The sequence below is a fragment of the Streptosporangium sp. NPDC049248 genome (assembly GCF_040678965.1).
Lineage (GTDB): Bacteria > Actinomycetota > Actinomycetes > Streptosporangiales > Streptosporangiaceae > Streptosporangium > Streptosporangium fukuiense.
Genome location: NZ_JBFAQY010000013.1, coordinates 114095 through 171170 on the forward strand (window position 1 = coordinate 114095; position 57076 = coordinate 171170).

The 57076-nt window shown below is 71.1% G+C and carries 51 protein-coding genes and 1 riboswitch (2 of these 52 cut by a window edge); of the genes, 25 read left to right on the top strand and 26 right to left on the bottom strand.

Annotated elements, in window-relative coordinates:
* Nucleotides 1-375, top strand: partial view of a hypothetical protein gene (locus AB0K21_RS23875; RefSeq protein WP_364153248.1) — the 3' portion only. 435 nt of this gene lie to the left of the window's left edge; only the last 375 of its 810 coding nucleotides appear in the window; its start codon lies beyond the left edge, outside the window; it ends in the stop codon at nt 373-375.
* 10 nt (nt 376-385) lie between these two features.
* Here the strand turns inward: AB0K21_RS23875 and AB0K21_RS23880 are convergent, their stop codons facing one another.
* From AB0K21_RS23880 to AB0K21_RS23905, 6 genes are all read right to left on the bottom strand, one after another.
* Nucleotides 386-1147, bottom strand: a complete 762-nt coding sequence (locus tag AB0K21_RS23880) for a sirohydrochlorin chelatase (protein ID WP_343967470.1) — start codon at nt 1145-1147, stop codon at nt 386-388.
* Nucleotides 1144-1872 (bottom strand): phosphoadenylyl-sulfate reductase, encoded by a 729-nt coding sequence (locus AB0K21_RS23885; RefSeq protein WP_343967467.1) that lies wholly within the window; start codon nt 1870-1872, stop codon nt 1144-1146. Before AB0K21_RS23885 ends, AB0K21_RS23880 begins: the two co-directional genes overlap by 4 nt.
* A gap of 154 nt (nt 1873-2026) precedes the next feature.
* A complete protein-coding gene (locus AB0K21_RS23890; RefSeq protein ID WP_012893136.1) occupies nt 2027-2170 on the bottom strand; it encodes a hypothetical protein in 144 nt (47 codons plus the stop codon).
* The gene (locus AB0K21_RS23895) at nt 2167-3849 is read right to left on the bottom strand and encodes a nitrite/sulfite reductase (RefSeq protein ID WP_343967464.1); all 1683 of its coding nucleotides are present in this window, start codon (nt 3847-3849) and stop codon (nt 2167-2169) included. The genes AB0K21_RS23890 and AB0K21_RS23895 overlap by 4 nt, the downstream gene beginning before the upstream one ends.
* A 148-nt stretch (nt 3850-3997) precedes the next feature.
* A complete protein-coding gene (locus AB0K21_RS23900; protein WP_350917820.1) occupies nt 3998-4081 on the bottom strand; it encodes a putative leader peptide in 84 nt (27 codons plus the stop codon).
* Between the two features lie 81 nt (nt 4082-4162).
* On the bottom strand, nt 4163-4288 hold the full coding sequence (locus AB0K21_RS23905; RefSeq protein ID WP_343967462.1) for a hypothetical protein: 126 nt from the start codon (nt 4286-4288) through the stop codon (nt 4163-4165).
* Nucleotides 4289-4360: 72 nt separating this feature from the next.
* On the opposite strand from AB0K21_RS23905, the gene AB0K21_RS23910 reads away from it, so the two are divergent.
* The 5 genes from AB0K21_RS23910 (at nt 4361) to rsgA (ending at nt 9702) form a co-directional block, all read left to right on the top strand.
* Complete coding sequence (locus AB0K21_RS23910) at nt 4361-5197, top strand: TIGR03084 family metal-binding protein (RefSeq protein ID WP_343967460.1); 837 nt, start codon at nt 4361-4363, stop codon at nt 5195-5197.
* A 180-nt stretch (nt 5198-5377) separates the two neighbouring features.
* The gene (locus AB0K21_RS23915; RefSeq protein WP_343967458.1) at nt 5378-5776 is read left to right on the top strand and encodes a YccF domain-containing protein; all 399 of its coding nucleotides are present in this window, start codon (nt 5378-5380) and stop codon (nt 5774-5776) included.
* Between the two features lie 77 nt (nt 5777-5853).
* Complete coding sequence (locus AB0K21_RS23920) at nt 5854-6867, top strand: YihY/virulence factor BrkB family protein (RefSeq protein ID WP_343967456.1); 1014 nt, start codon at nt 5854-5856, stop codon at nt 6865-6867.
* 8 nt (nt 6868-6875) lie between these two features.
* Nucleotides 6876-6959: riboswitch (ZMP/ZTP riboswitch) on the top strand.
* A 32-nt stretch (nt 6960-6991) separates the two neighbouring features.
* Nucleotides 6992-8248 carry a serine hydroxymethyltransferase gene (glyA, locus tag AB0K21_RS23925; RefSeq protein ID WP_343967454.1) on the top strand — a complete coding sequence of 419 codons (1257 nt, stop codon included), beginning with the start codon at nt 6992-6994 and terminating at the stop codon, nt 8246-8248.
* A 335-nt stretch (nt 8249-8583) separates the two neighbouring features.
* Nucleotides 8584-9702, top strand: coding sequence for a ribosome small subunit-dependent GTPase A (rsgA, locus tag AB0K21_RS23930; protein ID WP_364153256.1), 1119 nt, complete (start codon nt 8584-8586; stop codon nt 9700-9702).
* A gap of 127 nt (nt 9703-9829) precedes the next feature.
* Here rsgA and AB0K21_RS23935 read toward each other — a convergent pair whose 3' ends face one another.
* From AB0K21_RS23935 to AB0K21_RS23950, 4 genes are all read right to left on the bottom strand, one after another.
* Nucleotides 9830-10144 carry a WhiB family transcriptional regulator gene (locus AB0K21_RS23935; RefSeq protein ID WP_012893126.1) on the bottom strand — a complete coding sequence of 105 codons (315 nt, stop codon included), beginning with the start codon at nt 10142-10144 and terminating at the stop codon, nt 9830-9832.
* A 106-nt stretch (nt 10145-10250) separates the two neighbouring features.
* Nucleotides 10251-11198 carry a sucrase ferredoxin gene (locus AB0K21_RS23940; protein ID WP_364153259.1) on the bottom strand — a complete coding sequence of 316 codons (948 nt, stop codon included), beginning with the start codon at nt 11196-11198 and terminating at the stop codon, nt 10251-10253.
* Nucleotides 11199-11317: 119 nt separating this feature from the next.
* Nucleotides 11318-12820 (bottom strand): glycerol-3-phosphate dehydrogenase/oxidase, encoded by a 1503-nt coding sequence (locus AB0K21_RS23945; RefSeq protein WP_343967433.1) that lies wholly within the window; start codon nt 12818-12820, stop codon nt 11318-11320.
* Nucleotides 12817-13383 (bottom strand): helix-turn-helix domain-containing protein, encoded by a 567-nt coding sequence (locus tag AB0K21_RS23950; RefSeq protein WP_343967431.1) that lies wholly within the window; start codon nt 13381-13383, stop codon nt 12817-12819. Before AB0K21_RS23950 ends, AB0K21_RS23945 begins: the two co-directional genes overlap by 4 nt.
* A gap of 46 nt (nt 13384-13429) precedes the next feature.
* Here AB0K21_RS23950 and AB0K21_RS23955 point away from each other — a divergent pair, with 46 nt between their 5' ends.
* The gene (locus tag AB0K21_RS23955) at nt 13430-15013 is read left to right on the top strand and encodes an FAD-binding oxidoreductase (protein WP_364153371.1); all 1584 of its coding nucleotides are present in this window, start codon (nt 13430-13432) and stop codon (nt 15011-15013) included.
* An 86-nt stretch (nt 15014-15099) separates the two neighbouring features.
* Here the strand turns inward: AB0K21_RS23955 and AB0K21_RS23960 are convergent, their stop codons facing one another.
* A complete protein-coding gene (locus AB0K21_RS23960; protein WP_364153263.1) occupies nt 15100-15510 on the bottom strand; it encodes a thioesterase family protein in 411 nt (136 codons plus the stop codon).
* Nucleotides 15511-15709: 199 nt separating this feature from the next.
* On the opposite strand from AB0K21_RS23960, the gene AB0K21_RS23965 reads away from it, so the two are divergent.
* Nucleotides 15710-17218 carry a metallophosphoesterase gene (locus tag AB0K21_RS23965; protein ID WP_364153266.1) on the top strand — a complete coding sequence of 503 codons (1509 nt, stop codon included), beginning with the start codon at nt 15710-15712 and terminating at the stop codon, nt 17216-17218.
* 39 nt (nt 17219-17257) lie between these two features.
* Nucleotides 17258-18853: a bifunctional 3'-5' exonuclease/DNA polymerase gene (locus AB0K21_RS23970; protein WP_343967425.1), complete on the top strand. Its 1596-nt coding sequence runs from the start codon at nt 17258-17260 to the stop codon at nt 18851-18853.
* A 48-nt stretch (nt 18854-18901) separates the two neighbouring features.
* Here the strand turns inward: AB0K21_RS23970 and AB0K21_RS23975 are convergent, their stop codons facing one another.
* The 5 genes from AB0K21_RS23975 to AB0K21_RS23995 form a co-directional block, all read right to left on the bottom strand.
* Nucleotides 18902-20263, bottom strand: a complete 1362-nt coding sequence (locus AB0K21_RS23975) for an MFS transporter (protein ID WP_343967423.1) — start codon at nt 20261-20263, stop codon at nt 18902-18904.
* Between the two features lie 55 nt (nt 20264-20318).
* On the bottom strand, nt 20319-22397 hold the full coding sequence (locus tag AB0K21_RS23980) for a protein kinase (RefSeq protein WP_364153270.1): 2079 nt from the start codon (nt 22395-22397) through the stop codon (nt 20319-20321).
* 224 nt (nt 22398-22621) lie between these two features.
* Complete coding sequence (locus AB0K21_RS23985; RefSeq protein ID WP_364153273.1) at nt 22622-24028, bottom strand: DUF1116 domain-containing protein; 1407 nt, start codon at nt 24026-24028, stop codon at nt 22622-22624.
* A 70-nt stretch (nt 24029-24098) separates the two neighbouring features.
* Nucleotides 24099-25487 carry an FdrA family protein gene (locus AB0K21_RS23990; protein ID WP_364153276.1) on the bottom strand — a complete coding sequence of 463 codons (1389 nt, stop codon included), beginning with the start codon at nt 25485-25487 and terminating at the stop codon, nt 24099-24101.
* The gene (locus AB0K21_RS23995) at nt 25484-26368 is read right to left on the bottom strand and encodes a DUF2877 domain-containing protein (RefSeq protein WP_364153279.1); all 885 of its coding nucleotides are present in this window, start codon (nt 26366-26368) and stop codon (nt 25484-25486) included. The genes AB0K21_RS23990 and AB0K21_RS23995 overlap by 4 nt, the downstream gene beginning before the upstream one ends.
* A gap of 191 nt (nt 26369-26559) precedes the next feature.
* On the opposite strand from AB0K21_RS23995, the gene AB0K21_RS24000 reads away from it, so the two are divergent.
* The 6 genes from AB0K21_RS24000 (at nt 26560) to cutA (ending at nt 33914) form a co-directional block, all read left to right on the top strand.
* A complete protein-coding gene (locus AB0K21_RS24000) occupies nt 26560-28122 on the top strand; it encodes a PucR family transcriptional regulator ligand-binding domain-containing protein (protein WP_364153282.1) in 1563 nt (520 codons plus the stop codon).
* Nucleotides 28123-28170: 48 nt separating this feature from the next.
* Nucleotides 28171-28392 (top strand): RNA-binding S4 domain-containing protein, encoded by a 222-nt coding sequence (locus AB0K21_RS24005; protein WP_343967406.1) that lies wholly within the window; start codon nt 28171-28173, stop codon nt 28390-28392.
* Between the two features lie 316 nt (nt 28393-28708).
* Nucleotides 28709-30091 carry a solute carrier family 23 protein gene (locus tag AB0K21_RS24010; RefSeq protein WP_343967404.1) on the top strand — a complete coding sequence of 461 codons (1383 nt, stop codon included), beginning with the start codon at nt 28709-28711 and terminating at the stop codon, nt 30089-30091.
* Nucleotides 30088-30957: a xanthine dehydrogenase family protein subunit M gene (locus AB0K21_RS24015; protein WP_343967402.1), complete on the top strand. Its 870-nt coding sequence runs from the start codon at nt 30088-30090 to the stop codon at nt 30955-30957. The genes AB0K21_RS24010 and AB0K21_RS24015 overlap by 4 nt, the downstream gene beginning before the upstream one ends.
* Complete coding sequence (locus AB0K21_RS24020; protein ID WP_343967400.1) at nt 30950-31426, top strand: (2Fe-2S)-binding protein; 477 nt, start codon at nt 30950-30952, stop codon at nt 31424-31426. The genes AB0K21_RS24015 and AB0K21_RS24020 overlap by 8 nt, the downstream gene beginning before the upstream one ends.
* Before the next feature lie 79 nt (nt 31427-31505).
* Nucleotides 31506-33914 (top strand): aerobic carbon-monoxide dehydrogenase large subunit, encoded by a 2409-nt coding sequence (gene cutA / locus AB0K21_RS24025; RefSeq protein ID WP_343967398.1) that lies wholly within the window; start codon nt 31506-31508, stop codon nt 33912-33914.
* A 157-nt stretch (nt 33915-34071) separates the two neighbouring features.
* Here the strand turns inward: cutA and AB0K21_RS24030 are convergent, their stop codons facing one another.
* The 5 genes from AB0K21_RS24030 to AB0K21_RS24050 form a co-directional block, all read right to left on the bottom strand.
* Entirely contained in the window at nt 34072-34494 is a 423-nt protein-coding gene (locus tag AB0K21_RS24030; protein ID WP_343967396.1) for a hypothetical protein, read from the bottom strand.
* A gap of 169 nt (nt 34495-34663) precedes the next feature.
* Nucleotides 34664-35740 (bottom strand): sigma-70 family RNA polymerase sigma factor, encoded by a 1077-nt coding sequence (locus tag AB0K21_RS24035; protein ID WP_343967393.1) that lies wholly within the window; start codon nt 35738-35740, stop codon nt 34664-34666.
* Nucleotides 35741-35936: 196 nt separating this feature from the next.
* The gene (locus AB0K21_RS24040) at nt 35937-38069 is read right to left on the bottom strand and encodes a protein kinase (RefSeq protein WP_364153290.1); all 2133 of its coding nucleotides are present in this window, start codon (nt 38067-38069) and stop codon (nt 35937-35939) included.
* A 245-nt stretch (nt 38070-38314) separates the two neighbouring features.
* On the bottom strand, nt 38315-39328 hold the full coding sequence (locus AB0K21_RS24045; RefSeq protein WP_343967389.1) for a BtrH N-terminal domain-containing protein: 1014 nt from the start codon (nt 39326-39328) through the stop codon (nt 38315-38317).
* 242 nt (nt 39329-39570) lie between these two features.
* A complete protein-coding gene (locus AB0K21_RS24050) occupies nt 39571-40116 on the bottom strand; it encodes a MarR family winged helix-turn-helix transcriptional regulator (protein WP_343967387.1) in 546 nt (181 codons plus the stop codon).
* Nucleotides 40117-40236: 120 nt separating this feature from the next.
* On the opposite strand from AB0K21_RS24050, the gene AB0K21_RS24055 reads away from it, so the two are divergent.
* The gene (locus AB0K21_RS24055; protein WP_364153295.1) at nt 40237-41799 is read left to right on the top strand and encodes an LLM class flavin-dependent oxidoreductase; all 1563 of its coding nucleotides are present in this window, start codon (nt 40237-40239) and stop codon (nt 41797-41799) included.
* A gap of 84 nt (nt 41800-41883) precedes the next feature.
* On the opposite strand, the gene cydB is transcribed toward AB0K21_RS24055, so the two are convergent.
* The 3 genes from cydB to AB0K21_RS24070 all read right to left on the bottom strand — a co-directional run bounded on the left by cydB (nt 41884) and on the right by AB0K21_RS24070 (nt 45638).
* Nucleotides 41884-42825, bottom strand: coding sequence for a cytochrome d ubiquinol oxidase subunit II (cydB, locus tag AB0K21_RS24060; RefSeq protein WP_364153298.1), 942 nt, complete (start codon nt 42823-42825; stop codon nt 41884-41886).
* 11 nt (nt 42826-42836) lie between these two features.
* A complete protein-coding gene (locus AB0K21_RS24065; RefSeq protein WP_343967381.1) occupies nt 42837-44261 on the bottom strand; it encodes a cytochrome ubiquinol oxidase subunit I in 1425 nt (474 codons plus the stop codon).
* 474 nt (nt 44262-44735) lie between these two features.
* Nucleotides 44736-45638: a polysaccharide deacetylase family protein gene (locus AB0K21_RS24070; RefSeq protein ID WP_343967378.1), complete on the bottom strand. Its 903-nt coding sequence runs from the start codon at nt 45636-45638 to the stop codon at nt 44736-44738.
* Nucleotides 45639-46011: 373 nt separating this feature from the next.
* Between AB0K21_RS24070 and AB0K21_RS24075 the strand changes: the two genes are divergently transcribed.
* The 9 genes from AB0K21_RS24075 (at nt 46012) to AB0K21_RS24115 (ending at nt 55249) form a co-directional block, all read left to right on the top strand.
* Nucleotides 46012-46968: an acyl-CoA desaturase gene (locus AB0K21_RS24075; protein WP_364153374.1), complete on the top strand. Its 957-nt coding sequence runs from the start codon at nt 46012-46014 to the stop codon at nt 46966-46968.
* Between the two features lie 107 nt (nt 46969-47075).
* Nucleotides 47076-47753 (top strand): carbon monoxide dehydrogenase subunit G, encoded by a 678-nt coding sequence (locus tag AB0K21_RS24080; protein ID WP_343967376.1) that lies wholly within the window; start codon nt 47076-47078, stop codon nt 47751-47753.
* 210 nt (nt 47754-47963) lie between these two features.
* Nucleotides 47964-50753: a Na+/H+ antiporter subunit A gene (locus tag AB0K21_RS24085; RefSeq protein ID WP_343967374.1), complete on the top strand. Its 2790-nt coding sequence runs from the start codon at nt 47964-47966 to the stop codon at nt 50751-50753.
* Complete coding sequence (locus AB0K21_RS24090; RefSeq protein ID WP_343967372.1) at nt 50750-51568, top strand: Na(+)/H(+) antiporter subunit C; 819 nt, start codon at nt 50750-50752, stop codon at nt 51566-51568. Before AB0K21_RS24085 ends, AB0K21_RS24090 begins: the two co-directional genes overlap by 4 nt.
* Nucleotides 51568-53166 carry a Na+/H+ antiporter subunit D gene (locus AB0K21_RS24095; protein WP_343967370.1) on the top strand — a complete coding sequence of 533 codons (1599 nt, stop codon included), beginning with the start codon at nt 51568-51570 and terminating at the stop codon, nt 53164-53166. Before AB0K21_RS24090 ends, AB0K21_RS24095 begins: the two co-directional genes overlap by 1 nt.
* The gene (locus AB0K21_RS24100; RefSeq protein WP_343967368.1) at nt 53163-53723 is read left to right on the top strand and encodes a Na+/H+ antiporter subunit E; all 561 of its coding nucleotides are present in this window, start codon (nt 53163-53165) and stop codon (nt 53721-53723) included. The genes AB0K21_RS24095 and AB0K21_RS24100 overlap by 4 nt, the downstream gene beginning before the upstream one ends.
* A complete protein-coding gene (locus AB0K21_RS24105) occupies nt 53720-53980 on the top strand; it encodes a monovalent cation/H+ antiporter complex subunit F (RefSeq protein ID WP_343967367.1) in 261 nt (86 codons plus the stop codon). The genes AB0K21_RS24100 and AB0K21_RS24105 overlap by 4 nt, the downstream gene beginning before the upstream one ends.
* Complete coding sequence (gene mnhG / locus AB0K21_RS24110; RefSeq protein WP_343967366.1) at nt 53977-54324, top strand: monovalent cation/H(+) antiporter subunit G; 348 nt, start codon at nt 53977-53979, stop codon at nt 54322-54324. Before AB0K21_RS24105 ends, mnhG begins: the two co-directional genes overlap by 4 nt.
* Nucleotides 54325-54349: 25 nt before the next feature.
* Complete coding sequence (locus AB0K21_RS24115) at nt 54350-55249, top strand: hypothetical protein (RefSeq protein ID WP_364153307.1); 900 nt, start codon at nt 54350-54352, stop codon at nt 55247-55249.
* 92 nt (nt 55250-55341) lie between these two features.
* Here AB0K21_RS24115 and AB0K21_RS24120 read toward each other — a convergent pair whose 3' ends face one another.
* Together AB0K21_RS24120 and AB0K21_RS24125 are read right to left on the bottom strand one after the other, a co-directional pair.
* A complete protein-coding gene (locus tag AB0K21_RS24120) occupies nt 55342-56436 on the bottom strand; it encodes a M20 family metallopeptidase (protein ID WP_343967362.1) in 1095 nt (364 codons plus the stop codon).
* Nucleotides 56433-57076, bottom strand: the 3' portion of a protein-coding gene (locus tag AB0K21_RS24125) for a LacI family DNA-binding transcriptional regulator (protein WP_343967360.1). It continues 403 nt past the right edge of the window; only the last 644 of its 1047 coding nucleotides appear in the window; its start codon lies beyond the right edge, outside the window; its stop codon occupies nt 56433-56435. Before AB0K21_RS24125 ends, AB0K21_RS24120 begins: the two co-directional genes overlap by 4 nt.

The following is a 57076-nucleotide window of genomic DNA, read 5'->3' on the forward strand; positions in this document are numbered from 1 at the left end:
AGGCAGCTCTGCGGAACCGGTCCCGACGGATTCACCATGGAGGTCCTGTGGGAGAGCTGGAACGACGAGCCTGCCAGGGGCGCGGAGAGCCCGGCGGCCGGTGAGCGGGTCGTGTCCGCGGTCGTGCTGCCCGGCGAGGTCGACAGGGCGGGCAGGACGGTCAACGAACTGATCGAGGGGATGGACGGCTACTTCGAGGGCTGGGAGGAGGAGCTCGCCGGAGCCGAGCCCTTCCCGCTCAGCTGGTCGCTCAGCGTGAGGGGGATAGCCTTCCCGGCCTGCCGGGACAATGTGCGCCAGGTTGACCCGAGAACCGGGAAGGTGGTCCTGCTGCGCTGTGAGGGCGAGGCCACCGTGCCCCCGAACCCCTCCTGACCCGGCGGGATCAGGCGGTGGCGAGCGCCCTTCGCCGGTGTGCGGCCCGGTCGTAGCGCTCCAGCAGTACCGTCGCGAGCTCCGGGGCGGCGCCCAGCACGTCGGCGACGACGTCGGCGCCCGCGGCCAGGGTCTCACGGCGGATCTTGTCGGCGAAGTGGCCGGGGGCCAGCAGGTAGGGGGCGACGACGATCCTGGCGGCCCCGGAGCGCCGCAGGCGCAGCACCGCCTCCTTCGGAGTGGGACCCGCGGCCGAGGCGTAGGCGGCGCTCACCGACCGCCAGCCGCGCCGCGTCGCCCAGTCTCCGGCGATCCGGGCGATCGTCGCGTTGGCCCGCGGGTCGCTGGAGCCGGCCGAGACCAGCACCACGGCGGTGCCCGTCTCGCCGGGCTCCACCCCCGCCTCGGCCAGGCGCCGCTCCAGCGCGGTGACCAGCAGCGGGTGCGGGCCCAAGGTGGCGCCCGCGTGCACGCGCAGCAGGGGCCGGCGGGCCGTCGCCTCGGCCAGCGCGCCGGGGATGTCGACCCGGCTGTGGTAGGCCTCGGTGAGCAGCAGCGGCAGCACCACCGCCTCGGTCAGACCCGACAGCGCCGCGGGGAGCGTCGGGGCGGCGTGGTCGAGGTAGGCGGTGCGCACCGGGAGTTCCGGGCGCGCGTCCCGTACCAGGTCGAGCAGGTCCTCCACGGTCGCGGCGGCGCGCGGGTCACGGGACCCGTGCGCCACCGCGATCAGCGGTGTCACGGAAGCGGCGCCGGGGGAGCGCCACGTCATACGTGCAGCCCGCACTCGGTCTTGCCCATGCCGGCCCAGCGACCGCTGCGCGGGTCCTCCCCGGGAGCGACCTGGCGGGTGCAGGGGGCGCAGCCGATCGAGGGGTAGTTGTCATAGTGCAGCGGGTTGATCAGCACTCCGTTGTCGGCCATGTAGTTGTCGACGTCGTCCTGTGACCAGCCGGCGATCGGGTTGATCTTGACCATCTGGCGCTTGGCGTCCCACTCCACGACCTTGACACCGGAGCGGGTGGCCGCCTCGTCGCGACGGATACCGGAGACCCAGGCCAGGTAGGGCTCCAGCGCGCGATTGAGCGGCTCGACCTTGCGCAGGTAGCAGCAGAGGTCGGGGTTGCGTCCGAACAGGCGCGGCCCCAGGTCGCGCTCCTGCTCCGCGACGGTCCGGGACGGCTGCACGTTGATCACGTTCACGTCATAGACCTGCTGGACCGCGTCACGGGTGCCGATCGTCTCGGCGAAGTGGTAACCGGTGTCGATGAACAGCACGTCCACGCCGGGCTTGACCCGGCTGACCAGGTCGATCAGCAGGGCGTCGGCCATGGAGGCGGTCAGGCAGAGCCGGTCGCCGAAGGTCGCCGCCGCCCAGCGGATGATCTCCAGGGCCGAGGCGTCCGCCAGGAACCGGGAGGCCGACTCGACGATGTCCTGCAGCTCGAACGCGCTCCGCTGCTGCCGTAACCCGATCTCGATGTCCACCAGTGTCATCGCTCGTTCACCCAATCCTCATTCGCCCCGCGGAGCGGTGCGCTCGTCGCGCCGGAACTCGCCGTCTGGACCGTGCGGCTCGCGAGGGCATCGTCGGCTCTCGCGCCGGCTCTCGCGCCGGCTCTCGCGTGGACCGCGTCGGATTCGCCGCGCGTCACGAGCGCACCCCGATTCCGAGAAACTTCAACTTGAAGGCACGTACGCACGACCGGCAGTACCAGCCGCCGTCGCCCTCGTAGGGCTCCAGGTCCTCCTCGCCGCAGTATGGGCAGTGGAAGGGAACCGCTCGCTCGCTCATTTCAGGTCCGCGTCGTCGGCGCGCTGCACCCAGTCGGAGAAGGTCTCGTCGTCCTTCTTCTGCTCCTCGAAGTTGCGCAGCACCCGCTCCACGTAGTCGGGAAGCTCCTCGGAGGTGGTCTTCAGGCCGCGGACCTTGCGGCCGAAGCCCGGGTTGACACCCAGCGAGCCGCCCAGGTGCACCTGGAAGCCCTCGACCTGCTCGCCCTTGTCGTTGACGACGAGCTGGCCCTTCAGGCCGATGTCGGCGACCTGGATGCGCGCGCAGGAGTTGGGGCAGCCGTTGACGTTGATGGTCAGCGGGTTCTTGAAATCGGGCAGCCGCTGTTCCAGCTCGTCGATCAGGTCGGCCGCGGTGGCCTTGGTCTCGACGATGGCCAGCTTGCAGAACTCGATCCCGGTGCACGCCATGGTCTGGCGCCGGAAGGTGGAGGGGTTGACCTGCAGGTCGCCGGCCTCCAGCTCGGCGACGAGGCTGTCGACCTGGTCGGGGGCCACGTCGAGGATGACCATCTTCTGCTCGACGGTGGTGTGCACCCGGTTGGAACCGTGCCGCTCGGCGATGTCGGCGATCAGGTGCAGCTTGTCACCGTCCAGGCGGCCGACCTTCGGCGCGAAGCCGACGTAGAAGTTGCCGTCCTTCTGCGGGAAGACGCCCACGTGGTCCCTGCGGCCGCCGCGCGGCTGCTCGGGCGCGGGGCCGTCGGGCAGGGCGTGGCCGAGGTACTCCGTCTCCAGGATCTCCCTGAACTTCTCCGCGCCCCAGTCGTTGATCAGGAACTTGATCCGGGCCCGGTGCCGCAGGCGGCGGTAGCCGTAGTCGCGGAAGATGCCGATCACGCCGCCGTAGGCGGGGGCGACCTGCTCGGGGGTGAGGAAGACCCCCAGCCGCTTGCCGAGCATCGGGTTGGTGGACAGGCCGCCGCCCACCCAGAGGTCGAAGCCCCGCTCGCCCTTGTCGTTCACGACGCCCACGAACGCCACGTCGTTGATCTCGTGCACGGTGCAGTGCGCCGGGCACCCGCTCACCGCCGCCTTGAACTTGCGCGGCAGGTTGGAGAAGGCGGGGTCGCCGATGTAGGTGTCGTGGATCTCCTGGATCTGCGCGGAGCCGTCGATGACCTCGTCGGTGTCGATCCCGGCCAGCGGGCAGCCCAGGATGACGCGCGGGGTGTCGCCACAGGCCTCCGTGGTGGACAGGCCCACCGACTCCAGGCGCTCCCAGATGTCGGGGACGGCCTCGATCTCGATCCAGTGGAGCTGGATGTTCTGCCGGTCGGTGACGTCGGCGGTGCCCCGGCCGTAGAGGTTGGAGATGTCGGCGATGACCCGCAGCTGCGCCAGGTCGAGCCGGCCGCCGTCGATCCTGACCCGGAGCATGAAGTAGCGGTCGTCGAGCTCCTCCGGCTCCAGGATCGCGGTCTTGCCGCCGTCGATCCCGGGCTTGCGCTGGGTGTAGAGACCGAACCAGCGCATCCGGCCACGCAGGTCGGAGGGGTCGATGGAGTCGAAGCCCCGCTTGGAGTAGATGTCGATGATCCGCTGACGGACGTTGAGCCCGTCATCGTTCTTCTTGTTCTCCTCGTTCTTGTTCAACGGTTCGCGGTAACCGAGAGCCCACTGACCTTCGCCACGCGGGCGCTTGTGGTGTCGGTTGACCGGCCGGGCCGGGGTCGTCATGTGCGCGTCCTTTTTGAGGCTCGATGGGATGATTTCCGGACGCGCACGGGCGGCACCTCCCGCCTCGTCGTTGAGTGCGGGGGTCGATTACTCAGAGGAGGACGCCTGTTACGCGGCCGAGCTGGGTGAAATCAGCAGAGGGCGACGGTTAACGGACGTCACAACAGATGGCACTGCGGACACGCAGAAGGTCGACGTGGCGTCGCACGACGAGCAATGGGTCCGCTGGCATGTCACCGACGATACCTTGGTGACACTGGATGTCCAATGTCGGGTCCACAATCTGGACGCGAAGCCGAGATCCGGGCCCGGTTCACCCCTGGCGCGGCCAGCCCAGCGCCGGCTCCCTGGGCCTGTCGGCGGGCTTGTGCTGGCAGTCGCACCACGAGCCACCCCGGCACTTCTCGTGCCGCCGCGCCTTGCACTCCTGGCAGATCATGCTTCCATTCTGCGCTGTTCCCTCTAGAACATCGCTCGGTTACCCTGGCCTTGGCCGGAACAGGGAGGCGCCATGGGCCTGGTGGACGAACTGCTGGCGGATCTGCGCGCCGAGACGGCCGAACTCGACGCGATGATCGGAAGGCTCGGCGCGCAGGAGTGGGAGCTGGCCACTCCGGCCGAGGGCTGGATGGTGCGCGACCAGATCAGCCATCTCGCCTGGTTCGACGACGCCGCCACCGTCTCCGCCACCGACCCCGACGGTTTCCGCGCCGCCCTGCCCGCCCTCCTGGCCCGCGGCGACTCCGCGGTGGACGAGCTCGCGGTCGCCTCGCGCAGCCTGGCCGCCGGCCAGATACACGACTGGTTCCGCGAGGCCAGGGCCCGCGGTCTGGAGGCCTTCGCCCGGCTGGACGCCGGTGCCAGGCTGCCCTGGTACGGACCCGACATGTCGGTCGCCTCCTTCGTCACCGCGCGCCTGATGGAGACCTGGGCTCACGGGCAGGACGTGGCGGACGCGCTCGGCGTCACGCGCGTGCCGACCACCAGGCTCAGGCACGTGGCGACGCTCGGGGTACGCGCCATGCCGTACGGCTTCGCGGTGCGCGGCCTGAAGCCGCCGGCGCGGCCGGTGCGGGTGGAGCTGACCATGCCCGACGGATCGTCGTGGGCGGCCGGGCCCTCGGGCGTCCCCGACCTGGTCCGCGGCACCATGATCGACTTCTGCCTCCTGGTGGTCCAGCGCCGCCACCTCGCCGACACGTCCCTGCTGGTACGCGGTGAGACCGCGAGGGCCTGGACAGCGGTCGCGCAGGCCTTCGCCGGCCCCCCGGGCAAGGGAAGAGCCCCCCTCGACCAAGGAGAGAGCCGAACACAAGGTCACACCAACCGGACCGAGGACCCCTTGTAAGGGACGCGTCCGCCCTCACGGCGGAGGGACCACCCGTGAGGCCGCGCCGGGTACTGGACTGAGGAGAGCGGGGTTGCGAGGAACGAGCGGCCCCGGTCGACGAGGGAAGGAGCCGGGTAAGAGCGGCCGAACCGCGACGCGTTAGCGTCGCCATAGGCACTGTCTGACATGCTCGTGAATATGCGGACTTTGTTGAACGTCATCTGGTTGGTCTTCGCGGGAATCTGGTTGGCGATCGGCTATGTCCTCGCGGGCATCGTCTGCTGTGTGCTGATCATCACGATCCCGTTCGGTATCGCGTCGTTCCGGATCGCCGCCTACGCGCTGTGGCCCTTCGGCCGGACCGTGGTGCGCGACCCCGAGGCGGGGGTGATGTCCACCATCGGCAATGTGATCTGGTTCGTCGTGGCCGGGATCTGGCTGGCGATCGGGCACCTGCTGACCTCGATCCCGCTCTTCCTGTCGATCATCGGAATCCCGCTGGGCCTCGCCAACCTCAAGCTGATTCCCATCTCCCTGCTGCCGCTGGGCGCCCGTATCGTCGACAGCGACGACGCCCAGGCGTTTTACCACAGATAGCCCGGGCAGGCGGGTGAGATTCGATCGTTGCCCGCCTGGCTCGTGATCAAGCACGGCTAGGAATACCGTTGTGTGGCATGACGTCCACTGATGCCCCGGCCCAGCGGCCCGAACCCGAGCGGAGCCCTTCGCGCGGGCCCGGGACATGGCTGCACACGGGTCTCGGGTGGATCCGCGGCACGGATGTCTGGACCCGGCTGCTGGCGATGCTCGCGTGGATTCGCGGAACCGACCTGTGGGCGCTGGTCACCGCCACCACGAACGCGGGCGTCACCTACCGGGTCACCGGCCTGGCGGGGGAGGCGGCCTTCTTCGCGCTGCTGTCGCTGCCGCCGTTCATGCTCGGCCTGATCGGCGTGCTCGGCCAGCTGACCCGGGTGTTCGGCCCCGAGACCGTCAAGAACGTCAGCGACTGGATCGACCAGCAGGCCCACCTGCTCTTCACGGACAACGCCGTCGACACCGTCGTCACCCCGCTCATCGAGGACGTGTTGAAGCCCGAGAACCAGGTCTCGCTGATCTCCCTGGGCTTTCTGCTCGCGCTCTGGTCGGGCTCGCGGGCGCTGTTCGTCTACGTCGACCTGATCTCGGTCGCCTACGGCCTCGGCGAGGAGCGGGGCATCATCCGCACCCGCCTGATGTCCTTCGGGTTCTATCTCGCGGGCCTGCTGATCGGGCTGGTGGTGATGCCCGTGCTCGTTCTGGGACCCGTCGCGCTGCGCGGCGCCCTGCCGACCGACTACGCCCCGCTGGTCGACGTCCTCTACTGGCCGGTGGTCGTCATCGGCTCGGTGATCTTCCTTACCCTGCTCTACCACGTGAGCGTGCCCGTACGCACGCGCTGGTGGCGGGAGCTGCCCGGAGCGGTGCTCGCCCTCGTCATCTGGATCGTCTGCGCCGCGGTGCTGCGCGCGGTGCTCGCCGCCTGGTTCTCCCCGGTCTCCATCTACGGCTCGCTCGCCGCGCCCATCGCCGTACTGCTCTGGCTCTACATCACCGCGCTGGCCGTGCTCATCGGGGCCACGCTCAACGCCGAGGTCGACCGGCTCTGGCCGGTCGACGGCGCAGGTCGCGCCAGCCGCATGGGTTAGTCCGCTATCGTCTATGCGGCGACTGGCGCATAGGGTGGGAGAGACCACCGGGGAGCTGAAGGGCGAGAAGGCCGAGCGCCTGGGTCTTCACGCGATGTCGACGATGACAGGGGAGTGAAGGCGCATGAGTGCTCTTTCCAGTGTGGATCCGCAGATCGCCGAACTCATCAAGGCCGAGGAGCGGCGGCAGGCCGACACCGTCAAGCTGATCGCTTCGGAGAACTACGTCTCCAAGGCCGTCCTTGAGGCCACCGGCACCGTCCTCACCAACAAGTACTCCGAGGGCTACCCCGGCAAGCGCTACTACGAGGGTCAGCAGGTCATCGACCAGATCGAGACCATCGCCATCGACAGGGCCAAGTCCCTGTTCGGGGTGAACCACGCCAACGTCCAGCCCTATTCGGGCTCGCCCGCCAACCTCGCGATCTACCTGGCCTTCCTGAAGCCGGGCGAGACCGTGATGGGCATGGGCCTGCCCTTCGGCGGCCACCTGACCCACGGCTGGTCGGTCTCGGCCACCGGCAAGTGGTTCAACCCGGTCCGCTACGGGGTTCGCAAGGACACCGGCCGCGTCGACATGGACGAGGTGCGCGAGATCGCCCTCCGTGAGCGACCCAAGGTGATCTTCTGCGGCGGTACCGCGATCCCGCGCACCATCGACTTCCCGGCCTTCGCCGAGATCGCCCGCGAGGTCGGTGCCGTGCTCGCCGCGGACATCGCGCACATCGCGGGCCTGGTGGCCGGTGGCGCCCACCCGTCCCCGGTCGGTTACGCGGACGTCATCTCCACCACCACCCACAAGACCCTGCGCGGGCCCAGGGGCGCCATGCTCATGGCCACCTCCGACGAGCACGCCACCGCCCTCAACAAGGCGGTCTTCCCCGGCCTGCAGGGCGGCCCGCACAACCACACCACCGCGGCCATCGCGGTGGCGCTGAAGGAAGCGGCGACCGACGACTTCAAGGACTACGCCCGCCAGGTCGTCCTGAACGCCAAGGCGCTGGCCGAAGAGCTCAGCGGCCGCGGCTTCGACCTGGTCTCCGGTGGCACCGACAACCACCTCATCCTGTTCGACCTGACCCCCAAGGGCATCGGCGGCAAGCCCGCCGCCCAGGCTCTGGACAAGGCGGGTCTGGAGACCAACTACAACACCGTGCCGTTCGACACGCGCAAGCCGTTCGACCCGTCGGGTATCCGCATCGGCACCGCGGGCGTGACCAGCCGTGGCATGGGTGTCGCCGAGATGCGGCAGATCGGCGCCTGGATCGACCAGGTCGTCACCGCCCTGGCCAAGGACGAGGACGAGGCCAAGCACGTCATCACCCGAGTCCACGGCGAGGTCAGGGAGCTCACCTCCCACTTCCCGGCACCGGGCCTGTGACCGGGCCCTCGCCGGCAGGGCCTGGGGCGCGCCCGGGGCCCTGCCGGCGAGGCTGAACAGATCTTCGAGGGCCGGATCCGTCGGGGCCCCGGGACGTCACGCGTCCCGGGGCCCCGACGCGTTCCCGGGCTACGGCCGAAATGGGTTTGCGCCGGACGGGAGGGGCTGCGCTATGGTTCTCCGGAAGACGTCGTCCGAGAGACGGGCGGTCGTGAGCCACGAGGAGGTGGAGATCATGCGGGTTGTTCTGATGATCATGCCATCCACCAACCTTCGGGTGCCCGCCTAGCCGATTCGTGACGGGGCACCCGACCTTTCAAAAGGGTGTACCCACGTTGTCTTCGCCAATCATCTCTTCATCCGCCGCTCTCACCGCGCTCGGCTGGAACGACTTCTTCGCCGCCGAACTCCCCGCCGGTCTGACTCCCGCCCGGGTGTCCCGCGTCGATCGCGGTGCCGCCGAGGTGCTGTCCGCCGTCGGCCATCTCCGGGCCGACTACGGTGCCCGAGTGCGGCGCGAAGCCGCCGCCGATCCCGTGGCACTGCCCTGCGTCGGTGACTGGGTCGGGCTCCGCCGGCTGTCCGAGGGCCGCTTCGAGCTGGAGGCGCTCCTGCCCCGGCGCACCGCGTTCGTGCGCGGCGGTGTCGGCAGGGTCTCCAGGGGCGGGCTCTCAGGTGACTCACAGGGGCAGGTGCTTGCCGCCAACGTCGATGTCGTCTTCGTCGCCGAACCCGCGCTGCACGCCACCGACACCGCCGATCTGGGCAGGATCGAGCGGCTGCTCGCGCTCGCCTGGGAGAGCGGTGGCCGTCCCGTGGTGCTCGTCACCAAGTCCGATCTGATCGGCGAGGGGCTCGACTTCCTGCTGAGGGAGGTGGCCACGGCGGCGCCGGGGGTGGACGTGCACCCGGTCTGCTCGGTCACCGGGGAGGGGGTCGGCATCGTCCGCGAATACCTTCAGGGCACGCGTACCGCGGTGGTGCTCGGCGCCTCCGGTGCGGGCAAGTCCACGCTCGTCAACGCCCTGGCCGGGGCGGACGTCATGGAGACCCAGCACGTCAGGGCCGGCGACGGCCGGGGGCGTCACACCACCGTGCACCGCGAGCTCATCCCGCTGGCGAAAGGCGGACTGATCATCGATACGCCCGGTATCCGCCGCATCGGCCTGTACGACATGGGCGAGGGCGTGGACATGGTCTTCTCCGACCTGGAGGAACTCGCCGAGCGGTGCAGATTCGGCGACTGCGGCCACGACAGCGAGCCGGGCTGCGCGGTGCTCGCCGCGATCGAGGACGGCACGCTTCCCGAGCGGCGGCTGGAGAGCTGGAACAAGCTGCAGAGGGAGGCCGCCTGGATGGCCTCCAGGAGTGACGCGCGACTCCGCAAGGAACTGCAGAACAAGTGGAAGATCATCCACAAGGAGATGCGGAAGCCGGGCCGCAGCAGGCCGTAAAGGGGAAATGCCCGCCGTGCGGTGGTCTGCTCCAGACGCCGCACGTGCGGGGCCCGACACGACAACGTGTGATCTCGCAGGGGGTGCGCGAGATCACACGTGAGGGGAAGCCGGGTGGAGGTACTGCTCAGGCGACGGCACTGATGCCGGCGCTGGCGGCGCGGCGCATACGACGGCGACGCTCGGAGGCGCGCTCGTCCTCGTTCAGACCGCCCCAGGTGCCGTACTTCTCCGGACGGGACAGCGCGTAGTCCAGGCACTCGGCGCGAACAGGGCACTGGGCGCAGATCGCCTTGGCCTTACGTTCGCGAATGTCACGCTCGGGCTGACGCTCACCGTCGGGACCGAAGAAGAGCACGAGGTCCTCGCCCCGGCACGCGGCGTCATCCTGCCATCCCCAGCTGGGCCGAGGCCGGGCGGTCTGCCGACGTACCTGAGACATGAGAAAACCACCTTATAGTTGAGAGGTATTTCTGGTTGATGCCGCATTTGGACGCTTGTGGCGTCCCTGGATCCAACGCCTGGATTGGCCGTGATGTTCCCTCAAGTCAGGTCAGCGCGGACGTGGCGTACAGCACAGGGGTCAGCCTGTCCAGCGCTACCAGCCGGTAGGTAGTGATCGTATCGGCGCAAGCCGTACCACATGGCGTTGTCAGCGTCATGGGTTCAACCACTACCCGAAAACGAGCGCCGCTACCGCGCACAAATGCCTCGGTGACGGCGCCGTCCGACCTGGAGGATTCCACGGCCACTCCGCCAACCGAGAGTTCACCCGTATGAATGCGGATGAAATGCTCAGCGGCCTGCAGTGGCTCAGGGATGCCTGCGCGTCCCCGGAAACGGTCAAGAATGATCTCGCCGGACCGGTACGCGTCGGCTGCCGCGATCGCAGCAGCCTGAGACATGCTGCCGTAGTAAAGCCCGTGTGGCAAGCACACGAGGTTGGCGGCGTATCGATCGCCGCCAACATGTGATGTTTCCCATACTGTGTCCGGCAATGATTTTGCCAGGGACCGAGCTAGGGGTAGTCCAATGCGGGCGCAGCACGCGTTGCGCTTGGCATGCGTGCAGACCAGAAAAACCGGCTCACTCACAAGTATGCAGGACTCCGGGACCACTCCGGCCACCACGCTGTCAAGGTCAAGATCGTCTGGACCTGCGAAGATGCCTTCGGCGATCCACGGCTCGACGGCGGTGGAGTCGGCGACCATGACGTGAATGCCGGTTTCCACGGGGTTTCTGCGACCCGGGCGGCGAATCAGCTGGGGCCGGATGCCGAGCCGCGTGGCCCGTTTGATAAGAGTGTGAACGCCCTCAGGAAGTTTGCAGTCCTCGAGGTGGGAGGCCCAGGGGCCGGAGTGTTCGATCAGCAGCCAGAAGCGGGCCCCGACGGTCGCGCTGGCGTGGACGGGCAGTTCGCCGGTATGGCACCCCCGGGGGTGCTCGCATCCCCTGGTCGCCATGTCCGCCATGCTCACGCCACCGCCCGTGATCACACTCTCTCCTTGCTCCGAGTTAGGCAAGACTAACCTAACGATCGAATCAGGGTGGCGCAGGGGGAAAAAGATCATAGGCGGGTAAAAGTGCGCCAGTGGTGTCAGTGGTGTCAGTGGTGTCAGTAGGCCAGTGCCGCGCGCGCCAGCGGGAGGGCGGCCTCGCGGTCGGAGGGGACGAGGCCGATCCTGGTCCGCCGGTCGAGGAGGTCGTCCACGTCCAGGGCGCCCTCGTGCCTGACCGCCCAGACGAGCTCGGCCCCCGTGACCCCGGTCGGACCGGCCTCGGCCAGCCAGGGCTCGCGGGCCATCAGCGCCCGCACGGCGCCCGCCTCGCTCCCGTACCGCTCCAGGAGCCGGTCCGTGCCCTTGCCGCCGCCCTCCGGCCGGACGGCCCCGACGAGGGGCAGGCTCGCGGTGCGGCTCCGGCCCGCGCTGAGCCCGCCGAGCGACACGGCCCGGTCGACCGCGTCCTCGGCCATCCGCCGATACGTGGTCAGTTTGCCGCCCACCACCGTCACCATCCCGTCCGGCGTGGCCAGTAGCGCGTGCTTCCTGGACAGGTCGGCGGTGTGGCCGCCGGCGGCGAGCAGCGGCCGCAGCCCCGCGTAGGTGCCCGCGACGTCCTCACGCCGTACCGGCTCCTCGAGCACGGAGTTCAGGACGGTGAGCAGGAAGGTCACGTCCTCCTCCGGCGCCTGTGGGACATCCGGGACGGGACCGTCCACCGGCTCGTCGGTGAGGCCGACGTAGATCCGTCCGTCGGGCTGGGGGAGCACCAGCGCGAACCGGTTGCTCGCGCCGGGGATCGGGATGTGCAGCCCCGCGGCCAGACCCGGCAGCGTCTCGGGTCGCAGCACCAGATGGGTGCCGCGTGAGGGGCGCATCCGGATGTCCGGGTGAAGCCCGGCGGCCCATACCCCGGTGGCGTTGACCACCGTTCTGGCCCGGATCGTGAAAGTGTCCCCGCCGAGTTCGTCGCGGACCAGCGCGCCCTCGCCGGACACCTCCAGCGCCCGGCAGCGCGTCAGCACCCTAGCCCCCCAGCGGGCGGCGGTCCTGGCCACGGAGACCACCAGGCGGGCGTCGTCGGTCAGCCGCCCGTCCCACGACAGCAGAGCGCCGCGCAGCCCGCGCGAACCCAGCGGGGAGGCGAGGGCGAGCGCCTGCTCGGCGGAGATGCGCAAGGGGCCGGGAAGGAGGTGGCGGGGCGTGTGCGCCGCGATCCGCAGCCCCTCGCCGAGCCGGTACCCGGTCATCACCAGCGCCGCCTGGCGGCGGGAGACCGCGGGGACCAGCGGCAGCAGGTAGGGCTGCGCCCTGACCAGATGCGGTGCGGTACGCCCGAGCAGGTGACCACGCTCCACCGCGCTCTCGTAGGCCACCCCGACCTGTCCTCTGGCCAGATAGCGGAGCCCGCCATGGATCATCTTGGAACTCCACCTGGAGGTACCGAACGCCAGGTCGTGGGCGTCGATCGCGGCCACGGAGAGACCTCGGGAGGCCGCGTCGAGCGCCGCCCCGGCACCGGTCGCGCCCAGCCCCACCACCAGCACGTCCACCACGAGGTCGCGGACCTCGGCGAGCTCGCGGGCGCGGCGGGCGGCATTGAGAGAGGATTTCACCGTCTTAGGTACCTTTCCAGGAGCGTGGCGAGCTCGGCGTCCAGATCGTCCCTGGTGAGCGGGTTCAGCATGGTGGGGCCGGAGAGCAGGAACGACTGGGCCGTCAGCAGCACGCCCCTGGCCAGCCTCACCGCGTCACCGGGGCGCACGGTGCCGAGGTCCTGCCCTGCGGTGATCGCCGACTCGACGAGGCCCAGCATGGCCTCATGGCTTGAGCCCCGGCGATCCAGCAGGTAAGGCAGGAGCAGCTCGGGGTCGACCTCGACGATCTTCCGCCAGAGCGGATGGTCGCGCAGCGCCCGCACCACCGCCACCGCCGCGGTGACCGGGTCCTCGGTGGCGAACCGGCCGGCCACGCGCACCCACTCGCGAGTCATCAGGTCGGCGACGAGAGTGCGCATGTCGGGCCAGTGGCGGTAGATCGTCATGCGTGACACCCCGGCCCGGCGTGCCACGTCGGTGAGCGTGGCTCGCCGCACCCCCACCGCGAGGACCACCTCGCGGGCGGCGTCGAGGATCTGGTCGCCGCTCTCCGCGGCCGCGTTGTGACGGATGGACGTCATATGTCACAGTGTAGGGGTGGAAAAACCGACGAGTGCCGCGGAACCCATGCTCTGGTCCGGCTGGGGGGATCCCGCCAAGGCCGCCGACCTGCCGGAACCGATTCGCAAGCTGCTCCACGAGGTGCTGGGCGTGCGCCCGCCTCGGGGCCGGGCCGCCGACTTCGGCGAGGTGCGCCTGCCCGCCGTGGCCCTGTCACCGCTGGTTCTCACCGAGTTGCGCGGTGTCGTCGGCGCCGACCACGTGCGCTTCGACGACGACGCCCGCATCCGGCACACCCGCGGCAAGTCCACCCCCGACCTGCTGCGCATGCGCGCCGGAGACGGCTCCGACGCGCCCGACGCCGTGGTGCTGCCCGGCTCCCACGAGGAGGTGCTGGCGGTGCTGGCGACCTGTGCCGCGCACCGGGTCGCGGTGGTCCCCTTCGGCGGCGGCACCTCCGTGGTCGGCGGCCTGGTCGCGTCCAGGCAGGGCTTCGCCGGTGTCGTCGCGCTGGATCTGGCCCGGCTGAACCGGCTGGTCGCCGTCGACCGCGAGTCGATGGTCGCCGAGATGGAACCGGGGCTGCGCGCCCCGCAGGCCGAGCAGCTTCTGGCTGGGCACGGGCTCACCCTAGGACACTTCCCGCAGTCGTTCGAGTACGCCACGCTGGGCGGTTTCGCCGCCGCCCGCTCCAGCGGCCAGGCCTCGGCCGGCTACGGCCGCTTCGACGACATGGTCGTCGGCATGACCGTGGCGACTCCGCGGGGCACCCTCGACCTGGGCCGGGCGCCCGCCTCGGCCGCCGGGCCCGACCTGCGCCAGGTGATCCTCGGATCGGAGGGGGCCTTCGGCGTGATCACCTCCCTGAGACTCCGCGTCCGGCCGGCGCCCGCCGAGCGCGTCTACGAGGGATGGCGGTTCGAGTCGTTCGCGGCGGGCTCGGCCGCGCTGCGGCGCCTGGTCCAGGAGGGCGCCGTGCCCACGGTGCTGCGCCTGTCCGACGAGACCGAGACGATGATCGGGCTGGCCAGGCCGAGTGAGATCGGCGCCCCGTCCGCCGGCGCGGGCTGCCTGGCCATCGCCGGGTACGAGGGCTTCTCGGAGGTGCCCGCCCTGAGGGAACGGGTCGCCGCCGTGGCGTCCGGGCTCGGCGGCGTCTACCTCGGTCCCGGCCCCGGCGAGTCGTGGGCCCACGGGCGCTACTCCGCGCCCTACCTGCGCGACTCGCTGCTCGCCGCCGGGGCGACCGTCGAGACGCTGGAGACCGCCGGATTCTGGTCCAACCTGCCCCGCCTGTACGAGGCCGTGCGGCTCTCGCTGCACGCCTCGCTCGGCTCACCACTGGTGATGTGTCACATCTCCCACGTGTACGGCACCGGCGCCTCTCTCTACTTCACGGTCGTCACGGCGCAGGCCGACGACCCCGTCGGGCAGTGGGAGGCGGCCAAGCGGTCGGTCAACGAGGCGATCGTCACGGCCGGAGGCACCATCTCGCACCACCACGGCGTCGGCCGCGACCACCGGGAGGCCCACGCGTTCGAGATCGGCGACCTGGGTGTGGAGATCCTGCGCGGGATCAAGGACCGGCTCGACCCCGGGGGCATCCTCAATCCGGGTGTCCTGGTCGCCCCGGAGAAGTCCGTCTCCTGAGGCCTGCTCCTTTGGGACCCGTTTACCGGCGGGTCTCTCGTTTTCCGCCTTCCGCCTTCCGCCTTCCGGCGGGGGCGGGAACGAGGTCAACCGGCGACCACCAGCTTCTCCATGGCCTCGCGGAGCGGCCCGGGGATTCCGGTGGGCCGCCGGGTCTCCCGGTCGACGAACACGTGGACGAAGTGGCCCTCGGCCACGACCGTCTCGCCGTCCGCGCGAAACAGCCCGAGCTCGTAGCGGACGCTGGAACGGCCCAGGTGCCCGATCCGCAGCCCGACCCGGACGGGTTCGGGAAAGGAGACCGAGGCCCTGTAGACGCAGTGCGACTCGACGCACAGGCCGATGGCGTCGCCGTCGTGGATGTCCAGACCCGCGCTCCTGATCAGCCAGGTGTTGACCACGGTGTCCATCATCGAGTAGTGGACGGCGTTGTTGACGTGGCCGTAGACGTCGTTGTCCTTCCACCTGGTCGGAACGGTCTCCCAGTAGGCGTACACGGTGGAACTGTATTCCAGAGATCGGCGCGGGGACGACCCGCTCCCCGTGGGGTCCCGGCGGCAAGGGGGAATCGCCTGATCGTTCCTCACCCGGGACCCGGACGGCGGGCCCGTCCTCATCCGCTTCGGGTATGGATCGCCCTCCTTTGTTGACGGTGATTCGGGTGCGACTCCTTAAGATCATTGCCAAGATATGGTCATGGTCGATGTCGGACGGGCGGCGCAGCGCGGGCGTGAGGTCTCCTCCCGGGTGTCCAAGGAGGGTGCGGGCTGGTCCTGCACGCGCAGGGGGACCTTCGAGGACCTGCTGCCCAGCCGGGAGCCCTTCTCCTGGCTCGACGTGCGTACGGTCTGGCGCTCCAGGAACGAGGTCCTCGCGGCCCTGTTCGGAGACCCGTCGGGGCAGGTACGGGCGCGCTGGGTGGCGTCCCAGCGGGCCCGGGGCGCCGACCCCTCCTTCCGCATCCCGATGGACGTCGGTCCCGAGTTCTCCTTCCTGGTCCTCGGTGACACCGGGGAGGGCGACTCCTCGCAGTACGCCGTGGTGCCGGGCATGCTCAGGATCGGCGAGGACACCGCCTTCGCGGTCGTCGCCAGTGACGTGATCTATCCCACGGGTTCGGGGAACGAGTACGAGGACAAGTTCTTCCGCCCCTACCAGGACTACCGGGCGCCGATCTACGCGATCCCCGGCAACCACGACTGGTACGACGGGCTCGGCGGCTTCATGCGCGTCTTCTGTGACGCCCCGTCGCTGGAGGCGGAGGGCGAGGGGTTCAAGCCGTCGCCCTCCGGGCTGCGCGGCCTGCTCTGGCGCAGGCCCGAGAAGATCGACGAGGCCAGGCTGGCCAGGGCGCGCGAGCGGCGGTCGAAGCCCGAGCAGCAGGCCGCGCAGCCGGCCCCCTACTGGGCGATGGAGACCCCCGGGCTGCTCATCGTCGGCGTGGACACCGGGATACGCGGCGACATCGACGCCGAGCAGGCCGACTGGCTGCGCGAGGTCTCCCGCGACCCCAGGCCCAAGGTGCTGATCACCGGAAAGCCCATCTACACCCGCAACGACTACAAACCGTCGAAGCTGGCCGGGGGCGGCACCATCGACGACATCGTCACCGACCCCGCGCACAACTACGTCGCGGCGATAGGCGGCGACGTGCACAACTACCAGCGCTTCCCGATCAGGGTCGGGGAGCGGACCATCCAGTACATCGTGGCGGGCGGCTCGGGGGCCTTCATGCACGCCACCCACACCACCCCCAGGGTCACCGTCGGCGGCCTGCACGAGGACGACTACCGGTGCTACCCGCTCCGCGGTGACTCGTTGTCCTTCTACAGCAGGCTCTACAGCGACCGGCTGCGCATGCGGTGGCTCTACCTCACGCCGGACGAGAGCGCGGCGCTGATGTCCCGGCAGATCGGCAACACCCCGGTGCGGGACATCCCGGCCGTGCCGATCACCCGGCGGATGAGATGGGCGGCCCGGATACTCGGCGGCTGGCCGATGCCGTTCCGGCTTCCGGTCGGCAGGGTGTTCCACCGCTACCTGTCGGAGCTGTCGGACTGGGACACCCCGCCGTTCTTCAAGAGCTTCCTGCATGTCTCGGTGACGCCCGAGGTCTTACGGATCCGCTGCTTCGCCGCCACCGGCTGCCTGCCGCAGGAGATCGAGCCCCCGCTCGAGGACGAGATCGTCATACCGCTCGTCTGACCCGGCCGGAATGTCGTATCGGCGTGGCACTGTTGGCGTATGAACGTGTCAGTCGCGGCCACTCCCGGCGGTGGGGGCGTGCTGCGCGTGGACGGCGAGTCCGCCGTGGCCGTCGCCGATCTGGTCTCGGCGGTCCGCGAGTTGGAGGCCCGGCGGCCACGCTGGGTCTGGGCCGACACGCGGGAGGTCTACCCCGCGTTGCTCGCCGCCGGCGTGCGGCTGGCGCGCTGCCACGACCTGGCGCTGACCGAGAGCCTGCTCCTGGCCCACGAGGAACGGTTCGGCGAGCCCCGCTCGGCCAGGGCCGCCCACGCCAGGCTGCACGGGCTCCCCGTGCCGGACGACCACCAGGGACCCCAGGCGCGACAGGCCACCCTTTTCGAGGAGGAGGCGCCGGCGCCCGACGCGGACCTGGTCGCCGAGGTCCACGCCGACCAACTGCGGCGCGTCGAGGCCACCGCGGACCCGCGGCGGTTCCGGCTGCTGGTCGCGGCGGAGTCGGCCGGGGCGCTGATCGCCGCGGAGATGGCCGCCGAGGGCATGCCCTGGCGCGAGGACGTGCACGACGAACTGCTGACGGACCTGCTCGGCCCGCGCCCGGTGCACGGCATGCGGCCGACCAAGCTCCAGGCATTGGCCGACCAGGTGACGGCGGCCTTCGGCACCCCGTTCAACCCCGACTCCCCGCAGCAGATCGTCAGGGCGTTCAAGGCGGCGGGCGTGCCCGTCTCCTCCACCAGGGCCCACGACATCAGACAGGTCGACCATCCCGGTGTCGCGCCCCTGCTCGCCTACAAGGAGATGGCCAGGTTCTACAGCTTCCACGGCTGGGCCTGGGCCGACCAGTGGGTCCGAGGCCACCGCTTCCGGCCGGAGTACGTGGTGGGCGGCGTGGTGACGGGCCGTTGGGCGACCAACGGCGGCGGCGCCCTGCAGATCCACAAGCTGATGCGCAAGGTCATCGTGGCCGACGACGGCTGGACACTGGTCGTCGCCGACGCGGCCCAGCTGGAACCGCGGGTGCTGGCCGCCATGGCCGGGGACGGCGGCCTGGCCAGGGCGGCCGGGCAGATCGACCTCTACCAGGCGCTGGCACAGGCGTTCGGTGGCGAGCGCGACAACGCCAAGATCGCCATGCTGTCGGCGATGTACGGGGGCACCAGTGGAGACGCGCCCAAGTTGCTGGCCGTGATGCGCCAGCGCTTTCCCCGCGCCTACCAGTTCGTGGAGGACGCCGCCCGCGCGGGGGAGGAGGGCAAGGTGGTCCGTTCCTGGCTGGGCCGCACCTCGCCGCCGCCCTCGGCCGGCTGGCGAAAGCTGGTCTCGGGTCCCGAGGGAGGCCGCGCGGCCCGCGACCGCGGCCGGTTCACCAGAAATTTCGTGGTCCAGGCGACCGCGGCCGAGTGGGCGCTCGCGCTGATGGCGGTGCTGCGCGGCCTGCTGCCCGACCCGGCCAGGCTGGTGTTCTTCCAGCACGACGAGGTGATGGTGCACTGCCCGGCCGAGCAGGCCGACGAGGTCGTCGCGGCGGTCGGCAGGGCGGCGGAGGAGGCGAGCCGGCTGCTGTTCGGATCGACTCCCGTCCGCTTCCCGATGCAGGCGGTCCCGGTGCGCTGCTACGCCGACGCCAAGTGAGCTCCGCCCGGCGGGCATGCCGGTGGAAGAACGACTGGAAACGCCTGCTCAGGGCCTGCTCAAGGCCAGCCAGGCGCCGGTGATCGTCACCATGACCGCGACGGCCGCGCCGAGCACGCCGTACGACAGGCTGCCGACGATCACCCCGGCGACCACGGTGCCGGTCGCGCCGCAGAGGTTCGTCAGCAGGTCCGACAGACCCTGTACGGCGGTGCGGTGTGCCGGCGGCACCGCCTCACTGAGCATCGCCGAACCGGAGATCAGCCCGCAGGACCAGCCGAGGCCGAGCAGTACCAGCCCGGCGCTGATCCGCGTGACGTCGTGCGCCTCGGCCCCGCCCGTGAGGACGGCGGAGGTCAGCAGCAGGCCCATGCCCAGCACCAGCACCGGTGTCCGCCCGGCCCGGTCGGCCAGCCAGCCGACCACGGGGGACAGCACGTACATGCCCGCGATGTGCAGGCTGATCACGATGCCGATGACCGTGTACGTCGAGCCGCCGTGGTCGAGGTGGACCGGGGTCATCGACATGATCGACACCATGGCGGTGTGGCTGACCGCGATCGCGGCCAGCGCGCGTCCCGCCAGGGGTGTCTCACGCAGTACCCGCCAGGCGGCGCGGAACGTGCCTTTGCCCTGTCGCGAGGCCGTGGCCGGGGGCGAGGGGGCAGAGGTGTGAGGCGTCGCGGTCTGCCGTCCCTCGTCCGGACGCTCTCCGGGGACGGACGACGCGGCGTCCGGGGGCGGGGACGCGGAGCGGGCCAGGAGCAGGGGGTCCGGGCGCAGGGCGAGGAGGATGACGCCGAGGGTGATCGTGAAGCTCAGCAGGGCGAGGGCGAACGGGCCGCTGCCCGCCGCCAGGCCGAGCCCGGCACTGAACCGCTCGGCGGGTCCCGCCAGGTTCGGGCCGGCGACCGCCCCGATGGTGGTGGCCCACACCACCAGCGACAGGTGCCGGGCCGAGTGCCCCGGCGCCGACAGGTCGGTCGCGGCGTAGCGGGAGGCCAGGTTGCCCGCGCTGGCCGCGCCGAACAGCACCAGCCCGGCCAGCAGCAGCGGCCACGAACCCATGGCGACGGCGAGCAGCGAGACCAGGCAGCCGAGCAGGGCGCACCCGTAGGCCAGGGTGAGCCCGGCCCGCCGGCCACCCCGGCCGGACGATCTGGCGGTGGGCAGTGCCAGCAGCGCGGCGCCCAGTACCGTCGCGGTCCCGGCCAGTCCGCTGAGCGTCGTGGAGCCGGAGAGCTCCTGCACGGTCACCGAACTGAAGCTGAGTCCCACGGCGACCCCGATCCCGCCGCTGATCTGGGCGGTGGAAAGGACGGCGAGCGTTCGCCGCTGTACCGTGGCGATCCGCGCACCGCCGTCACCGCGGGCACCGGAGATGTCGGGGGGCGTGGTATCGGCGGTCACGAGTGAAGTCTGCCATCACTCGTGACCGGACCGGGAGACCGTCTCGCGGGCGGGCTCAGTCGGCGGAGGTGAAGGTGGCGAAGAAGGTGCCCAGGATCTCCGAGTTCTTCTCCCAGTCGAGATCCTGCACCCTGAACGTGATCTGGTAGGCGGTCTGGCCGTTGACGGCGACGTAGCGTGTCAGCCCGTGCATCGGAACGCCGTTGGGCTGGACGTAGGTGTACTCCCAGTCCGCGGCCTTCCAGCTGCGATAGTTCACCACCGTCACGCCTACCTCGGTGTATTCGTCCAGGCCCTTCTTGCTCGCCTTGCCGAGTGCCGCCACCGGGTCCTCGACCGGCACCTCGACGACGACGATGTTCCGCCCGCCGCCCTTCGGCCCGGAGAAGGTGACGGTTCCCTTGGAGTCGGCCTTCACGGTCCAGTCGCCCGGCACCGCGCCGGAGACCCCGGCGGCGCTCGCCAGTTTGAAGCCGTCGGGGATCTCCTCGTCGGACCCGGAGGACGTCCCCGGGTCGGCGGGTGCGGAGATCGCCGCCGAGGGGCCCGTGGAGTTCGCGGTGCCGGAGTCGTCGCCGGGCAGGAAGACGATGAGCCCGGCGACCACGATGGCCAGCACGCCGCCCCCGCCGAGCATCAGCAGACGGCTGTCGGGGCCGCTGCCGCGCGACCGGCCGCCCTCGCGCTCCGGGGCGCGGCGCGTGCCCGCGCGTGTCCCGGCCCTGCCGGGTGAGGTCAGGGCCTGGGAGTTCCGTACGGCGTCGGAGGTGGGCTGCTCCTGCGGGGCCGGGGTGGGCCCCGGGATCGGCCAGAGTGCGGCCCCGCCCCGCCCGTCGCGCGGCGGTGCGGACGGCGGGACGCCGGGGAGGTCGCCGGAGAAGCTGGTCAGCGCGTCGAACGGGTTGCCGTCAGGTCCGGTCGCCGGGATGCGCAGTGCGTCGTACCCGCGCTGGTGCCCGCCGCTCTGCGGGGTCCTGGGGGACGAGGAGTGCCCGGGGAGGGAGAGCAGGTCCGCGCGGTGGCCCCCGCTCGGGCCGGCGAGTGCGTCGTAGGGGAGCGCGTGGCCACCCGAGGAGTCGGCGGCCGGGTCGTAGGGCACCCGGATCGGGCCGGAGGGCGTCTCGATGATCCGGGAGGGCATCGGCCCCGAGGGCACGTCCAGCGGGGGCATCAGGTGCATCGGAATGGAGTCGCCGGGGACCGGCATCGACGAGGGCGACGGAGTGGGCGTGCGGTTCGGGGTGCTGGAGCCGTGGCTGCGCAGCACCCGGTCCAGTAGGTCCGACACCTGGGCGGCGCTCATCCGGTCGGCGGGGTTCTTGCGGAGCAGGCCCTCGATGACGGTGATCAGGGCGCCGGCCCGCTGGGGGCGGTTGGGTTCCTGGGTGAGGATCGCGCCGAGCACGGCCACCGCGTCAGGACCCTCGTAGGGGGGCCGGCCCTCGACCGCCGCGTAGAGCGTGGCACCGAAGGACCACAGGTCGGAGGATTGAGTGACCTGCTGGCCGGACAGCCGCTCCGGCGGGATGTAGGCGGGGGAGCCCATCAGCAGGCCGGTCTGGGTGATCGTGACGTCGCCCTCTATCGCGGCGATGCCGAAGTCGGTGAGCACCACTCGGTCGGAGGTCAGCAACACGTTGCCGGGTTTGACGTCGCGGTGCATGATTCCGGCGGCGTGGGCGTGGCGGAGCGCGTCGAGCACCCGGATGCCGATCTCGGCGGCCTGGACCACCGGCAGTGGTCCGCTCTGCCGTACGGCCTGCTCAAGCGACCAGGCGCGGACCAGCTCCATCACGATCCAGGGGCGGCCGTCCTCCTCGACGACGTCATGGACCGTGACGATGCCTGGATGGCTGAGCCGGGCCGCCGAGCGGGCCTCGCGGAGCATCCGCCGGTGCGCGCCCTGCTTGCCCGCGTGGTCGAGCCCGTAGGGGAGGATCAGCTCCTTGACCGCGACGTCCCGGTCGAGCAGGACGTCGTGGGCGTGCCACACCATGCCCATCCCGCCACGGCCCACCGGTGACACCAGGCGGTAGCGCCTGCCCACCAGCCTGCCCTGGCCCTCCGGTGTGGCTCCGGCGAAATCGCCCCCCTCAGGCCCCTGGGGGTTTCTCCCGAGCAAGCGATCGGTCATCGTACCCCGTTCCCCACAACCAGCCCTTTTTGTTAAGGCTGGACACGATATCGGGATGTCATTCGGTAACGGAAGTTGGCCTGCGGAGAAAGCGCGCGACGGCATTTGTCGGTGATCGGTGTTCTTTGGAGCACTGAGCCGGTGTCCGCGCCCTGACGTCGCCGAATGCTACCGGCGAGTGGGTGAATTGTCAGCTTCGCCCGTTCCTAATAGCCAACGGATCGCTAAACCGATCCGTTTCCATGATCGACCGCCTCGGCCAGCGCGGCCAGCGCCGTGGTGAAAGCCGAGGCGGGCGGGCTGACCAGACCCGCGCCGACCTGTCCGGTCCCCGCGACCCGGCCGGCGATGCCGGTGTTCACGGTGGGCAGCAGGCCCGTCCTGGCGACCAGCGTGACATCGACGCCGACCGGCGTGCCCCGGAAGTCCAGCCCCGGGATCTGGTACGCGGGATGCTCGGCCAGAGTGATCTCGTACATGGAGCGGGTGGCCGCCATCGCGTCCGAGACGTCACCGCCGACGAACCGCACGATCGCCGGGGCCGCGGCCATCGCGAAGCCTCCCAGGCCGGCCGTCTCGGTGATCGTGGAGTCGCCGATGTCGGGATTGGCGTCGTCCGGACCGTACGCGCCGAGGTAGAGACCGTCCGGCACGCCCGCGGGGCCGGTGAACCAGCGATCACCCAGCCCGGAGACCTGGACCCCGAAGTCCGTGCCGTTGCGTGCCATCGCGACGACCATCGTGGAGCCGGGGACGTTCCGCGCGGCGTCCGCGCTGACCTTGCACGCGGCCATGCCCGCGTTGAGGAAGAAGTGGTCGTTGCCGTTGATGAAGCGGAGCACCTCGGCGGCGTGGCCGGGAGCGGCCTCCGCCACCTCGGGAGCCAGTTCGCGGACCAGCAGCGAGGTGGCGGCACGGTTGCGGTTGTGCAGTTCGTCGCCCATCTGCAGTGCCTGCGCGGTCAGCGCCCGCAGGTCCAGCGGGCCGCTCCGCTCCAGGGTGGCCTGGAGCGCGGGGCCGAGCACCTCGGCCATCCAGCGCAGTCGCCTCAGCACCTCCGGGCCGTACGCGCCGTAGCGCAGCACCTTGCCCAGCCCTTCGTTGAGCGAGCAGTAGGCGGTACCGCCGTGCTCGGCGTCACGAACCTCGAACATCCACATCGACGAGGTGACCACGCCCGCCATCGGCCCGACGGTCCGGTGGTGATGGCAGGAGTCCAGCCGCGCCTGCCCGCGGGCCAGCCGTTCCTCGGCGTCGGCGGCGTCGGCGGCCAGCCCTTCCAGCAGCATCGCCCCGATGAGCGCGCCCCGCATCGGACCCGACGCCCGTTCCCACTCGATCGGCGGCCCCGCGTGCAGGAACGTGCCCTTCGGCAGGTCGAGCACCTCGTGCGCGGGCCGCACCCCGACGAGCTGCGGCCGGGCGGAGACCAGGCGGCCCACGGCCGTCTCGTTGGCGCGGCCCCTGCGCGGGTCGGTCAGCACCCGGGCCAGGTCGGCCTCGGTGCCGGGCATCGGCGGGCGCCAGTCCACCCGCGTCCGAGGGACGGCCTGGAAGTCCAGCGCCTCGCCGAGCAGGTCGGCCCCCACCGTGATCACTTCCGGCTCGCCGGAAAGCATGGTCAGCGTCATGCGTCAACTCCTGAGCGAAGAGCGGTGACGGCCGGGGGGAGAGCGGCCGATCCCCGGCGTCCGACGGCGGTCAACGAGCGATCCCGGCGGCGACCTCCGCGGCGTGTCCCGCGGCCTGGGCGTTGGAGGTGAACACCGCGGCGCCCGCCGCGTTCAGGGCCTCGGCCTGCGCGTTCAGCCCCTGCGGGTCGCCCTCGGAACCGACCAGCGCGACGATCACCGTGACACCTCGCGCGGCGGCCCCGGTGATCGCCGGCGCGAGCGTCGCGGCGGGATCGGGGTCGGCACCGTGGCCGAGGACCACGTCGAGCAGGACGACCTCGCCCGGCGGCACCTCGGCCAGGGCCTCCAGGCGGAGCGTCGGGTCGATCATCGGGTGGGCCCGGCCGACCGTGTAGGCGTCGTCGCCGAAGTCGGTGAACTCCCCGCTCCCGGTGATCAGCCGCGCCTCCACGCAGAGCGTCCCACCCGAGTAGATGCCGCGCAGACTTCCCGCGTGCTCCCCCGTCGTGCCGGGGGCGGGCCAGGACGGCCAGGCGGGGACCGGGGCGCCGAGGGCGCGCAGAGCGGTCTCGGTCGCCGCGGTCAGGTCGTCCTGGCCGGGGCCGAGCAGGGCGGTCACGACCGGAGTGCCGAGCTTCGCGACGGTCTCGGCGACGGCCCGCGCGACCTCGGGTGCGGGAGGCTTGGAGATCAGGACGATCAGCTCGGTCGCGGGGTCGGCGTCGAGGGCCTCCAGGGCGCACAGGGTGGACAGCCCGCCCACGTCCGCGGACAGGTCACGGCCGCCCACCCCCAGCAGGTGGGAGATCCCCACTCCCGCGTGGTCCAGCAGGCAGGCCACCTGCTGCGCACCGGTCCCCGAGGCGGCCACCAGACCGACCGGGCCCGGCCGCAGGACGTTCGCGAATCCGAGACCGGCTCCGCCGATCACCGCGGTGCCACAGTCCGGACCCATGACCAGCACGCCGAGCTCGGCGGCACGTCGCTTGAGCAGTACCTCCTGTTCGACCGGCACGTTGTCGCTGAAGATCATCACAGACAGGCCGGCCTCGACCGCGTCCAGCGCCTCGGCGAACGCGTACGGCCCGGGCACCGAGACCAGGGCCAGCGTGGCGGCGCGCTCGCGGGCCGCGGCACGGACCGTGTGCGGGGGGTGCTCGACGGCGGCGCCGCCGGCCGGCATGGCGGAGAGTCCCGCCAGCAACCCGTCCAGTTCCGCGAGGGCGGCCTCCAGAGTGTCCGCCCCGCCGCCGCGCAGCGCGATCAGCAGGTCGGCGGGGCCGGCCTCGGGGAGGTCGAAACCCAGCTCGGCGGCGATCCCGAGGTTGAGTTCCGTGGCCATCGCCACCACCGCGACCTCCACACCGGGAAGCGCGGTCGCCGTCCGGCTGACCCGCATCAGGCTCACGGAGTCGTGGTAGACCCCGGTGCGCACCCGGACCACATCAGTGCTCAATTGCCCCTGCCTTCCAGATCGATCACCGCCGCGAGCCCGATGCGCAGCCCCCACGCCAGGTCGGCCCCCGAGGTGTGGCCCAGCTGGAGCAGGCGGTGGAGCGCCGACTCCAGGGACTGCCGCCCCGCCAGGCCCCGCAGCACGGCCAGGACCTCGCCGCTGGCCTCGCCCTTGGCGGCACAGTGCAACAGCGCCGCCGATATGGGGGTGGTCCTGCCCCGTACGTCGAAGGTGACGGCGGCGGCCAGCCAGTCGGCCAGCCAGACGGCACGATCGGCCCCCGTCGCGCCGCCCAGGTGGCGCAGCGCGACCAGCAGCCCCGCGAGCACGTCGTCACCGCTCGGCGTGAGCCCGGGGCCCAGACCGATTAGCTGCTCGGCGGCCACGACGCTTTTCAGCAGCGAGCCCTCGGCGCACCCCTGGGCCAGCAGATCGGCGGCACCGTTGCCCTCCAGCCCCGAACGCCTCGAAGAGCGCTCGCACAGCCCGGCCATCGCGGGCAGCGAGCGGACCAGCTCCGCCACCTTCACGGTGCCGAGCGGCGGGGCCGGGTTCCACCAGCGGTGGGCCCGCAGGCTGAGCCGCCCGACGTCGATCGAGCCGTCGCCGACGCACGCCTCGTCCCCCACCGCGACCTGAGGCATCGGGTCGCTGACCACCATGGCGTTGGGCAGGCGGGTGGCCTGCCCGGTCACCACCGCGATGACCTGTGGTTCCAGCTCGGTGCGTATCTCAAGGTAGACGCCGGCGGGGAAGGCCGCCAGCACCCGCGCCGGGCGGCGGGGCGCCTCAAGCACCTGGCGCAGAGTGGTGCTGGCCGCACCGGTCCCATGTGTCCGCACGTGTACGCGTCGCGCCTTTGGACGCGTTCCAACGCTCATGAGCGCTCCTCGGCAGGCCCCGTGGGTGTGAAGGTGCTCTCTCCAGCGGTTCGCTCGCTCACGGACTCCCCCCATCCATTGAGCCGTACGGTAGAACGGGCGTGGACGCAGGCCGTACGGATAAAGGTGCCAACAGTCAGCCCAAAGGTTGGCTCTTCCTGACAGACGGGTCTATCGGTCACAATCGCCTCATGGAACCTCCCGTACGGCCGGCGAGCACCGGAACGATCATTCACGGAGTCGCCGTCGGCGAGGTCCTCGGCGTCTCGACACTGGCGGGAGCCCGGCTGATCGCGGGAGAGCGGGGCCTGGACCGGGTGGTGCAGCGGCTCAACGTGATGGAGGTGCCCGACGTCCTGGCCTGGGTCAAGCCGCACGAGCTGCTGCTCACCACCGGCTACCCGCTGCGCAACACCCCCCAGTCGCTCGGCAGGCTGGTGGCCGACCTCGACGAGCGCGGTCTGGCCGCGCTGGCCATCAAGCTCGGCCGCTACCTCGACGAGCTGCCGGAGGAGATGGTGGAGCAGGCCGACCGGCTGGGCTTCCCGCTGATCCAGCTCCCCGACGACGTCGGCTTCGACGACATCCTCAACCAGGTGCTGACCGACATCCTCAACCGCCAGGCCGTCGTGCTGGCCAGGGCGGAGGAGGCGCACCGGGCGCTGGTCCAGGTCGTGCTCGCCGGGGGCGGGCTGCGCGAGGTGACGGCCGAGGTGGCGGGGCTGCTCGACGTGGGCGTGGCGGTGCTGGACGGGACGGGCCACGTGCTGGCCTCGGCCGGACCCGCCGAGCACGTGGCCGCGCTGCGCGGCGCCCCCGACTCCCGCCACACCTCGGTGCCGGTGGTGGCGGGCGGCCACCACCACGGCAGGATCGTCGCCTGCGGCGCCGTCGGCTCGATCGGTGACAGCGATGTCGGCATTCTGGAACGTGCCGCTACGGTCGCCGCGCTGGTGGTGACCCGGCAGGAGGCGGTCAACGCCGTCGAGAGCAAGTACCGCGCCGACTTCCTGCGCGACGTGCTCACCGGCAGGGCGGGAGGTTCCGAGCGGGTCTCCTCCCGGGCCAGGGCCTTCGGGTGGGACCTGCAGCGCCCGGTCACCGTGCTGGTGGCCGAGCTCGACCCGGAGGGTGACGAGCGCGCCGCCCAGGACCGGCTGGTCACCTGCTGGACCGGTGCGATGCGCCGCCACGACGCGCGCGGTGCGGTGGCGGGCTTCTCCCACGAGGTCGTCACCATCGTGGACGCGGCGGTCGACGCGGATCGCCTGGCCAAGGACGCCGCCGCGGCCTTCGCCGAGTGCCTGCCCGCCACCTTCTCCACCGGTGCCAGCCGTACCGCCGTCGGCGCCGAGGCGCTGCCCGAGGCGTACGGGCAGGCGCTGAAGGCCGCGCGGGTGGGCCGCCAGCTCCACGGCAACGGCGCGGTCGCGCACTTCGACCAGCTCGGCGTCTACCGGCTGCTCTCCCTGGTCAACGACACCGCCGAGCTGCACGCCTTCGTCCGTGAGACGCTCGGCTCGCTCGCCTCCGACGACGACGCCGAGAACGCCGACCTGCGCCGCACCCTGCAGGTGCTGCTGGAGACCAACCTCAACGTGGCCGAGACGGCACGCAGACTGCACTTCCACTACAACACGCTGCGCTACCGGATCGGCAAGCTGGAGCGCATGCTGGGCGGCTTCACCGAGGACGCCCACCTGCGGCTGAACCTCACCCTGGCCCTGCACGTCCTGCGGATGAGGGGGATCTGAGACCGGTGCTCCGCGCCCTGGGAGCGCGCGGGACCTAAGCTGTTCGGCGTGAACGAGACCTTCGAGCTGGAGACCGACTACATCCCGCTCTGTGACCTGCTCAAGTACTGCGGTGTCACCGAGACGGGCGGCCAGGCCAAGCACTTCATCGCCGACGGCAACGTGCTGGTGGACGGGGAGGTCGAACTGCGCAAGACCTGCAAGATCCGCAACGGCCAGGTGGTGACCGGCGACGGCTTCGAGATTCGGGTGGTCGCCGCCGGAGCCTGATCCCGGCAGCGGCCTCGCCCGGCTCCGCGACACTCCGTCCGCCTGCCTGCGGCCGTCCTTCCGGGCTGCGAAGGGCCGCCCGCGCTGCCGGTTATGTCACATACCTATATCTTTCGCCGTCTCCCGTGCCCTTCACCGGGCGTTCTCGCTGGTGGTGCGCGAGGCATTCACCGGTCGGCCGTTTAGATTTGGCAGATCATGACGATGTCCGCGCATGGACTCGGTCCTAATGTGCCCGCAACGGTAGTAAGGGACTCGCCGGAGGGATGCCCGCGGGGTGGCCACCGACCGACGGCCCGGTGAAAGGTGGGGCTCGATGGTTGCAGGTTGGACGAAACACGGCGACGGCCGGACACTCGCCCCGGGAGAGGTGGTCAGACCCGACGAGCGGCTGTCCTGGCCGCGGATGCTCGGGTTCGGGGCGCAGCACGTCGTGGCGATGTTCGGCGCCACGTTCGTCTTCCCCCTGCTGATGGGACTCGATCCCAATGTCGCCATCATGTTCTCCGGCGTCGGAACGATCATGTTCCTGCTCATCGTGAAGGGAAAGGTCCCCAGCTACCTCGGGACCAGCGCCTCGTTCGTGGGCGGCGTGCTCGCCATCCGGGCACTCGTGGGCGGTGACGACACACCCGCCGCCGACGCCATCGTCACCGGCGCCATCCTCGTCGCCGGACTGGTACTCGCGCTCGTAGGCGTGGCCGTCCACTTCCTCGGCGTGCAGGTCATCAACCGGGTCTTCCCGCCGGTCGTCACCGGCGCCGTCGTCATGCTGATCGGCTTCGGCCTGGCGCCCGTCGTCGCCGACGTCTACTGGCCGCAGGACCAGTGGATGGCGCTGATCACGATGATCGTCACCTTCGTCGCCATCGTGCTCTTCAAGGGCTTCATCGGCAGGATCGGCATCCTGCTCGGCCTGATCATCGGCTTCGTCCTCTCCTGGGCGGCCGACAAGGTATTCGGCAACATCACCGCCTTCAACGCGGTCACCGGCGCGGTCGACACGCACCCCAGGGTGAGCTTCAAAGACGTGGCGGCGGCCGACTGGATCGGCCTGCCGAGCATGCACTTCCCCGACTTCAAGTTCTCCGCCGTGCTGCTGGTGCTGCCCGCCGTGATCGCGCTGGTCGCCGAGAACGTCGGCCACGTCAAGGCCGTCGGCGAGATGACCAGGACCGACGTCGACCCGTACATGGGCCGGGCGGTCATCGCAGACGGCGCCGCCACGGTCGTGGCCAGCACCTTCGGCGGCTCCCCGACCACCACCTACGCCGAGAACATCGGCGTGATGGCCGCCACCCGCGTCTACTCCACGGCCGCCTACTACATCGCCGCCGTCATCGCGATCCTGTTCGGCCTCTGCCCGAAGTTCGGCGCGCTGGTCGCGGCCACGCCGGGCGGTGTGCTCGGCGGCATCACCGTCATCCTGTACGGCATGATCGGCCTGCTCGGCGCGAAGATCTGGATCGAGAACCGGGTCGACTTCGCGGACCCCGTCAACCTCGTCCCGATCGGGGCGGGAATCATCCTCGCGATCGGCCCGGTCAAGCATATGATCAGCTCGGACTTCACGCTGGAGGGCATCGCCCTCGGCACCATCGTGGTGGTGGTGGGTTACCACCTGCTCCGGGTCATCTCCGGACGGGGCGGCGCCGGTCCGGCAGAGGTGTCCGAGCCGCAACGAGAGGTCACCGGGTGAAACCACCCCCCTTCGAATACCACGCCCCCCGTTCCCTCGGCGAGGCGCTCGACGCCCTCGCCGGGGCCGGGGAGCACGGCAAGGTGCTCGCCGGGGGGCAGAGCCTGATCCCGCTGCTGAACATGCGGCTGGTCGCCCCCGCGCACCTGGTAGACATCAACCGGCTGGCCGAACTGGCGACCGTCGATGTCGAGCCGGGCGGTGTCAGGGTCGGCGCCCTGGCCAGGCACGCCCAGGTGGAACGCTCCGAGGAGGTCGCCGCGGCGCAGCCGCTGCTGCGCCAGGCGCTCCGGCTGGTGGCCCACCCGGTGATCCGCAACCGGGGCACCGTGGTCGGCAGCCTGGCCCACGCCGACCCCGCCGCCGAACTGCCGGCCGTCCTCGCCCTGCTCAAGGGATCGGTACGGCTGGCCCGGCCGGACGCCGTCAGGGACGTGGCGGCCGAGGACTTCTTCACCGGCCCCCTGGAGTCGGCGATGAATCCGGGGGAACTGGCCGTCTCCGCGTTCTTCCCCGCCCCGCCCCCGCGCTCGGGCACCGCGTTCCGTGAGGTCGCCCGGCGGCACGGCGACTACGCCCTGGCCGGGATCGCGGCACTGGTCGCACTGGACGACGATCTGAGGATCACCTCGGCCACGGTGGCCTGCGTGAGCCTCGGCCCCGTCCCGGTGCTCGTCGACGTCACCGCGGCCGTCGGCCACCGGCCGCCGGACTCGGCGGACTGGGCCTCGGCGGCCCGCGCCGTGCAGGACCGGATCGAGCCGGAGGCAGACATCCACGCGACCGCCGCCTACCGGCGGCATCTCGCCGGAGTGCTCACCGAGCAGGCACTCCGTGACGCCGCCAGGGAGGCCGTAGGTGCATGAGATCACGCTGACCGTCAACGGGGTGGTCAGGCAGGCCTCGGTCCCGGCGCGGCGGCTGCTGTCCGACTGCCTGCGGCACGACCTCGGCCTGACCGGCACGCACGTCGGATGCGAGCACGGGGTCTGCGGATGCTGCACGGTGCTGCTGGACGGCGAGCCGGTCCGCTCCTGCCTGACGTTCGCGGTCACCGTGGACGGGCGCGACATCACCACGGTGGAGGGGCTCGCCGACCGGGACGGCACGCTCTCGCCGGTGCAGCGGGCCTTCGCCGAGTGCCACGGCCTGCAGTGCGGCTTCTGCACGCCTGGCTTCCTGTGCACGGTGACCGCGCTGCTGCGGGACAATCCGGCGCCGAGCGACGAGGAGGTACTGGAGGGCATCTCCGGCAACCTGTGCCGGTGCACGGGCTACCAGAACATCGTCAAGTCCGTCCACCGCGCGGCCGAGATCATGGCGGAGGAACCTTGAGCGGGCGCGGGAGATTCCCGGGCGGTCCCGGAGGATCCGCGGGCGGGCGAGGCAGGAGACACGTCCCGGTGAGGCGATCATGACCACGAAACTGTTCGGCGAGCCGGTCCAACGGCGCGAGGACCCCCGGTTGCTGACCGGGCGCGGCCTCTACCTCGACGACCTGGCGCCGGGGGCGCTGCAGGCGGCGTTCGTCCGCTCCCCGCACGCCCACGCCCGGATCCGCGACATCGACGTCTCGGCCGCCATCGAGGTCGACGGGCTGGTGGCGATCTACACCTGGGAGGACCTGCCGGGCGCGCTCGCCGAGCCGCTGCCGCTGCTCATCCCGCATCCGGCGCTGACCCACGGCCGCACCGCGTACCCGCTGGCCCGCGAGATCGTCAGGCACGTCGGCGAGCCCGTGGTGATGGTCGTCGCCCGCGACCGCTACCTCGCCGAGGACGCCTGCGCGCTCATCGAGGTCGACTACGAGATCCTCAAGCCGGTGGTCGGGGTGGAGGAGGCCGCGCAGTCCGCCCAGCTCGTGCACGCCGACGTGCCGGGCAACGTCGGCGCGCACCTGGTCCAGGAGGTGCCCTCGGCCGCCGGGCTCGGCGCGCGCGAGGCCATCGACGCCGCGCCGCACACGCTGGCCTTCCGGCTCGACATCGAGCGCAGCGCGTCCATGCCGCTGGAGGGGCGCGGCGTGCACGCCCGCTGGGACGCCGACGACCGCTCGCTGCGCGTCCACTCCAGCACCCAGACCTCCACCAGCGTCCGGATGGCCATCGCGGCCAAGCTCGGCCTGCCGCTGCCGAAGGTCGAGGTGGTCGCCCCGGATGTGGGCGGCGGTTTCGGGGTGAAGATCGTGCACCCGTGGCCGGAGGAGATCCTGGTCCCGTGGGCGGCGATCACGCTCGGCCAGGAGGTCAAGTGGACCGAGGACCGGCGCGAGCACTTCGTCTCCTCCGCGCACGAGCGCGCCCAGGTGCAGTCGGTCCGGGTCGGTTTCGACGACGAGGGCAGGATTCTGGGCCTGGACGTCGAGATCCTGCACGACCACGGCGCCTACACGCCGTACGGGATCATCGTGCCGATCATCACCTCCACCCAGCTTCTCGGCCCGTACCGGATCGGCGCCTACCGGGTCGAGTTCTCCTCGATCTACACCAACACCGTGCAGGTCACCCCGTACCGGGGGGCGGGCCGCCCGCAGGCGGTCTTCTGCATGGAGCGGACCATGGACCACATCGCCGAGCACCTGGGGGCCGACCGCGCCGCGGTGCGCGCGGCCAACTTCATCCAGCCCGACGAGTTCCCCTACGACCAGGGGCTGATCTTCCAGGACGGCCGGCCGCTGATCTACGACAGCGGTGACTACCCCGAGTCGCTGCGGCTGCTCAAGGAGCTGATCGGCTGGGACGACTTCCCCGGGCTGAAGGCCCGCGCCGCCGCCGAGGGACGCGCGATCGGGATCGGGATCGGCTGCTACGTCGAGGGCACCGGCGTCGGCCCATACGAGGGCGGGCACGTCCAGGTCACCTCCGACGGCCGGGTGCACGTCTCCACCGGGCTCACCTCCCAGGGCCAGGGCCACGAGACGGTGTTCGCCCAGATCGCCGCGGCCGAGCTGGGCGTACCGCTGGAACGGGTCTCGGTGGTCACCGGCGACACCCGCAGGTTCGGCTACGCGGTCGGCACCTTCGCCTCGCGGGCCGCGGTGATGAGCGGCAACGCGATCGCCCTGGCCTGCAGGAAGGTCAGGGAGAAGGCGCTGCGGATCGCCGCCGAGGCGCTGGAGGCCGACCCCCGCGACCTGGAGATCGTCGACGGGGAGGTGCGGGTGGTCGGCGCCCCCGGCAGCGCGATCCCGCTGGCGACGGTGGCGGTGCTGTCCAACCCGCTGCGCTACGCCTTCGACGCCGAGGCGGCCAGGGCGACCCAGTTCGCGGGCGCCTCGTCCTTCGACCGGCCGCCGGTGGCCGAGGGGGAGGAGCCGGGCCTTGAGGGGCGCGACTACTATTCGCCGATCCGCTCGACCTTCGCCTCCGGCATGCACGCGGCGATCGTGGAGACCGACCCGCTGACCGCCGAGATCCGCATCCTGCGCTACGCGGTCGTGCACGACTGCGGCAACCTGATCAATCCGATGATCGTCGAGGGGCAGATCCACGGCGGGGTCGCCCAGGGCGTCGGCGGCGCGCTGTACGAGAAGATGGTCTACGACGGCCACGGCCAGCTGCTGAACGCCTCGTTCATGGACTTCCTGATGCCGTACGCCACCGAGGTGCCCCTCGTCGAGACCGCTCACCTGGAGACCCCGTCACCGCTCAACCCCCTGGGCATCAAGGGGGCGGGGGAGGCGGGGGTCATCCCGGTCTCGGCGGTGATCGCCTCGGCGATCGAGGACGCGGAGGGGATCAGGATCGACAAGATGCCGATCTCGCCCTCGGAGCTGTTCGACCTGCGCCGCGCGGCCCCCGGGCGGTCCACAGCCGGAACCTGACCTTTCGGGTGATCGGCCCCCGCAGGGCCGCGCGACGAGCGCGTCGTCGCCTTCGCCCTGCCCACCCTCTCCGGCAACCGCCTGATCTTCCCGCCCCGCCCCTCCCCGACCTCCGACGCCGGTCCCCGACGTGAAGGACAGCGGGGCGCGGCTGCGGTCAGTGGACGCGGGTCTGTTCGGCGTGGTAGCCGCCGCCGGGCCAGACCCAGTCCCCGGACAGGGTGTCGCCGTCGGGGCTGAACCGGGCGCGGTAGTAGGCGGGTGAGCCTTTCCCGCCGCTCCAGATGGTGAGCGTGTCGCCGTTGAGCTCGTAGACGTAGTCGAGGGTCTCGCCCTGGCTGCCGTAGAACCGGGAGGTGATGTCCTCGCTGGGTTCCTCGGCGCCGAACGGCCTTTCCCGGCCGATGATCTCGATGCCGGTGATGTGCTGGCCGGCCTGCCGAAGGTCGACCTCCTGCTTGAGGAAGTGACGGCCTGCCAGCCAGGAGTAGGTGACCTGGCCGGTGGCCTCGCCGCTCACCTTCCAGGTGCCGACGAGCCGGTCGAGTTCGGCCAGCGCGGTGTCCTGCCTGTTCGACATGGGGTCCTCTCTCGTACGCTTCGATGCTGCTGCCGGGTTTAGCTGTATGACGGCACAGCGCCGGAAAAGGAATCGGTGCCCGGCTCAGCCGTGCAGGAATTCCACGCGGCCGCGTCGTAGCCGCGGACCTCACCGGCCAGGGGCACCTCGCGCCGCTGGAATCCCACGTTCACGGCAGGACCAGGGGCAGGCCGAACGCGGCGAAGTGGCGTGGTGCGAACGACGTGATCGCGGTGATCCGGCCGCCGTCGATCCGCAGCACATCCAGCACCTGGCCGCGGAACCGCCCGGTCAGGTCCTTGGTCTCGGGTGCGCGGGAGTGTTCGGCATAGTGCGCGACCGCGGGTTGGAGATTCGCGCCGGTGACCACGCAGTGCCAGCGCCCGTGATACCACTCCGAGCCGGAGTCGAAGACCTGTCCGGTGAGGGTCAGCAGCGCGTCCCGCCCGACCAGCCACGCCGGGTGTGGCGGCATCGTCATCCGTACGTCCTCGGCGAGCAACCCGGTGAGCATGTCCAGGTCGGCCTGCTGATGCGCCTGGACGTAACGTCGCAACAGCGCGCGCTCGTCCGTACTCGGCTCGGCCGAAGGCGCCCAGTCCTCGCGCCGCTGGGGCAGGTGCTGTCTCAGCGTCGCTCGCGCCCGCTGCAACGTGCTCTTCACCGACGCCACGCTGGTGTCCAGCAGCGCGGCCGTCTCGGTGGCGGGCCAGCCCAGCACATCCCTGGTGATCAACACGGCTCGCTGCCGGGCGGGGAGATGCTGGATCGCCACCAGGAAGGCGAGCTCGATCGTCTCCCGCGCGACCGCCACCGCCTCCGGTCCTTCGGCCCCGTCGACGGCCGGCTCCAGCAGCCGATCCGGGACCGGCTGCAACCACGACACATCAGCGGGCGGCTGCACCGGCGTACCTGACTCCACCAGCGGTGGAACCCGGTACGGCGCGGCCCGCCGCTTGTTCCGGTCGATCAGGTCCAGGCACGCGTTCGTCGCGATCCTGTACAGCCAGGCCCGGAACGTCGACCGCCCCTCATAGGTCTCCCGGCGGCGCCATGCCCGCAGGAACGTCTCCTGAACGATGTCCTCCGCGTCGTCGTAGGAGCCCAGCATCCGATAGCAGTGCACTCGCAACTCCCACCGCAAAGGCTCGACGAGCGCTCCGAACGCCCCCTTGTCGCCGGCCGACGCGGCGCCCACCATGGCCGCGTCCTCCGCCGAACCGCCACCATCTTGCTCCTCGACCACGACTACCGCCCCCTGCGCCAACACATGTTGACGACGATAGGACGACCACCACCACCACCGGAAGGAATCGGATCGCCTGCGGCCCTCGGGATCCTGTCCTCCGGCCGCTCCACGAGACTGCCGCCCACACCACAACCGGCACCGGGATCGTCGAGGACCGGATCCACGATGGGTGAGCTCTCAGCGTCGTCCCCTCTCAGGCGGTACGCAGGCCGCCGACGTCGTACAGCAGCACGTCGTTACCGGTGGCCACCGCCAGGACGGACCCGTTGGCGCTGAAGGTCACGGTGTGGACCTGGCCGGTCTCCAGGGGTTGCCGGAGCCGCCGCCGGGTGGCGACGTCCCACAGCAGGACGCCGTCCCGGTCGGTTCCGGCGGCGAGAACGGTCCCGTCGGGGCTGCACGCCATGCTGTTGATCGTCGAACCGGCCCCCTTGAACGTCGTTCCCTTCGGTTTGCGGGATGCCACGTCCCAGACCCGCACCACCTTGTCGTACCCCGCGCTCGCCAGGGTCTCGCCGTCGAGGAACACGACGGCGTTGACATCGTCCCTGTGCCCGGTCAACGGTCCGCCGGCCGCTCTGGAGCCGGAGGTGCGCCACAGCCGTACGGTGTCGTCCCACCCGGCGGTGGCCAGCAGGCGCCCGTCGGGGCTGAACGCCGCGTTCCTGACCAGTTCGGTGTGGCGCATGGAGGCGCCCGACTGCTTGCGGTCGGAGGTTCGCCAGAGCCGGACCCACTCGTACCCGCTGCCGGTGACGAACTGCTCGCCGTCCGGGCTGAACCCCACGAAGACGGAGCCGATCACGGACTTCGACACGCGACGCCTGGACGCGACGTCCCACACGTGCGTCTCGGCGTCGGTCACCCCGCCGACACTGATCAGGGTCCGGCCGTCCGGGCTCAGCGCCACGCCCTCGACGTAGGACGTGCGGTCGTCGAGTTCCGCGACCATCTTCCCGGTGGGGACCTCCCACAGGCGGACCTTGCCGTCCCAGCACCCGGCGGCCACCAGGCGGCCGTCGGCGGAGACCGCGAGGCCCTGCACCGTGTTGCCGTTCTCGAGCACCAGCGGCCTGTCCGGGCCGGGCGGGATCAGCCCGGACGGGCTCGGGGAGGCCGTCGGCCCGTTCGTGGGCGAGGTCGTCGGGGTGGCCGAGGACGACGGTGGGACGATCGCGGCCTTCGGGCTCGCCCCGGGCGAAGTCGTGGTCGAACCGGCCGCCGCCCTCAGGTAGCGGGGAACCAGCACCGCGGCCCCCGCCGCCGCGCAGGTGGCCAGCGCGGCTCCTCCGCCGATCAGGAAGCTCCGGCGGGGCAGCCCACGGGAGGGGGACGCCGTCGGCCCGCCGGAGGGGCCGGTGGGGAGTGTCGTCCGAGGCGGGCCGCCGGCCGGCGGTGCCGAGCCGGGTCGCTCCCGGGTGAGCGGCAGGTCCGGAGAGGGGGCCGGGGTCGGTGGAGACGGCTGCGCCATCCGCCTCATGGCCGTCGTCAGCAGGTCACCGGTGGGGGCCGCCGCCCCGTCGCCGGTGATGAGACCAAGCAGGACCTCCTCGGCCGTGGGTCGGTGCTCGGCCGCCTTGGCCAGGCACCGGCCGGAGATCTGCCGCAGGCCGTCCGGCAGGCCGGTGAGGTCGCACTCCTGGTGGAGGATCCGGTACACCAGGGCCGCGAGGGCGACATCATGGCCGAACGGGGTCCTGCCCGTCCCGGCGAACAGGATGGTGCCGGCCCAGCTGAACATGTCGGAGGGCGGGCCCACCGAATCCCCGGAGAGCTGCTCGGGCGACATGTACGGCGGGGTGCCGATCAGGCTGACGGACGTGGTGGCCAGGTTCGTGCTGCGCGCGATGCCGAAGTCGACCACCCGTGGCCCGTCCGGACCGAGCAGCACGTTGGCGGGTTTGAAATCGCGGTGGACGATCCCCGCGTGGTGGATCGCCGCCAGCGCGGTGGCCGTACCGACCGCGAGCCGTGCCAGGTCATGCGGGTCGAGCGGCCCGCGTGAGCCGACCCGCTGCTCCAGCGACTCCCCTTCGATGAACTCGCTCACCACGTACGGCTGATCGTCGGCCGTACCGACGTCCAGGATGCGTGCCGTGCAGAAGTGGGGCACCTGGCGGGCCGCTTCCACCTCGCGGAGGAACCGTTTGTGGGTCTTCGGGTCACCGGCGACGTGGCCGTGCAGGACCTTGACGGCGACCCGTGTCCCCGAAGGGGACTCACCGAGGTACACGGATCCCTGGCCGCCCTTCCCCAGGCATCCGAGCAGCCGGTACTTCCCCAGCCGGGCCGGTTCGCCGGGGCGCAACGGGCGCGGTTCCGACACGTGTGCCTCCCGGCGTCTTGTGATCTTGAGATCGGCGCGGCGCGGCGGATGGCGACCGCGGGGCTGCCCGACTCGATCATGCCCCAGGATAGGCACTTTCGGCGTGGATTCCGTCCCTGCGTCCCTCCGGCCCGGGAGCGACGCCGGGTAGGGCGGACCAGGTGGGCCCGACGGTCGTCCCGGCATGTGCGATCGGACCATCGAGGCCGATATGGCCCCCTTCCCGAATTGGTTTTCGAAGGCTGTCAGGGCTGGATCGCGCCTGGGCTCTCACTCCCCAGGCGGCTCAGTGCCTGCATGGCCTCGCGCTCTATACGTGAGAGATCGCAGAGGACGGTGCCCGCCTGTACGAGATACCGCGCGTCGTCTGATTCACCGGCTTCTGCGATCAGTGCTGCGGCTTCCGTCCACAGGGTGGCCGCCTCGGTGTACAGCGTGTGACCGGTGCGCAGGTGACCGCTGTCGAGCAGTTGGATGCATTCGGCGAGGAAGTCGCGGTAGAGATTACGGAACAGGGCGCCGCCGGTGCCGGCCTTCTCCATCAGGAGGGCGGCCTGCGGCAGGTCCCGCCTCGGGTTGTCGGTGCGTTGGTGCCAGGTGCGTACCAGCCTCCCGGCCTTCTCGATGCCACGGTGACCCAGGTTGGCGATGGGCGGGTTGAGGAAGGCGTCGGCGCAGGCGGTGATGGCGGGGATGATCTGACCCTGTGGGGAGGGCGGGTTCCTCGGAGCGGTGAGGGTGAAGGACCGGTGCCTGGCGGTCATCGGGCCGCGCGCGGCCCTGGCCTGGGCGAGGCTGGTCAGGCTGGTGGATACCGCTCCGCCTTGCTGGTCGGTGTCCACCAGGTAGGCGTCGTGGTCGTCGTAGCCGTACATGGCGACGACATGACCGCCGAAGTGCACCTTCGACCCGAAGTAGTCCAGGTGGTAGCTGTCGAGCTGCAGTCCGACGGGGTGGCCGGCGTCGATCGGGGCCACCACGTTCTGCCATGCCCTGCGGGGGGAGGTGGTCTCCTGGACCAGGAGTTCCAGCCCGAGTCCGGCGGCCAGGTTTCTGGTGAGCTCGAAAGGCTTGACCCGTCCCCCGAGGAAGGGGAAGCCCATGCTCTTGCTGTCCCAGTAGACGAAGGACAGGCCGGAGCCGAGGCCGAAGAGCATGGGCTCGGACAGATCGAGTCCTTCGTGCCGCAGCAGCGCTCCCAGAGCTGTCGTTTCGCAGTGCCGCATACCGCGGGTATCCATGTCTGTGACCGTGGTCATGCCATGCTCTCCTGGACGGGGATGACCGGCCGGGCGGGCGAAGCGCCCGATGCTGAGAAGTTCGTCTTGCACGCCATCATGCTGGACTCTCCCACGGTGGGAGAGTCCAATCCTCTTCGCCGCCCTCATAGGCCGGGTCACGCAGCGGGCGAAGTCCCCGGCCGGGCCCGCCGGCGGTCCAGGAAGTCGGTGTGCCGACCCTCGGGCAGCACGCAGGCGAACACCGGGCGGTCGGCGGGCGGTCAGCGGCGGGCGGAGCGGCGTGGTTTGGGAGGGGCGGCGTCGGGGGCCAGTTCGGTGACGAGCCGGCAGGTGTCGTGCACCGGGTCCAGGCTGTCGGCCTGGACGGCAAGCCTCCTGAGCAGCTCGCGGAAGACCGAGCGGTCCGCCTCCTCCAGCGGGGCCAGGACGTGGTCCTCGGCGTGTTCGAGCCGGGTCTGCGCGTCGGCCCAGGTCGCCCTGCCGTGCTCGGTGGCGACGACGCGCTTGTTACGCCGGTCGGCGGGGTCCGGGCGGCGTTCGACCAGGCCGGCCTGCTCCAGGTCGTCCAGCAGGTAGGTCATGACCGTCTTGTCGATGCCCAGGCGTTGCGCCAGCGCTCCCTGGCCGCCGGGGAGTTCCTGGGCGGCCGCGGCGAGCACCTGGTAGCCCCTGGGCCCGCCGGGCAGGTGGCCGAACAGCGCGTCCACCGTCCTGATGTAGGCGCGGAAGACCACCCCGAGGGTCCAGCCCAGGTCGCTGTCCAGGGCGTCCGAGGTCTCCGTGCCGGGACGTTGGGGTGCGGGCATGCCGCCAGATTATCAGTACTAAAGGTGAAAAAGACCTTCTGTTTGACAATCTATCTGCTTTAAATACGATCTGTCATGCCATAAGTGCCGAGCATCTGACATGACATTCCAAGGAGAGACATGGCCGACTACGGGCACGAGCTGCTGTTCGGAACCTTCCTGACGCCGGTCGCCGAGCAGGCTCAGCGGGTCGTCGCGCTCGCCCGGCTCACCGAGCAGGTCGGCCTGGATCTGGTGACCGTGCAGGACCATCCGTACCAGGCGCGGTTCCTCGACACCTGGACGCTGCTGTCGGTCATCGCGGCGAGCACCTCGACGGTGCGGGTGTCGCCGAACGTGGCGAACCTGCCGCTCCGCCCGCCGGCGGTGCTGGCCCGCAGCGTCGCGACCCTGGACATCCTGAGCGGCGGCCGGGTCGAGCTCGGGCTCGGGGCGGGTGCCTTCTGGGAGGCCATCGCCGCCGTCGGCGGCCCCCGGCTGAACGCCGCCCAGGGGGTCGATGCCCTGGCGGAGGGCATCGAGGTCATCCGGGCCGTCTGGGCGACCGGCGGCGGGTCGGTCCGCCTCGACGGCCGGTACCACCGCGTCTGGGGAGCACACCCGGGTCCGGCGCCCGCCCACGACGTCGGCATCTGGCTGGGGGCCTACAAGAGGCGGATGCTCGGCCTGACCGGGCGGCTCGCGGACGGCTGGCTGCCCAGCAGCGCCTACGCCGCCCCGGACGCGCTCCCGGCGATGAACGCCGCCGTCGACGAGGCCGCGACCGGTGCGGGACGCTCACCCGGTGACGTCCGGCGCCTGTACAACATCTCCGGCGCCTTCACCGGCTCGGGACGCGACTTCCTGCGGGGGCCGGCGGAGGTCTGGGCCGAGCAGCTCGCCGAGCTCACCCTCACCCAGGGGATGAGCGCCTACATCCTGGCCAGTGACGACCCCGACGACATCCGGCGTTTCGCCGCCGAGGTCGTTCCCGGCGTCCGCGAACTGGTCGCGGCCGAGCGCGGCGGTTCGGGGCCGTCCGCCGCCGAGGTACGCGGTACGTCGGCGGCCGTCATCCCGCCCGCCCAGGTCAGGGGAGTGGTGCCCGCCCTGGGAGTCACCCCCACCCCGGACGACGGCGTACGGCTCGCCGACGTCCAGGTCTGGGACGAGAGCACCCGCCCGACCGGGCCCGATCCCGACCCGGACCGCGTCTACACCTCTCGGCAGCGAGCGGCCGGACAGCACCTCGTCGACATCCACGATCACCTTCGCAAGGAGCTCACCGAGATCCGCGGGCTCGTCGACCAGGTCACCACCGGTGCCATGGACCCCGGCGCCGCGCGCTCGCACATCAACACGATGACGATGCGCCAGAACAACTGGACCGTCGGCACGTACTGCGAGTCCTACTGCCGCCTCGTCACGACCCATCACACCCTGGAGGACCAGAGCCTCTTCCCGCATCTGCGCCGTTCGGACCCCAGGCTCGCGCCCGTCGTCGACCGCCTCCAGCAGGAGCACCACGCCATCCACGAGGTCCTCGAAGGCGTCGACCGGGCACTGGTCGCCTTCGTCGGCCGGCCGGACGGCCACAGGGAACTGCGGGCGGCCATGGACCTGCTCACCGACACGCTCCTGTCCCACCTGTCGTACGAGGAGAGGGAACTGGTCGAGCCGCTCGCCAGGCTGGGCCTGCACTGAACGCCCCGCGACGGGGCTCTCCCGGCGACCGGCGACCGGTGGTGAAGCGGGAGGCCCGACCCGTGAGAGGCGGGCCGGGGTGTCTCAGGACACCTCGGCGACCAGGCGCTTGCGGAAGACCCAGTACGACCACGCCTGGTAGCCGAGTACGAACGGCAGCGCGATCAGGCCGATCCAGGTGAGCATGCCCAGCGTGTACGGGCCGGAGGCGGCCTCGGCGACGGTGAGGCCGGGGAGCGGGGCGGGCCACAGGGCGCCGAACAGGGCGGCGCCGCCCAGTGCGATGGACGAGGCGGTGGCGGCGAACGCCCAGCCGTCCCGGCCGCGCCAGGTCAGCGCGATCCCCGCGGCCAGAGCCGCCATCGAGGCGAGCGCGCCCGCCCAGAGCCACGGGGTCGCCGACCAGCCGGCGGCCACCGCCTCGGTGACGGGGATGTTCGGCAGTGCCACCACCGCGGTGGGCAGCGCCACCGCGGCGGCGATCATCGCGGCGTGCCGGGCACGGGAGCGCACCGGCCCCGAGGTCTTGAGCGCGACGAACACCGCTCCGTGCAGCACGCACAGCGAGAGGGAGAGCGCCCCGCCGACCAGCGCGGCCACCGCGCTGTTCCGCAGCAGATCGGCGAAGACGGCGCCCCACAGGAACGCGGGCAGCGCGCTGCCGACCAGCACGCCCAGATCGCACCAGACGCGGTCGGAGGCGTGCTGGACCTTGCCGCGCCACTCCAGGCCGACGCCGCGCACGATCAACCCGACGAGGATCAGCGTGATCGGCAGGTAGAACTCGCTGAGCAGCCCGGCGTACCAGGCGGGGAAGGCGGCGAACATGGCGCCGACCGCGGTGATCAGCCAGACCTCGTTGCCGTCCCAGACCGGGCCGATCGTGCCCAGGACCTGCTTGCGCTCGGCCTCGTTCCTGGCCAGTGCCGGTGCCAGCATGCCCACGCCGAAGTCGAAGCCCTCCAGCACGAAGTAGCCGATCCACAGGAACGCGATGAGTACGAACCAGAAGGTGGTGAGTTCCATGATCGTCGCTTTCAGTACATCAGCGTCGGCTGGAGCCGGACGTCCGCGGTCTGGTCGTCGCGAGAGGGCGGGATGAGGGGCACGGCGGGAGCGGCGGGCTGGGGGCCCGCCTTGACGTGGCGGATGATCAGTACGGCCTCGGCCACCGCGAACACGCCGTAGACCAGGGTGAAGACCGCAAGTGAGATGGCCACCTCGGTCAGGCTGACGCCCGGCGAGACGCTCGCGGCCGTGAGCAGCTCACCCTGGACGGTCCACGGCTGGCGGCCGATCTCGGAGAGCAGCCAGCCCGAGATCATCGCGATGGTCGGCAGCGGCAGCGCCAGCAGGGCGGCCCTGGCGAACCAGGTCGGGAGCTCCTGCTGCGGGCGGCCGCCGCCGCGGCGCCTTCGGGTCAGCCAGAGACCGAGAACCGACAGGCCCACCGTGGCCATCCCGAAGACGATCATCACGCGGAAGGACCAGAAGACCACCGGCAGGTTGGGCAGGTAGTCGGCCGGGCCGAACTGCTCGGTGAACCGGGTCTGTATGTCCGCCGTGCCCTGGACGACCGCGTTCGGGTCGTTGGTGGACAGGAAGCTGAGCAGTTTGGGGATCTCCACGCCCGGCACCGGGGAGAACGCCGCGCCGGCCGTGTCGTGGGTGAGCCCCTCGGCGGCGGCCAGCTTCATCGGCTGCTGCTCGTACAGCAGCTTGGCGGACATGTCCCCGCTGACCGCGACCACCGCGCCGGCGATCGCCGTCATGGCCAGCGCGGCTCGGATCGGGGTCCGCCAGATGCTCGGGGTGTTCCGCCGCGCCGTGGCGGCGCGCCGCTCCTTCAGGACCTGGTAGCCGCAGATCGCCAGCACGAAACCGCCTCCGACCACGAAGGCCGCCCCCACCACGTGGGGCACCTGCGCGAGGGCGGCGGAGTTGGTGAGCACCGCCCACAGGTCGGTCATCCGGGCCTTGCCGTCGATCACCTCATAGCCGACAGGGTGCTTCATCCAGGCGTTGGCGGCGAGGATGAAGTAGGCGGACACGGTGGAGCCGATGACCGCGATCCAGATGGTGGCCAGGTGGATGCGTTTGGGGAGCTTGTCCCAGCCGAAGATCCACAGGCCGATGAAGGTGGACTCCAGGAAGAACGCGAGCAGTGCCTCCAGCGCCAGCGGGGCGCCGAAGACGTCGCCGACGAAGATCGAGTACTCGCTCCAGTTCATGCCGAACTGGAACTCCTGCACGATGCCGGTCACCACGCCCATCGCGAAGTTGATCAGGAAGATCTTCCCGAAGAACTTCGTCAGCCGCAGGTAGTGCTCCTTGCCCGTGCGGTGCCACGCGGTCTGCAGGCCGGCCACGAAGACGCCGAGGCCGATGGTCAGGGGCACGAACAGAAAGTGGTACACGGTGGTCACCCCGAACTGCCACCGGGCCAGGTCTAGTGCGTCCATCTTTCCTTCGCGTTCCCCTCGCGGGCTGTTGCTCTACGGCTTGTAGTTCTATCTCTAGTAGTACTACAAGCTGTAGAGCAAAAGGCGGGAGGGGCGCCGCGAGCTGGTGCGATCTTTGTCACATGGTCCGGTGCGAGACCGCACTTCTCAGCCGGACCGAGACCGTCCTTCGGCTCGCGACGCCGGCTCTCCTCCGGCCGTGGGGAATACCTCCACGCATGTCCCGTCACATGGGACGTATCCCCGCTGCCCGCCATCCCCCCGGAGGCGTGACTTCATGGTGGGGCGGGTGGCGCCCCCGGGGCATCCACCTACGGAGTGATTTCGAGGTACGTCGCGCGGGCGACATCGCGAGTCTCGCGCGCCGGATTCACGGCCCTCGCCGTGTGAAACGGGCGCGCCCGTGCCCCCCGGATTCGGTGACGGCCGCGGCGGGACGGCGGCCGGAAAGCCGGTCGAGGTGCCCGGCCGGGGCTAGCGGGTCGCCGCCTTCGAGGTCGCCGCCTTCAGGTACGCGTCGAGGTTGCCGAGTTCGAACCCCCGGCGCCTGATCTTGGCGACCAGGATCTCGAAGTCACGGGCGAGGTTCGGACGGAAGTGCAGCAGCAGCACATCGCCGGGGCGGAGCTTCTTGTCGGGCACCTGGTAGGCGATCTTCCCGCCGGGCTGCACGGTCGCGGTCCAGAGCAGGAGCGCGTCGATGCCACAGGCCTTGGCGGCCCTGCGGGTCAGGGTGTTGTGGTTGCCGAACGGGGGGCGGAACAGGGTGGGTGCGGTGCCGGTGTGCCTGCGGATCAGTGTGGAGGTGCCGCAGATCTCGGCCTTCTGTCCCTCGTAGCCGAGTGCGGGCAGGTTCGGGTGCGTCAGTGTGTGGTTCTCGATCGTCGCCCCCGCGTCACGCAGGTCGCGTACGTACCTCCACTTGCCCGCGCCCAGGAATCTGCCGCCCTGGGCGGTCGGATCGGTCGCGCCCCTGGCCTCCACGGCGTCGCGGGTGACGAAGGCCGCCACGGGGATCCGCTGGTCACGGACCTGTGCCACGAAGCCGGGATCCTGCTCCCAGCCGTCGTCGATGGTCAGGAAGACGACTTTCCGCCTGGTGGGAATGGAGCTGATCACCGGAGGCAGGCCGTCATCGGGGCGGGGGATCACGCCCACCTCGCCGGGCCTGGGCATCGCGCCCGGTGGCCCTGCCGGTGTCCTCGCGGCCCGGCCGTTCCCGCCGGCGGGGGCCTTCCCCGCACCGGAGGAGGCGCCCGGCGCGGGGGCGGCACCCTCGTCGGCCCCGCCGTCCGGGCCTGTGGCGCACCCGGCGCTCACCGCCAGGGCCGTCGCCGCCGCCACCGCTCTTGTCGTCCAGTACGTCCCCGATGCCATGGGCGACCATCCTGCCAGCAGCCGGGAGTCTGATCGATCATGCCTCGCGAGGATGATCCGAGTGGCTATGTTCTTGTACTCCGGTGATCGCGGTATTCGGCGGGGTAGGGTCAGCACTACCACGATTAGGGGTGGAAGCGGGGGTTTGCGATCACGGCAGCCGCGCAATCCTGGGAAAGGCGTGATGTTCGGTTGACGTGGATATGTGGCGTCGCCGGCTGACGTTGTCATGTCGAGTGATCCGGCCCATCTGAGGAGAACCGTGACCAACTCCACCGCGATCGACGACGCGGATCCCCCCATCCCCCCTGAAAGCGCGGAACGGGGCAGTGATTTCGCCCGCCTGTCGCGCCGGATCACCCAGGCGGGGCTGCTGGACCGGCGCCCCGGTCACTACGCCGCACGGCTCGGCCTGGTGGCGGCGTCCTTCGTCGGCGGCTGGGCCGTCTTCTTCGCCGTCGGCGACTCGTGGTACCAGCTGCTGGTCGCCGCCTTCCTCGCGGTGGTGTTCGCGCAGATCGGCCTGGTCGCCCACGACCTGGCACACCGCCAGGTCTTCCGTTCACGCCGCTCCAGTGAGCTCGCCGGGCTGGTGGCGGGAAACCTCGCCATCGGCATGAGCTACGGCTGGTGGATGGACAAGCACACCCGCCACCACGCCAACCCCAACCACGAGGACCACGACCCCGACGTCGCCCCCGACTTCCTGATCTGGTCGCACGAGCAGGCCGCCGAGAGCAGGGGACTGCCCAGGCTCCTGGGCCGCCGGCAGGCGTTCCTGTTCTTCCCGCTGCTCACGCTGGAGGGGTTCAACCTCCACGTGTCCAGTGTCCGGGCCCTGACGCGCCCGACGACCAGGAACCGGGCCGCGGAGGCGTCGCTGCTGGCCGTGCACGCCGCCCTGTACCTGGGGGCGCTGTTCACCGTGCTGTCGCCGGGCAAGGCCGTGGCCTTCCTGCTGCTGCACCAGGCGATCTTCGGCGTCTACCTCGGCTGCACCTTCGCGCCCAACCACAAGGGGATGCCGATGCTCAGGGGCTCCGAGAAGCTCGACTTTCTCCGGCGCCAGGTGCTGACCTCGCGCAACGTGCGCGGCGGCAGGGTCCTCGACACCGTGCTCGGCGGGCTCAACTACCAGATCGAGCACCACCTCTTCCCCAGCATGCCGATGCCCAACCTGCGCCGCGCCCAGCCGATCGTCCAGGCCTACTGCCAGGAGCTGGGCGTCGACTACCTGGAGACCGGGATCGTCAGCTCGTACGCGCAGGCGCTGCGTCACCTGCACGACGTGGGCGCGTCCCTGCGAGCCGGAAACCCCGCGCCCGGCTGACCCGGCCGGTCTCGTGCGCCAGGGCGGCAGCACTGACAACGAAGGGCCGCGCCGGCGGGCAGATGTTGCTGTTATCCGCCCGCCCCGAGATTGCCTAGGGTGCTGGTGTGAAGCTCGCAGGCAGTGCCGTGCTCGGCATCGACAGAGATCGTGTGTGGTCAGCGCTCCAGAACCCGGCCGTGCTCGTACGCACGATTCCGGGGTGCGAGCGCCTTGAGGAGACGGGCCCGGACACCTACCGGATGACCGTCACCGCGGGCGTGGCCTCCATCAAGGGCGTCTACCAGGGCGAGGTCGCCCTGTCGGAGCCCGAGGCTCCGGAACGGTTCGTGCTCAGGGCCCGCGGCCAGGGGGCCCCCGGCACCGTGGACGCCACGGTGCGGGTCCGTCTCAGCGAGGTCGAGGGCGGCACCCGGATCGACTACGACGCCGAGGCCGTGATCGGCGGCATGATCGGGGGTGTCGGCCAGCGCATGCTCGGCTCCGTCGCGAGGAAGACCGCGGGTGACTTCTTCTCCGCGGTGGAGAGCCATCTCGTCTCCGGCGTATCCGGTGTCTCCGGCGAGATCCCCGCCGCGACCGTACCCGCGGAGGTCGCCGCGTCCGCCGCACCGAAAGCACCGGTCGAGGTCGGCCCCGCGCACGTCTTCGAGCGCCCGGCGAAACAGCCCCGGGCCGGAGTCCCCGCCTGGTCGCTCCTCGCCGCGTTCGGCATGGGCGCGGGCATCGCGCTCGGCAGCGCGGTGATCGGCTGGGTGCTCGGCCGCACCGGCAGGAAGCGGTGACGTCGCTCACAAAAGGAGAAGGGTAAGCGCTTCCGCCGACGGCGGTGCCGGGGAGGGCCAATGTCCCTGCCAGCAGGAACATTCGAGGAGTCGATCATGCCCAGGTGAAGGATCTACGGTGTTCGGGTCAGCGCTTCGCGCGTTTGACCAGGCAAACTTACGCCTTTTAGGATCCTGGCGTACGTCTGCCACGACGGGTCACGGGGGAACATGGAGCCGCTGCTGATCCTGCACGCCGTGGCGGCGGCGATCGCTCCGGCGCTGGTGCGCCGCTTCGGCAGGGCCGCGTTCCTCATGCTCGCCGTGCCACCGGCCTGCGGGTTCGGCTACACGATCTGGGTCGCCCTGACCGGCATCCCCGTCGAGTCACACCACGACTGGGCGCCCGGCCTCGGCCTGGGACTGTCCTTCCGCGCCGACGCGCTGGCCCTGCTCATGATGGCCCTGGTCACGGGCGTGGGCGCGCTGGTCGTGCTGTACTGCTCGCGCTACTTCTCCGCCGACGCCGAGGGGCTGGGCCGGTTCGCCGGGGTGCTCGTCGCCTTCGCCGGGGCGATGCTCGGGCTGGTGGTCGCGGACGACCTGCTGCTGCTGTACGTGTTCTGGGAGCTGACCACGGTCTTCTCCTACCTGCTGATCGGCCACGACCCCGCCAGCAGGACCAGCCGCCGCGCCGCGATGCAGGCGCTGATCGTCACCACCTCCGGTGGCCTGGCGATGCTGGGTGGCATGATCATGCTCGGCGAGGCGGCGGGAACGTACCGCATCTCGCGGATCGTGCAGAGCCCGCCGTCCGGCGGCCTGGTGGCGGTGGCGGTGGTGCTGATCCTGGTCGGCGCGCTGTCGAAGTCGGCGGTCTTCCCGTTCAGCATGTGGCTGCCCGCCGCGATGGCCGCGCCGACCCCGGTCTCGGCCTACCTGCACGCCGCGGCGATGGTGAAGGCGGGAATCTACCTGCTCGCCCGCCTGGGACCGGCTTTCGGGGAGCTCGCCGCCTGGCGGTGGACCGCCGTACCCCTGGGCCTGCTCACCATGCTGCTCTGCGCCTGGCGGGCGCTGCGCGAGCACGACCTCAAGAAGCTGCTCGCCTACGGAACGGTGAGCCAGCTGGGTTTCCTGACGGTGCTGTTCGGCGCGGGCACCCGCGACACCGCGATCGCCGGGGTCGGCATGCTGCTCGCGCACGCGCTGTTCAAAGCCTCCCTCTTCCTGATCGTCGGCATCATCGACCACGCCACCGGCACCCGTGACCTGCGAGAGCTGAGCGGCCTGCGGCGTTCGGCGCCGTGGCTGGCCGCGATCGCCACCGGGGCCGCCGCCTCGATGGCGGGCATCCCGATGTTCCTGGGGTTCGTCGGCAAGGAGGCCGCCTTCGAGTCGCTGCTGACCGGACGGGGCATCGACACGGTGGTGCTCGCCGGAGTCGTCCTCGGGTCGGCGCTCACCGCCGGCTACAGCGCGCGTTTCCTGTGGGGCGCCTTCGCCGTCAAGCCCGGTGTCGAGCCGGTGCCCGTGCACTCCTTCGGCGCCGCGCTGTTCCTGCCGCCCGCGCTGCTCTCCGCGCTCGGCCTCGCCGTCGCCCCGCTCGCCGCACGCTACGGCGAGGCGATGCGGAGCTACACCGACACCTTCCCCGGGCCCGGCCACGGCACCCACCTCGCGCTGTGGAGCGGTGCCCCGGTGCCGCTGATGCTCTCGGCCGTCGCGCTGGCGGGTGGAGCGCTCCTCTTCCTGGCCAGGAGACCGCTGGCGCGGATCGGGGAGACCCTGCACGTGATCGACTCCGGCCGGGCCTACTGGGGCCTGGTCCGCGGGCTGGAACGTTTCTCCCTGCAGCTGACCGGCGTGGTCCAGCGCGGCTCGCTGCCCGACTACCTCATGATCGCATTCGTCCTGGTGGCGGCGGTGGGGGCCTTCTCGCTGCTGTACGGTCCCGGACCCGTCCTCCAGCTGGACGTGGTGGCCTGGGACCGCATCGAGCAGCCCGTCATCGGCGTGCTCGTCATCGCCGCGACGGCCATCGCGCTCAGGGTGCGCGCGCACATCGTGCTCGTGCTGCTGGCCGGCCTGACCGGGTACGGCACGGCGCTGCTCTTCCTCGTCCACGGCTCGCCCGACCTGGCGCTGACCCAGTTCCTCGTCGAGACGCTGAGCCTGGTCGTGTTCGTGCTGGTGCTGCGGAGGCTTCCGCTCGGGCCGAGGGAGGAGCGGGGGCGGCTGTCGTTCGGCGCGCGGCTCACCCTCGGCATCGTGAGCGGTGTCGTGGTGGCGGGGGCCGGCATGTTCGCGATGAACGCGCGGCAGGCGACACCGATCGGCACACTGATGGCCGAAGCGGCCAAGGAGGCCGGGGCCGCCAACATCGTCAGCGCGCTCCTGGTCGACATCCGGGCCTGGGACACCATGGGGGAGAGCTCCGTGCTCGTCGTGCTCACCCTTGGCATGACCGGCCTGATCTTCCTGCGCAGACGCTCGCACGCGCCGCAGCCGCCGTCGGAGAGGACCGGGGAGGAGCCCCGGACGTACTGGCTGGCGACCACCCTGCCGCAGGGGCAGCGGACGGTGGTCCTCGAGTTCGTGGCCCGGGTGACCTTCCACACCGTGATGCTGGTCTCGGTCTTCCTGCTGTTCACCGGGCACAGCGGGGTGGGCGGCGGGTTCGCCGGAGGCATCGTGGCCGGTCTCGCGCTGGTCCTGCGCTACCTCGCCGGAGGCAGGCACGAGCTGGCCGCCGCCGCGCCGGTCGCCCCCGGGGTGATGATCGGGCTGGGGCTCCTGCTGTCCACGCTCACCGCGCTGGTGGGGCTGCTGGGCGGCGCCGGAGTGCTGGACATGCTCTCCGCCGACCTGTACGTCCCGCTGGTCGGCAAGCTGCACCTGTCGACGGTGCTCCTGTTCGACCTCGGGGTCTACATCACGGTGATCGGCATGGTGCGGGACATCCTGCGCAGCCTGGGCGCCGAACTGGATCGGCAGATCGCCGAGGGGGAGGGCCGGTGACCGCGCCCGTGCTGCCGCTCCTGGTGGTCGCCGTGCTGGTGGCCGCGGGGGTCACGCTGCTGCTGGAGAGGAGCCTGGTCCGGCTGCTGGCCGGCGTCATCCTGCTCAGCAACGGGGTGAACCTGCTGATCCTCACCGTGGGCGGGCCACCGGGAGAACCGCCGATCCTGGGCGCCTCCGATCCGGAGCGGATGGCCGACCCGCTGCCGCAGGCCATGGTGCTCACCTCCATCGTCATCACGCTGGGCGTCACCGCCTTCCTGCTCGCCATGATCCATCGGTCCTGGCAGCTCACCGGTGCCGACGAGGTGCAGGACGACACCGAGGACCGCCAGGTGCGGCTGCGCGCCAGGCAGGGCGAGCTGAGCCAGGCCGTGCTCGACCGGCAGGCCGCCTACCAGCGGCTGGTCCGCGAGCAGCGCGCCGAGCTGGCCCGGCTGGAGGAGGAACACCACGAGTGGGAGCGCAGGGAGGCCGAGGAACTGGAGCAGCGGATCCTGGACGTGAACGTCGACCTGGGCCGCTGGCTGCAGGAGCACAAGAACGACGGTCTGTCCGCCGAGCGGCTCGCCGAGCGTTTCGCCGAGGCCCAGCAGGCGGAGGACGTCTCCAAGGAAAGCCGGGAGCAGCGCCTCCGTGAGGTGCGCGCCGAGTTCGCCCGCAGGCAGCGGGAGCAGGCGGCGCGCGAACGTGAGATCCGCAAACGGCTCCGCGCCCGCCAGCGCGACGCCCGCAGGCAGATGCGCGCCGCGATCCGGGAGGACCGGGCACGACAGGCCAGGGCGGAAGATCCCGAGCTGGAGGGGGAGGACTGATGGAGGCGCTGATCCCGGTGCCCGTGGTGCTGCCGCTGCTGGCCGTCGGTCTCAAGCTGGCCATCGGCCAGCGGCTGCGCAGGTTGCAGGCGCTCATCAGTGTGGGCACGCTGACGGTGGTGCTGCTCGTGTCGCTGGTCCTGCTGTTCGCGGCGGATCAGCAGGGGCCGCTGGTGGCCCGCGCCGGAGGCTGGGGCGCGCAGATCGGCATCGCGCTCGTCGCCGACCGGCTCTCCACGCTGATGCTGGCGGTCTCCTCCGCGGTGACGCTCTGCGTGATGATCTACTCGCTGTCCCAGTCCTGGGCCGACCAGGAGTACAAGGCCTCACTGTCGATCTTCCACCCGGCTTACCTGATCATGGTCGCCGGAGTGTCGGACGCCTTCCTGTCCGGCGACCTGTTCAACCTCTTCGTCGGGTTCGAGATGCTGCTCGGCGGCTCGTACGTGCTGCTGACCTTCGGCGGGACCGAGTCCCGCATCCGGGCGGGCGCCACCTACACGGTGATAGGACTGGCCTCGTCACTGCTGTTCCTGGTCGCGATCGCGGTGGCCTACGGCGCCACGGGCACCGTGTCGATGGCGCAGCTGGCCGAGCGGTTCTCGGTGCTGCCCCAGCACGTCAGGCTGCTGGTCGAGCTGACACTCCTGCTGGTCTTCGTGGTCAAAGCCGCGATCTTCCCGATGTCGGCGTGGCTGCCCGACTCGTATCCGACCGCGCCCGCCCCCGCGACGGCGCTCTTCGCCGGGCTGCTCACCAAGGTCGGCGTCTACTCGATCATCCGGCTGGAGGCGCTGCTGTTCCCCGGGGGCCCGGTGGGCGGCGTGCTGATGTGGGCGGCGCTGCTGACCATGCTCGTGGGGGTGCTCGGGGCGGTAGCTCAGACCGACATAAAACGGATGCTCTCCTTCACCCTGGTCAGCCATATCGGCTACATGGTGTTCGGAGTCGCCCTGTTCAGCGTCCAGGGCATGGCGGGTGCCATCTTCTACGTGGCCCACCACATCACCGTGCAGACGAGTCTGTTCCTGGTGACCGGCATGATCGAGCGCCGCACCGGCACCACCTCACTGGACGGTCTCGGCGGTCTGGCGAAACTGACACCCGTGATCGCGGTGCTCTTCTTCGTGCCCGCGATGAACCTGGCGGGCATCCCGCCGATGTCAGGCTTCCTGGGCAAGCTCGGGCTGATCCAGGCGGGAGTGGCGGACGGCGGTCCGATGGCCCTGACCCTGGTCGCCGGAGGGCTGGTGACCAGCCTGCTCACCCTGTACGCGGTGGCCACGACCTGGAACAAGGCGTTCTGGCGGGTGCCGCCCGAGGGAATGGTCACCGAGGGGGGCACCGTGCTGGAGACCCAGGAGGACGGGGACGGGGACGGAGCGGACCCGAGGCCCGCCGCCGGGCCCGCCGGCGAGACGATCGTCACCTCCGTCACCATGCCGAAGCTCATGTTCGCCTCCACGGCCGCCCTGGTGGCCCTGGCCCTGTCCTTCACCGTGCTGGCCGGCCCGCTGTCCGCCCTGTCGGAGCGGGCCGCGGCGGAACTGCTGGCCCGCGAACCGTACATCTCCGCGGTGCTCGGCGGTGAGCGATGAGCGAGCCCCGCCCGGCGTTCACGGTGCTACGGCTGCTGGGCAGGCCCGTGCCGCTGCCGCAGGTGCTCTGGTTGACGCTGATCTGGCTGCTGCTCTGGGGAGACCTGAGCGTGGGCAACGTGCTCGGCGGCCTGCTGGTCGGGCTGGTCCTCGTGTGGCTGCTGCCCCTGCCGATCCAGGACACCGGCATCCGGCTGCACCCTGTCGGGATCCTGCTGTTCCTCGTCCGCTTCGCGCGGGACATGGTGATCTCCAGCTTCCGGGTGGCCTTCTGGGCGCTGAGACTGGGCAGACCGCCGCCGGTCCAGGTCGTCGAGGTGAGGCTGCGCGCCTCGTCGGAGGCGATGGCGGTGCTGGTGACGGTGGCGCTGTCGGCGCTGCCGGGCAGCCTGGTGCTGGAGGCGAACGTCCGGGAGAGAACGCTCCTGCTTCACGTGCTCGGCGTGCCCGGTGACCCGTCGACGGTCGGCCAGGTCACCCAGGATGACGTGACCCGGCTGGAGAACCGCATCGTGACCGCCTTCGGCACCCGCGCGGATCAGGAGGAGGTGCGATGACGACGGTTTACCTGATCACGCTGGGGCTGCTCGCCGCCGCGGCGGCGATGACGCTCTACCGCCTGGTGCGCGGTCCGACGATGCTGGACCGCGCCGTCTCGCTGGACGTGCTCACCGCCGTCGTCATCTGCGCGATCGGGGCGGGGGCGGCGACCTACCGGGAGTACTCGATGCTGCCCGTGCTGCTGGTGCTCTCCCTGCTGGGGTTCGTCGGCTCGGTCTCGCTGGCCAGGTTCTTCTCCGGGCGTGCCCGATGACCGCGATGGACGTGGCCGCGGCCGTCTGCCTGCTGCTGGGGGCGACGCTGGCGTTCGCGGCGGGGGTGGGCATGGTCAGGTTTCCCGGCACCCTGGCGCGCATGCACGCCGCGACCAAGCCCCAGGTGCTCGGCCTCCACCTCATCCTGCTCGCCATGTGGCTGCGCGACCCCAGCTGGAAGATCGCCGGTGTCATCATCCTGGTCGCCGTCTACCAGGTGGTGACGGCCGCGGTGGCCGCCTACATGGTGGGAAGGGCCGCCTATCTCACCGCGAAGCCGCAGGGCGGCGACGACGGCGACGACGGCACGGCCGTACCGTCCTCCGGTGACGCTCGCGCCTAAGGATCTCCCGGCGTACCGTGTCGGTATGCGTGAGGGACGTGCGGAGGACGCGAGGACCGAGGCCAGACGACTGATCCGTGACCTACTGGGCGAGGAGCGGCCGGACGCCGCCCTGCTGCTGGGCGAGGCGGGAGCGGTGCTGGGCGCCGACCGTGTCGCGCGTTCCGTCGAACTGGCCCGAGGCGCCCCCCTCACCCGCAGATCCACCGAGCTCGCCGCGCTGGCCGCCCTGCTGGTCGGAACCCGCGAGCTCGGCGAGCGGTGGTGGCGGCGCGAGCGCGGCGGCAAGCTGCCCGCGCCGGACGAGGTGCTCTGGAGTTCCACCGCGATCGAGCCGTGGACCGACCTGACGGTCCTGGAGATGCTCGCCGCCTGGATCGCCGACGACGCGGCGGACGAGGCCTGGGGCCGCCCCGCCGCGGTCGCGGACCTCAACTCCTGGCAGGCCGAGGACCGGGTCGAGCTGCCACCCGACGCGCGCCCAGGCCAGCGGATCGTGGTCTCCTTCGACGCGGGCGGCCGCCTCGACGCGCTGGTCCTGCGCCGGACGGACAACGAGCTCGGTTCCAACCTCGACTTCGACTCCCTGCGCTACTCCCGTCCCGCCGAGGCCCAGTGGAGCTGGGGCGTCGCCGCGGGGCTGGGCCCGCACCGGCTGGACGAGCACCCCGACCCGTACGAGCAGCCGGTCGACGCCGAGGCGGCCGGGATCCTGCACACCTGGGCGCTGCGCCAGGGCGCCTCCGCGGAACAGGCGGGTGCGGTCTGGCGCAACAGGGGCGACGTCATCGCCGCCATCGAGCGGATCGACTGGATGTGGCGCAGCGGCGAGTGGTTCGCCTGGTGGCGTGGGGTGTCCGCGCTGGTAGACGGCGAATCCGGGCAACTGGCCGCCCGACTTGGGGAGATCGCCGACGTACCCTAGCGCCGGAAGCACAGATCCACCCCGGTCCCGGCATCGGGAAGGCAGGCCGGTTTCCCGCAGCGCGTTCGCAACCTCCGCCGAGGAACGGAGCGCTAGGGGGCCGAGAGTCCCGCCAGGGCGCCGGCGTAGATCTCGACGGCCTCCTCGATCCGGGGAATCTCGCAGTACTCGTCGGTGACGTGCGCCTGCTCCGGCTCCCCGGGGCCGCAGATCACGGTGGGGGCGTCACCGCAGGCGGTGGCCAGCACCGAGGCGTCGGTGAAGTAGCTGGCGGCCGGTCGCTCGCCCGGGGGACGGGCCCCCGCGGCGACCAGGACCCGCACGAAGGGGTCGTCCGGGTCGGTCCACACCGAGGGCAGGTCGGTCAGCACCTCCAGCGAGGTCTCCCCGTCGAGCCTCTCCCGGAGCCGCTCGCGTAGCTCCGTGTGGTCCTGACCGGTGACCGTGCGCATGTCGACGGTCGCCTCGGCGAGGTCGGGGACGGAGTTCACGTTGATCCCGCCGTGTACGGTCCCCACGTTCACGGTCGGCGCGCCGAGCCAGGGATGAGGGGACACGCCGGGATCGAAGCGCTCGACGGCGCCGATCGCGCGGGCCAGCTTGTAGATCGCGTTGTCGCCCAGGTGGGGCATCGAGCCGTGGGCGGTCCGGCCGTGGGCGGTCGCCTTCAGCCAGAGCGCGCCCTTGTGCCCGAGCAGGGCGCGGTTCGCGGTCGGCTCGGCGACCAGCAGCCCCCGGGACCGGCTGACCAGTCCACGGGCGACCATGTCGATCGCCCCCTCGCAGCCGGTCTCCTCTCCCGCGGTGAGGACGATCTCCAGCGCCACCCGGTGGTTCGGCCCGCGCACGTGCCGCTCGGCGGCGACGACCAGCGCGGCCACCCCGGCCTTCATGTCGCTCGACCCCCGCCCGTAGAGTCGGTCGCCGTCCACCTCCGCGGTGTGCGGCTCGTGCGTCCACGGCCGGCCGCCCAGCGGGACCGTGTCGAGGTGACCGGTGAGGGTGACGGGCACGCCCGTGCCCCATCGGGCCACCAGTCCGGTACGGCCGGGCGCGTGGTCGTGCGCCCGCACCTCGAAACCGGCGGCCTCCAGCCTGCGGGCGAGCGGCTCGGCGACCGCGGCCTCGCCGCCGCCCACCGAGTCGATCCTGATCAGCTCGCGGGTCAGTGCCACGACGTCGGTCATGTCGTTTCCCTGCCTTCCTGACCGTCCCCGGTCATGGTTCCTCCGGTCGCGAGGCGGCTGGTCTCCCGTACGACGAGCCGGGGCGCGATCGCGATGCGTTGCGCGGCCCGTGGCTCGCCCACCCGCACCTGGCCCAGCAGGCGTACCGCCTCGGCCGCCATCTCCTCCACCGGCTGGCGCACGGTGGTGAGCGGCGGGTCGCACATCGCCGCGTGGCCGACGTCGTCGAATCCCACCACCGACACCTCCTCGGGAACGCGTACGCCGCCGAGCCGCAGCGCTCGCAGCAGGCCGACCGCGATCTCGTCGTTCCCGCAGACCACCGCGTCCGGCAGGGGGCCGTCGGCCAGGAGCGACCGCCCGGCCTCGAAGCCCCAGGCGAGGGTGAACTCGCCGAGCAGCGGCGACCTGGCGGCGATCCCGGCGCGGGCCGTGGCGAGCTGGAAGCCGGCCAGCCGCAACCTCGCGGAGGAGTTCATCAGGCGGCTGCTGACGAAGACGACGGAGCGTGCTCCTCCGGCGACCACATGGTCGACCGCCTGGGCCAGCGCCGAGTCGTCGTCCACGCCGACCCAGTCGGCTCCGCCGCCCTCGATGTAGCGGTCCACCTGCACCAGGGGCACCTGCCGGGCGGCGTTCA

Bases quoted from the DNA above. Each gene is read 5' to 3' on its own strand.
- AB0K21_RS23880 (WP_343967470.1), bottom strand. From the start codon at position 1,147: ATGACGTGGCGCTCCCCCGGCGCCGCTTCCGTGACACCGCTGATCGCG.
- AB0K21_RS23885 (WP_343967467.1), bottom strand. From the start codon at position 1,872: ATGACACTGGTGGACATCGAGATCGGGTTACGGCAGCAGCGGAGCGCG.
- AB0K21_RS23890 (WP_012893136.1), bottom strand. From the start codon at position 2,170: ATGAGCGAGCGAGCGGTTCCCTTCCACTGCCCATACTGCGGCGAGGAG.
- AB0K21_RS23895 (WP_343967464.1), bottom strand. From the start codon at position 3,849: ATGACGACCCCGGCCCGGCCGGTCAACCGACACCACAAGCGCCCGCGT.
- AB0K21_RS23900 (WP_350917820.1), bottom strand. From the start codon at position 4,081: ATGCCAGCGGACCCATTGCTCGTCGTGCGACGCCACGTCGACCTTCTG.
- AB0K21_RS23905 (WP_343967462.1), bottom strand. From the start codon at position 4,288: ATGATCTGCCAGGAGTGCAAGGCGCGGCGGCACGAGAAGTGCCGGGGT.
- AB0K21_RS23910 (WP_343967460.1), top strand. From the start codon at position 4,361: ATGGGCCTGGTGGACGAACTGCTGGCGGATCTGCGCGCCGAGACGGCC.
- AB0K21_RS23915 (WP_343967458.1), top strand. From the start codon at position 5,378: ATGCGGACTTTGTTGAACGTCATCTGGTTGGTCTTCGCGGGAATCTGG.
- AB0K21_RS23920 (WP_343967456.1), top strand. From the start codon at position 5,854: ATGACGTCCACTGATGCCCCGGCCCAGCGGCCCGAACCCGAGCGGAGC.
- glyA (WP_343967454.1), top strand. From the start codon at position 6,992: ATGAGTGCTCTTTCCAGTGTGGATCCGCAGATCGCCGAACTCATCAAG.
- AB0K21_RS23935 (WP_012893126.1), bottom strand. From the start codon at position 10,144: ATGTCTCAGGTACGTCGGCAGACCGCCCGGCCTCGGCCCAGCTGGGGA.
- AB0K21_RS23950 (WP_343967431.1), bottom strand. From the start codon at position 13,383: ATGACGTCCATCCGTCACAACGCGGCCGCGGAGAGCGGCGACCAGATC.
- AB0K21_RS23955 (WP_364153371.1), top strand. From the start codon at position 13,430: ATGCTCTGGTCCGGCTGGGGGGATCCCGCCAAGGCCGCCGACCTGCCG.
- AB0K21_RS23965 (WP_364153266.1), top strand. From the start codon at position 15,710: ATGGTCGATGTCGGACGGGCGGCGCAGCGCGGGCGTGAGGTCTCCTCC.
- AB0K21_RS23970 (WP_343967425.1), top strand. From the start codon at position 17,258: ATGAACGTGTCAGTCGCGGCCACTCCCGGCGGTGGGGGCGTGCTGCGC.
- AB0K21_RS23980 (WP_364153270.1), bottom strand. From the start codon at position 22,397: ATGACCGATCGCTTGCTCGGGAGAAACCCCCAGGGGCCTGAGGGGGGC.
- AB0K21_RS23985 (WP_364153273.1), bottom strand. From the start codon at position 24,028: ATGACGCTGACCATGCTTTCCGGCGAGCCGGAAGTGATCACGGTGGGG.
- AB0K21_RS23995 (WP_364153279.1), bottom strand. From the start codon at position 26,368: ATGAGCGTTGGAACGCGTCCAAAGGCGCGACGCGTACACGTGCGGACA.
- AB0K21_RS24000 (WP_364153282.1), top strand. From the start codon at position 26,560: ATGGAACCTCCCGTACGGCCGGCGAGCACCGGAACGATCATTCACGGA.
- AB0K21_RS24010 (WP_343967404.1), top strand. From the start codon at position 28,709: ATGGTTGCAGGTTGGACGAAACACGGCGACGGCCGGACACTCGCCCCG.
- cutA (WP_343967398.1), top strand. From the start codon at position 31,506: ATGACCACGAAACTGTTCGGCGAGCCGGTCCAACGGCGCGAGGACCCC.
- AB0K21_RS24030 (WP_343967396.1), bottom strand. From the start codon at position 34,494: ATGTCGAACAGGCAGGACACCGCGCTGGCCGAACTCGACCGGCTCGTC.
- AB0K21_RS24045 (WP_343967389.1), bottom strand. From the start codon at position 39,328: ATGACCACGGTCACAGACATGGATACCCGCGGTATGCGGCACTGCGAA.
- AB0K21_RS24050 (WP_343967387.1), bottom strand. From the start codon at position 40,116: ATGCCCGCACCCCAACGTCCCGGCACGGAGACCTCGGACGCCCTGGAC.
- AB0K21_RS24055 (WP_364153295.1), top strand. From the start codon at position 40,237: ATGGCCGACTACGGGCACGAGCTGCTGTTCGGAACCTTCCTGACGCCG.
- cydB (WP_364153298.1), bottom strand. From the start codon at position 42,825: ATGGAACTCACCACCTTCTGGTTCGTACTCATCGCGTTCCTGTGGATC.
- AB0K21_RS24065 (WP_343967381.1), bottom strand. From the start codon at position 44,261: ATGGACGCACTAGACCTGGCCCGGTGGCAGTTCGGGGTGACCACCGTG.
- AB0K21_RS24070 (WP_343967378.1), bottom strand. From the start codon at position 45,638: ATGGCATCGGGGACGTACTGGACGACAAGAGCGGTGGCGGCGGCGACG.
- AB0K21_RS24085 (WP_343967374.1), top strand. From the start codon at position 47,964: ATGGAGCCGCTGCTGATCCTGCACGCCGTGGCGGCGGCGATCGCTCCG.
- AB0K21_RS24095 (WP_343967370.1), top strand. From the start codon at position 51,568: ATGGAGGCGCTGATCCCGGTGCCCGTGGTGCTGCCGCTGCTGGCCGTC.
- AB0K21_RS24100 (WP_343967368.1), top strand. From the start codon at position 53,163: ATGAGCGAGCCCCGCCCGGCGTTCACGGTGCTACGGCTGCTGGGCAGG.
- AB0K21_RS24105 (WP_343967367.1), top strand. From the start codon at position 53,720: ATGACGACGGTTTACCTGATCACGCTGGGGCTGCTCGCCGCCGCGGCG.
- mnhG (WP_343967366.1), top strand. From the start codon at position 53,977: ATGACCGCGATGGACGTGGCCGCGGCCGTCTGCCTGCTGCTGGGGGCG.
- AB0K21_RS24115 (WP_364153307.1), top strand. From the start codon at position 54,350: ATGCGTGAGGGACGTGCGGAGGACGCGAGGACCGAGGCCAGACGACTG.
- AB0K21_RS24120 (WP_343967362.1), bottom strand. From the start codon at position 56,436: ATGACCGACGTCGTGGCACTGACCCGCGAGCTGATCAGGATCGACTCG.